The sequence below is a fragment of the Pseudooceanicola sediminis genome (assembly GCF_003575965.1).
Classification (GTDB): domain Bacteria; phylum Pseudomonadota; class Alphaproteobacteria; order Rhodobacterales; family Rhodobacteraceae; genus Pseudooceanicola; species Pseudooceanicola sediminis.
The window spans coordinates 226,996-275,918 of the sequence record NZ_QWJJ01000005.1 but is presented as its reverse complement, the minus strand read 5'-3'; the positions used below and the strand labels follow the sequence as shown (position 1 = coordinate 275,918).

The 48,923-nt window shown below is 60.4% G+C and carries 59 protein-coding genes and 1 tRNA gene (1 of these 60 running past the window's edge); 48 read left to right on the top strand and 12 right to left on the bottom strand.

Annotation, left to right across the window (positions count from 1 at the left end; translation table 11 throughout):
• The 23 genes from DL237_RS07800 to rpmD all read left to right on the top strand — a co-directional run.
• Positions 1 to 89, top strand: an 89-nt coding sequence (locus DL237_RS07800; protein ID WP_147405320.1) for an EF-Tu C-terminal domain-related protein, incomplete at its 5' end; no start/stop codon positions are given.
• A 255-nt stretch (positions 90 to 344) separates the two neighbouring features.
• Positions 345 to 650, top strand: coding sequence for a 30S ribosomal protein S10 (gene rpsJ, locus DL237_RS07795; protein ID WP_010137465.1), 306 nt, complete (start codon positions 345 to 347; stop codon positions 648 to 650).
• Positions 651 to 667: 17 nt separating this feature from the next.
• On the top strand, positions 668 to 1,510 hold the full coding sequence (rplC, locus tag DL237_RS07790) for a 50S ribosomal protein L3 (RefSeq protein WP_119398483.1): 843 nt from the start codon (positions 668 to 670) through the stop codon (positions 1,508 to 1,510).
• Positions 1,507 to 2,124, top strand: coding sequence for a 50S ribosomal protein L4 (rplD, locus tag DL237_RS07785; RefSeq protein ID WP_119398482.1), 618 nt, complete (start codon positions 1,507 to 1,509; stop codon positions 2,122 to 2,124). The genes rplC and rplD overlap by 4 nt, the downstream gene beginning before the upstream one ends.
• Positions 2,121 to 2,417, top strand: coding sequence for a 50S ribosomal protein L23 (locus DL237_RS07780; protein WP_119398481.1), 297 nt, complete (start codon positions 2,121 to 2,123; stop codon positions 2,415 to 2,417). Before rplD ends, DL237_RS07780 begins: the two co-directional genes overlap by 4 nt.
• A 258-nt stretch (positions 2,418 to 2,675) precedes the next feature.
• Positions 2,676 to 3,515, top strand: coding sequence for a 50S ribosomal protein L2 (rplB, locus tag DL237_RS07775; RefSeq protein ID WP_119398480.1), 840 nt, complete (start codon positions 2,676 to 2,678; stop codon positions 3,513 to 3,515).
• A 3-nt stretch (positions 3,516 to 3,518) separates the two neighbouring features.
• Complete coding sequence (gene rpsS, locus DL237_RS07770; protein WP_008554066.1) at positions 3,519 to 3,797, top strand: 30S ribosomal protein S19; 279 nt, start codon at positions 3,519 to 3,521, stop codon at positions 3,795 to 3,797.
• Between the two features lie 3 nt (positions 3,798 to 3,800).
• Positions 3,801 to 4,181 (top strand): 50S ribosomal protein L22, encoded by a 381-nt coding sequence (gene rplV / locus DL237_RS07765; protein WP_119398479.1) that lies wholly within the window; start codon positions 3,801 to 3,803, stop codon positions 4,179 to 4,181.
• Positions 4,181 to 4,888 carry a 30S ribosomal protein S3 gene (gene rpsC, locus DL237_RS07760; protein WP_119398478.1) on the top strand — a complete coding sequence of 236 codons (708 nt, stop codon included), beginning with the start codon at positions 4,181 to 4,183 and terminating at the stop codon, positions 4,886 to 4,888. Before rplV ends, rpsC begins: the two co-directional genes overlap by 1 nt.
• A gap of 12 nt (positions 4,889 to 4,900) precedes the next feature.
• Positions 4,901 to 5,314 (top strand): 50S ribosomal protein L16, encoded by a 414-nt coding sequence (gene rplP / locus DL237_RS07755; protein ID WP_119398477.1) that lies wholly within the window; start codon positions 4,901 to 4,903, stop codon positions 5,312 to 5,314.
• A 261-nt stretch (positions 5,315 to 5,575) separates the two neighbouring features.
• Positions 5,576 to 6,196, top strand: coding sequence for a 2OG-Fe(II) oxygenase family protein (locus DL237_RS07750; RefSeq protein WP_119398476.1), 621 nt, complete (start codon positions 5,576 to 5,578; stop codon positions 6,194 to 6,196).
• A 309-nt stretch (positions 6,197 to 6,505) separates the two neighbouring features.
• A complete protein-coding gene (locus tag DL237_RS07745; protein WP_119398475.1) occupies positions 6,506 to 7,477 on the top strand; it encodes an acyltransferase family protein in 972 nt (323 codons plus the stop codon).
• 174 nt (positions 7,478 to 7,651) lie between these two features.
• Positions 7,652 to 7,858 carry a 50S ribosomal protein L29 gene (gene rpmC, locus DL237_RS07740; RefSeq protein ID WP_119398474.1) on the top strand — a complete coding sequence of 69 codons (207 nt, stop codon included), beginning with the start codon at positions 7,652 to 7,654 and terminating at the stop codon, positions 7,856 to 7,858.
• Positions 7,859 to 7,870: 12 nt separating this feature from the next.
• Entirely contained in the window at positions 7,871 to 8,101 is a 231-nt protein-coding gene (gene rpsQ / locus DL237_RS07735) for a 30S ribosomal protein S17 (RefSeq protein ID WP_119398473.1), read from the top strand.
• Positions 8,102 to 8,222: 121 nt separating this feature from the next.
• Positions 8,223 to 8,591 (top strand): 50S ribosomal protein L14, encoded by a 369-nt coding sequence (rplN, locus tag DL237_RS07730; protein ID WP_005621870.1) that lies wholly within the window; start codon positions 8,223 to 8,225, stop codon positions 8,589 to 8,591.
• A complete protein-coding gene (gene rplX, locus DL237_RS07725) occupies positions 8,591 to 8,902 on the top strand; it encodes a 50S ribosomal protein L24 (RefSeq protein ID WP_119398472.1) in 312 nt (103 codons plus the stop codon). Before rplN ends, rplX begins: the two co-directional genes overlap by 1 nt.
• Positions 8,895 to 9,458: a 50S ribosomal protein L5 gene (gene rplE / locus DL237_RS07720; protein WP_119398471.1), complete on the top strand. Its 564-nt coding sequence runs from the start codon at positions 8,895 to 8,897 to the stop codon at positions 9,456 to 9,458. The genes rplX and rplE overlap by 8 nt, the downstream gene beginning before the upstream one ends.
• 19 nt (positions 9,459 to 9,477) lie before the next feature.
• On the top strand, positions 9,478 to 9,783 hold the full coding sequence (gene rpsN, locus DL237_RS07715) for a 30S ribosomal protein S14 (protein ID WP_119398470.1): 306 nt from the start codon (positions 9,478 to 9,480) through the stop codon (positions 9,781 to 9,783).
• A 14-nt stretch (positions 9,784 to 9,797) separates the two neighbouring features.
• On the top strand, positions 9,798 to 10,190 hold the full coding sequence (gene rpsH / locus DL237_RS07710) for a 30S ribosomal protein S8 (RefSeq protein WP_119398469.1): 393 nt from the start codon (positions 9,798 to 9,800) through the stop codon (positions 10,188 to 10,190).
• Between the two features lie 12 nt (positions 10,191 to 10,202).
• A complete protein-coding gene (gene rplF, locus DL237_RS07705; RefSeq protein WP_119398468.1) occupies positions 10,203 to 10,739 on the top strand; it encodes a 50S ribosomal protein L6 in 537 nt (178 codons plus the stop codon).
• An 11-nt stretch (positions 10,740 to 10,750) separates the two neighbouring features.
• Positions 10,751 to 11,110 (top strand): 50S ribosomal protein L18, encoded by a 360-nt coding sequence (gene rplR, locus DL237_RS07700; protein WP_119398467.1) that lies wholly within the window; start codon positions 10,751 to 10,753, stop codon positions 11,108 to 11,110.
• Between the two features lie 183 nt (positions 11,111 to 11,293).
• Positions 11,294 to 11,866: a 30S ribosomal protein S5 gene (gene rpsE, locus DL237_RS07695; RefSeq protein ID WP_119398466.1), complete on the top strand. Its 573-nt coding sequence runs from the start codon at positions 11,294 to 11,296 to the stop codon at positions 11,864 to 11,866.
• 12 nt (positions 11,867 to 11,878) lie between these two features.
• Entirely contained in the window at positions 11,879 to 12,064 is a 186-nt protein-coding gene (rpmD, locus tag DL237_RS07690) for a 50S ribosomal protein L30 (RefSeq protein WP_119398465.1), read from the top strand.
• Between the two features lie 198 nt (positions 12,065 to 12,262).
• Here the strand turns inward: rpmD and DL237_RS07685 are convergent, their stop codons facing one another.
• A complete protein-coding gene (locus DL237_RS07685) occupies positions 12,263 to 13,582 on the bottom strand; it encodes a DEAD/DEAH box helicase (protein ID WP_233544897.1) in 1,320 nt (439 codons plus the stop codon).
• Between the two features lie 451 nt (positions 13,583 to 14,033).
• Between DL237_RS07685 and DL237_RS07680 the strand changes: the two genes are divergently transcribed.
• The 18 genes from DL237_RS07680 (at position 14,034) to DL237_RS07595 (ending at position 30,958) form a co-directional block, all read left to right on the top strand.
• On the top strand, positions 14,034 to 14,588 hold the full coding sequence (locus DL237_RS07680) for a hypothetical protein (protein ID WP_119398464.1): 555 nt from the start codon (positions 14,034 to 14,036) through the stop codon (positions 14,586 to 14,588).
• A gap of 236 nt (positions 14,589 to 14,824) precedes the next feature.
• Positions 14,825 to 15,295, top strand: coding sequence for a 50S ribosomal protein L15 (gene rplO, locus DL237_RS07675; RefSeq protein ID WP_119398463.1), 471 nt, complete (start codon positions 14,825 to 14,827; stop codon positions 15,293 to 15,295).
• Between the two features lie 108 nt (positions 15,296 to 15,403).
• Positions 15,404 to 16,768: a preprotein translocase subunit SecY gene (gene secY / locus DL237_RS07670; RefSeq protein ID WP_119398462.1), complete on the top strand. Its 1,365-nt coding sequence runs from the start codon at positions 15,404 to 15,406 to the stop codon at positions 16,766 to 16,768.
• Positions 16,765 to 17,409, top strand: coding sequence for an adenylate kinase (locus DL237_RS07665; protein ID WP_119398461.1), 645 nt, complete (start codon positions 16,765 to 16,767; stop codon positions 17,407 to 17,409). The genes secY and DL237_RS07665 overlap by 4 nt, the downstream gene beginning before the upstream one ends.
• Positions 17,410 to 17,766: 357 nt before the next feature.
• Complete coding sequence (gene rpsM / locus DL237_RS07660; protein ID WP_119398460.1) at positions 17,767 to 18,135, top strand: 30S ribosomal protein S13; 369 nt, start codon at positions 17,767 to 17,769, stop codon at positions 18,133 to 18,135.
• Positions 18,136 to 18,150: 15 nt separating this feature from the next.
• Positions 18,151 to 18,543: a 30S ribosomal protein S11 gene (gene rpsK, locus DL237_RS07655; protein ID WP_119398459.1), complete on the top strand. Its 393-nt coding sequence runs from the start codon at positions 18,151 to 18,153 to the stop codon at positions 18,541 to 18,543.
• A 116-nt stretch (positions 18,544 to 18,659) separates the two neighbouring features.
• A complete protein-coding gene (locus tag DL237_RS07650) occupies positions 18,660 to 19,676 on the top strand; it encodes a DNA-directed RNA polymerase subunit alpha (protein WP_119398458.1) in 1,017 nt (338 codons plus the stop codon).
• A 268-nt stretch (positions 19,677 to 19,944) separates the two neighbouring features.
• On the top strand, positions 19,945 to 20,361 hold the full coding sequence (rplQ, locus tag DL237_RS07645; protein ID WP_119398457.1) for a 50S ribosomal protein L17: 417 nt from the start codon (positions 19,945 to 19,947) through the stop codon (positions 20,359 to 20,361).
• A gap of 166 nt (positions 20,362 to 20,527) precedes the next feature.
• Complete coding sequence (locus DL237_RS07640; RefSeq protein WP_119398456.1) at positions 20,528 to 21,964, top strand: trypsin-like peptidase domain-containing protein; 1,437 nt, start codon at positions 20,528 to 20,530, stop codon at positions 21,962 to 21,964.
• On the top strand, positions 21,965 to 23,296 hold the full coding sequence (locus DL237_RS07635; RefSeq protein ID WP_119398455.1) for a replication-associated recombination protein A: 1,332 nt from the start codon (positions 21,965 to 21,967) through the stop codon (positions 23,294 to 23,296).
• Between the two features lie 54 nt (positions 23,297 to 23,350).
• Positions 23,351 to 23,734 carry a fluoride efflux transporter CrcB gene (gene crcB / locus DL237_RS07630; RefSeq protein WP_119398454.1) on the top strand — a complete coding sequence of 128 codons (384 nt, stop codon included), beginning with the start codon at positions 23,351 to 23,353 and terminating at the stop codon, positions 23,732 to 23,734.
• A complete protein-coding gene (locus tag DL237_RS07625; RefSeq protein WP_119398453.1) occupies positions 23,731 to 24,780 on the top strand; it encodes an RluA family pseudouridine synthase in 1,050 nt (349 codons plus the stop codon). Before crcB ends, DL237_RS07625 begins: the two co-directional genes overlap by 4 nt.
• Positions 24,777 to 25,466, top strand: a complete 690-nt coding sequence (locus tag DL237_RS07620; protein WP_233544896.1) for an HAD-IA family hydrolase — start codon at positions 24,777 to 24,779, stop codon at positions 25,464 to 25,466. Before DL237_RS07625 ends, DL237_RS07620 begins: the two co-directional genes overlap by 4 nt.
• Positions 25,467 to 25,477: 11 nt before the next feature.
• Positions 25,478 to 26,194 (top strand): ATP12 family chaperone protein, encoded by a 717-nt coding sequence (locus DL237_RS07615; protein ID WP_119398452.1) that lies wholly within the window; start codon positions 25,478 to 25,480, stop codon positions 26,192 to 26,194.
• 231 nt (positions 26,195 to 26,425) lie between these two features.
• Positions 26,426 to 27,445 (top strand): amino acid ABC transporter substrate-binding protein, encoded by a 1,020-nt coding sequence (locus tag DL237_RS07610; RefSeq protein WP_119398451.1) that lies wholly within the window; start codon positions 26,426 to 26,428, stop codon positions 27,443 to 27,445.
• A gap of 128 nt (positions 27,446 to 27,573) precedes the next feature.
• Positions 27,574 to 28,830: an amino acid ABC transporter permease gene (locus DL237_RS07605; protein ID WP_119398450.1), complete on the top strand. Its 1,257-nt coding sequence runs from the start codon at positions 27,574 to 27,576 to the stop codon at positions 28,828 to 28,830.
• 1 nt (position 28,831) lies between these two features.
• Positions 28,832 to 30,148 carry an amino acid ABC transporter permease gene (locus DL237_RS07600; protein ID WP_119398449.1) on the top strand — a complete coding sequence of 439 codons (1,317 nt, stop codon included), beginning with the start codon at positions 28,832 to 28,834 and terminating at the stop codon, positions 30,146 to 30,148.
• 12 nt (positions 30,149 to 30,160) lie between these two features.
• On the top strand, positions 30,161 to 30,958 hold the full coding sequence (locus DL237_RS07595) for an amino acid ABC transporter ATP-binding protein (protein ID WP_119398448.1): 798 nt from the start codon (positions 30,161 to 30,163) through the stop codon (positions 30,956 to 30,958).
• An 87-nt stretch (positions 30,959 to 31,045) separates the two neighbouring features.
• Here DL237_RS07595 and DL237_RS07590 read toward each other — a convergent pair whose 3' ends face one another.
• Together DL237_RS07590 and argB are read right to left on the bottom strand one after the other, a co-directional pair.
• A complete protein-coding gene (locus DL237_RS07590) occupies positions 31,046 to 31,540 on the bottom strand; it encodes a SixA phosphatase family protein (protein WP_119398447.1) in 495 nt (164 codons plus the stop codon).
• Between the two features lie 76 nt (positions 31,541 to 31,616).
• Positions 31,617 to 32,483 (bottom strand): acetylglutamate kinase, encoded by an 867-nt coding sequence (gene argB / locus DL237_RS07585; protein ID WP_119398446.1) that lies wholly within the window; start codon positions 32,481 to 32,483, stop codon positions 31,617 to 31,619.
• 350 nt (positions 32,484 to 32,833) lie between these two features.
• Here argB and DL237_RS07580 point away from each other — a divergent pair, with 350 nt between their 5' ends.
• Both DL237_RS07580 and DL237_RS07575 read left to right on the top strand, forming a co-directional pair.
• Complete coding sequence (locus DL237_RS07580; RefSeq protein ID WP_119398445.1) at positions 32,834 to 33,415, top strand: outer membrane protein; 582 nt, start codon at positions 32,834 to 32,836, stop codon at positions 33,413 to 33,415.
• A gap of 170 nt (positions 33,416 to 33,585) precedes the next feature.
• Positions 33,586 to 34,098: an outer membrane protein gene (locus tag DL237_RS07575; protein WP_147405318.1), complete on the top strand. Its 513-nt coding sequence runs from the start codon at positions 33,586 to 33,588 to the stop codon at positions 34,096 to 34,098.
• 120 nt (positions 34,099 to 34,218) lie between these two features.
• On the opposite strand, the gene yihA is transcribed toward DL237_RS07575, so the two are convergent.
• From yihA to rpmH, 8 genes are all read right to left on the bottom strand, one after another.
• Complete coding sequence (gene yihA / locus DL237_RS07570) at positions 34,219 to 34,869, bottom strand: ribosome biogenesis GTP-binding protein YihA/YsxC (protein WP_119398502.1); 651 nt, start codon at positions 34,867 to 34,869, stop codon at positions 34,219 to 34,221.
• The gene (locus tag DL237_RS07565) at positions 34,869 to 35,603 is read right to left on the bottom strand and encodes an MOSC domain-containing protein (RefSeq protein WP_119398443.1); all 735 of its coding nucleotides are present in this window, start codon (positions 35,601 to 35,603) and stop codon (positions 34,869 to 34,871) included. Before DL237_RS07565 ends, yihA begins: the two co-directional genes overlap by 1 nt.
• Before the next feature lies 1 nt (position 35,604).
• On the bottom strand, positions 35,605 to 37,455 hold the full coding sequence (yidC, locus tag DL237_RS07560) for a membrane protein insertase YidC (RefSeq protein ID WP_119398442.1): 1,851 nt from the start codon (positions 37,453 to 37,455) through the stop codon (positions 35,605 to 35,607).
• 794 nt (positions 37,456 to 38,249) lie between these two features.
• Entirely contained in the window at positions 38,250 to 39,797 is a 1,548-nt protein-coding gene (locus DL237_RS07555; protein WP_233544895.1) for a putative bifunctional diguanylate cyclase/phosphodiesterase, read from the bottom strand.
• A gap of 57 nt (positions 39,798 to 39,854) precedes the next feature.
• Positions 39,855 to 40,718, bottom strand: a complete 864-nt coding sequence (ttcA, locus tag DL237_RS07550) for a tRNA 2-thiocytidine(32) synthetase TtcA (RefSeq protein ID WP_119398440.1) — start codon at positions 40,716 to 40,718, stop codon at positions 39,855 to 39,857.
• Positions 40,719 to 40,885: 167 nt separating this feature from the next.
• Positions 40,886 to 41,107 carry a membrane protein insertion efficiency factor YidD gene (yidD, locus tag DL237_RS07545; RefSeq protein WP_119398439.1) on the bottom strand — a complete coding sequence of 74 codons (222 nt, stop codon included), beginning with the start codon at positions 41,105 to 41,107 and terminating at the stop codon, positions 40,886 to 40,888.
• The gene (gene rnpA, locus DL237_RS07540) at positions 41,104 to 41,559 is read right to left on the bottom strand and encodes a ribonuclease P protein component (protein WP_407691901.1); all 456 of its coding nucleotides are present in this window, start codon (positions 41,557 to 41,559) and stop codon (positions 41,104 to 41,106) included. The genes yidD and rnpA overlap by 4 nt, the downstream gene beginning before the upstream one ends.
• A 166-nt stretch (positions 41,560 to 41,725) precedes the next feature.
• Entirely contained in the window at positions 41,726 to 41,860 is a 135-nt protein-coding gene (rpmH, locus tag DL237_RS07535) for a 50S ribosomal protein L34 (RefSeq protein ID WP_119398437.1), read from the bottom strand.
• 529 nt (positions 41,861 to 42,389) lie between these two features.
• Between rpmH and DL237_RS07530 the strand changes: the two genes are divergently transcribed.
• Positions 42,390 to 43,790, top strand: a complete 1,401-nt coding sequence (locus tag DL237_RS07530) for a sensor histidine kinase (protein WP_119398501.1) — start codon at positions 42,390 to 42,392, stop codon at positions 43,788 to 43,790.
• A 189-nt stretch (positions 43,791 to 43,979) separates the two neighbouring features.
• Positions 43,980 to 44,056 (top strand) — tRNA-Arg (locus DL237_RS07525).
• A gap of 1,473 nt (positions 44,057 to 45,529) precedes the next feature.
• Here DL237_RS07525 and DL237_RS07515 read toward each other — a convergent pair.
• Positions 45,530 to 46,819, bottom strand: a complete 1,290-nt coding sequence (locus tag DL237_RS07515; RefSeq protein WP_149884338.1) for a sensor histidine kinase — start codon at positions 46,817 to 46,819, stop codon at positions 45,530 to 45,532.
• A gap of 245 nt (positions 46,820 to 47,064) precedes the next feature.
• On the opposite strand from DL237_RS07515, the gene DL237_RS07510 reads away from it, so the two are divergent.
• The 3 genes from DL237_RS07510 to DL237_RS07500 all read left to right on the top strand — a co-directional run.
• Entirely contained in the window at positions 47,065 to 47,592 is a 528-nt protein-coding gene (locus tag DL237_RS07510; RefSeq protein ID WP_119398435.1) for a CoxG family protein, read from the top strand.
• A 302-nt stretch (positions 47,593 to 47,894) separates the two neighbouring features.
• Positions 47,895 to 48,842 (top strand): ABC transporter ATP-binding protein, encoded by a 948-nt coding sequence (locus DL237_RS07505; RefSeq protein WP_119398434.1) that lies wholly within the window; start codon positions 47,895 to 47,897, stop codon positions 48,840 to 48,842.
• Positions 48,839 to 48,923, top strand: the 5' end (the start) of a protein-coding gene (locus DL237_RS07500) for an ABC transporter permease (protein ID WP_119398433.1). Its footprint extends 677 nt past the window's final position; 85 of the gene's 762 nt are visible here — the first part of the coding sequence; it begins with the start codon at positions 48,839 to 48,841; its stop codon lies off the right edge, out of view. The genes DL237_RS07505 and DL237_RS07500 overlap by 4 nt, the downstream gene beginning before the upstream one ends.

The following is a 48,923-nucleotide window of genomic DNA, read 5'->3' as shown; positions in this document are numbered from 1 at the left end:
CGATCGCCATGGAAGAGAAGCTGCGCTTCGCCATCCGTGAAGGCGGCCGTACCGTCGGTTCCGGCGTCGTCTCGAAAATCCTGAAGTAAGTCGGGCGCCCCGCACTGCGGGGCCCGGCCGAACGGGTCACGAACGGGAAGAAACGGCGGGGGAAACCCCGCCGTCTCTCTTCCGGTTACGAAAAGGAAAACTTGTGCTGGACATAGGTCCGCGCACGACGTATTCCGCGCCAATTCCAAACGGCGGGTTGCCTTGTTTTTCAGGGTCCGCCGCGTGGGTTCGACGAGGGGCAGGGGTGATTCCTGCTCGTCCTATCAACTCCAACGCCGCGAAAGGCTGACAACATGAGCCAAACCATTCGCATCCGGCTGAAGGCATTTGATTACCGCGTCCTGGACTCCAGCACGCAGGAAATCCTGAACACGGCGAAGCGCACTGGCGCGACCGTCCGTGGCCCGATCCCGCTGCCCAACAAGATCGAGAAGTTCACGGTTCTCCGTGGTCCTCACGTTGACAAGAAATCCCGCGATCAGTTCGAGATCCGGACGCACAAGCGTCTGCTCGACATCGTGGATCCGACCCCGCAGACGGTGGACGCGCTGATGAAGCTCGACCTCGCCGCCGGCGTGGATGTCGAGATCAAGGTGTAAGGGAGGCAACGGATATTATGCTGCGTTCCGGTATCATCGCAAAGAAAGTCGGTATGACCCGGCTGTTCATGGAAGACGGTAAACAGATTCCTGTGACCGTGCTTCAACTCGACAAACTGCAGGTTGTGGCTCAGCGCACCTCCGAGGCACACGGCTATTCGGCCGTTCAGCTCGGTGCGGGCACGGCCAAGGCCAAGCGGACTTCGCAAGCCATGCGCGGTCACTTTGCAGCTGCAAATGTCGAACCCAAACGCAAGGTTGCCGAGTTCCGTGTGGACCCCGACAACCTGATCAACGTCGGTGAGGAAATCACCGCCGACCACTACTTCGCTGGCCAATTCGTCGACGTGTCCGGCACGTCGATCGGTAAAGGCTTCGCGGGCTCGATGAAGCGTCACAACTTCGGCGGTCTGCGGGCGTCGCACGGTGTTTCGATCTCTCACCGGTCGCACGGTTCGACCGGTCAGTGTCAGGATCCGGGCAAGGTCTTCAAAGGCAAGAAGATGGCCGGTCACATGGGTGCCGTTCGCGTCACCACGCAGAACCTGCAGGTCGTCAAGACCGATGCAGATCGCGGCCTGATCATGATCAAGGGTGCGGTTCCGGGTTCGAAAGGTGGCTGGGTCACCGTCAAGGATGCTGTCAAGAAACCGTTCCCCGAGAACGCGATCCTGCCCGCAGCCCTGAAATCTGCTGCTGAAGAAGCTGCAAAAGCCGCTGCCGAAGCTGCTGCTGCCGCCGAAGCTGAAGCCAAGGCCGCCGAAGAGGCAGCACTGGCCGAGCAAGCCGCCGCAGAAGAAGCGGGTCTGAAAGAGGCTGAAGCCGAAATTCAGGCTGAGAAGAAGGAAGGCGAAGAATGAAACTCGACGTGATCAATCTGGACGGCACCAGCGCCGGTTCCGTCGATCTCGGCGACGAGATCTTCGGCCTGGAGCCGCGTGCGGACATCCTGCACCGCATGGTTCGCTGGCAGCGTGCCAAGCAGCAGCAGGGTACGCACAAGGTCCTGACCAAGTCCGAGGTCAGCTACTCGACCAAGAAGATCTACCGCCAAAAAGGCACCGGTGGCGCACGCCACGGGTCCCGCAAGGCGCCGATCTTCCGCAAGGGTGGTATCTACAAGGGCCCGACGCCCCGCAGCCACGAGCATGACCTGACGAAGAAGTTCCGCAAGCTGGGTCTGAAGCACGCGCTTTCGGCCAAGGCAAAAGCGGGCTCGCTGGTCATCATCGAGAATGCAGAAGCAGAGGGCAAAACCTCGGTTCTGGCCAAGCAGGTCGCAAGCCTGGGCTGGAAACGCGCCCTGATCATTGACGGCGCCGCTGTCAACGAAGGGTTCGCCCGTGCCGCCGCCAACATCGACGGTCTGGACGTGCTGCCTTCGATGGGCGCCAACGTTTATGACATCCTGCGTCGTGACACCCTTGTGCTCACGAAGTCGGCTGTCGAAGCTCTGGAGGCCCGTCTGAAATGAGCGCGAAAGCAGAACATTACGACGTGATCCGCAAGCCGGTCATCACCGAAAAAGCCACGATGGCGTCCGAAGCAGGCGCCGTGGTTTTCGAAGTCGATATCGCCGCGAACAAACCGCAGATCAAAGAAGCAGTTGAAGCCCTGTTCAACGTCAAGGTGAAGGCCGTGAACACGACCATCACCAAGGGCAAGGTCAAACGCTTCCGCGGTCAGCTGGGCAAGCGGAAAGACGTCAAGAAGGCTTATGTCACCCTGGAAGAGGGTAACACTATCGACGTGACCACAGGTCTCTGATAGTAAGCCGCGAATCTACCATGGCCCCGGTTCTCCGGGGCCATGTGTTTTGGTCGGAGGCGGGGAAAACCCCGTGATCGACCAAGGGGCCGGAGTGATCCTTCGCCTCATCCCACCGGGGACCTTCGGGGCCCTAATTCAGGGTAGTGTGTCGTTTGCGGACCTTTCCATCCGCCCGGCAAATACCCAATACATAGCGGCCTCACGTCCCTTTTTCGGGAAACGGCGGTCGCACTTGCTAAACGGAAGACAGAAAGCATGGCACTCAAGTCGTATAAGCCGACTACGCCGGGCCAGCGCGGGCTGGTGCTGATCGACCGTTCGGAGCTGTGGAAAGGACGCCCCGTCAAAGCCCTCACCGAGGGTCTGACGAAATCGGGCGGCCGGAACAACACCGGACGGATCACCTCGCGCCGTCGTGGCGGCGGGGCGAAACGCCTCTACCGGATCGTTGACTTCAAACGGAACAAATTTGACGTCGAAGGCGTCGTGATGCGGATCGAATATGACCCGAACCGCACCGCCTTCATCGCGCTGATCCAATACGTCGATGGCGAACAGGCCTACATCCTGGCGCCGCAGCGTCTGGCAACCGGTGACAAGGTCATCGCCAGCCAGAAAGCCGACATCAAGCCGGGCAACGCGATGCCGTTCTCGGGGATGCCGATCGGTACGATCGTTCACAACATCGAGCTGAAGCCCGGTAAAGGTGGTCAGATCGCACGTGCCGCTGGTACCTACGCCCAGTTCGTTGGTCGTGATGGTGGCTACGCACAGATCCGCCTGTCGTCGGGTGAACTGCGCATGGTGCGCCAGGAATGCCTGGCGACTGTTGGTGCCGTGTCGAACCCCGACAACTCGAACCAGAACTACGGCAAGGCCGGTCGTATGCGCCACAAGGGCATCCGCCCGAGCGTTCGCGGCGTTGTCATGAACCCGATCGACCACCCCCATGGTGGTGGTGAAGGCCGGACCTCCGGTGGTCGCCACCCGGTTACCCCCTGGGGTAAACCGACCAAGGGCTACAAAACCCGCAAGAACAAGGCGACGGATAAATACATCATCCGTTCGCGTCACGCGAAGAAGAAGGGTCGCTAATCTATGGCACGCTCTGTTTGGAAAGGCCCCTTCGTTGACGCTTACGTCCTGAAGAAGGCCGAGGCGGCACGCGAAAGCGGTCGTAACGAAGTCATCAAGATCTGGTCGCGCCGCTCGACGATCCTGCCCCAGTTCGTGGGCCTGACGTTCGGCGTTTACAACGGTCAGAAACATATCCCTGTCAACGTCTCGGAAGACATGATTGGTCAGAAGTTCGGTGAGTATTCCCCGACCCGGACCTATTACGGTCACGCTGCAGACAAAAAAGCGAAGCGGAAGTAAGTCATGGGCAAGGAAAAGAACCCCCGCCGCGTGGCAGACAACGAAGCAATGGCAAAACTGCGCATGCTTCGTACCAGCCCGCAGAAACTGAACCTGGTTGCAGCGATGATCCGCGGCAAGAAGGTCGACAAGGCTCTGAACGATCTGACCTTCTCGAAAAAGCGTATCGCTGAAGACGTGAAAAAATGCCTTCAGTCCGCGATCGCGAACGCCGAGAACAACCACAGCCTGGACGTGGACGAGCTGATCGTCGCCGAGGCTTATGTCGGTAAGAACCTGGTGATGAAACGTGGCCGTCCGCGCGCCCGTGGCCGTTATGGCAAGATCATGAAGCCGTTTTCGGAACTCACCATCAAGGTGCGTCAGGTCGAGGAGCAAGCATAATGGGTCAGAAAGTCAATCCGATCGGTATGCGTCTTCAGGTCAACCGCACCTGGGACAGCCGCTGGTACGCGGACACCAAGGATTACGGTGATCTTCTTCTGGAAGACCTGAAAATCCGTGCGTTCATCAAGACCGAATGCAAGCAGGCCGGTATTGCCCGCGTGATCATCGAACGCCCCCACAAGAAATGCCGTGTGACCATTCACACTGCACGTCCGGGCGTGATCATCGGCAAGAAAGGCGCTGACATCGAGGTTCTGCGCAAGAAGCTGGCGAAAATGACCGACAGCGAACTGCACCTGAACATCGTTGAGGTGCGCAAGCCCGAGCTGGACGCGGCTCTCGTTGCCGAATCCATCGCGCAGCAGCTGGAACGTCGTGTGTCCTTCCGTCGCGCCATGAAGCGTTCGGTTCAGAACGCCATGCGCATGGGTGCACTGGGCATTCGTGTGAACGTCGGTGGCCGTCTTGGCGGCGCCGAGATCGCACGGACCGAATGGTACCGTGAAGGCCGCGTGCCTTTGCATACCCTGCGGGCCGACATCGATTACGCCCACGCCGAAGCTTCGACCCCCTATGGCATCATCGGGATCAAGGTCTGGATCTTCAAAGGCGAGATCATGGAACATGATCCGCAGGCGCGTGACCGTAAGGCACAGGAACTCCAGGACGGACCCGCCCCTCGTGGCGCCGGTCGCGGCCGGTAAGGAGAGAGTGATATGCTTCAACCGAAACGCACCAAATTCCGCAAGATGCACAAGGGCCGTATCCACGGTCTGGCAAAAGGCGGTTCGGACCTGAACTTCGGCACCTTTGGCCTCAAGGCGACTCAGCCTGAGCGTGTGACGGCTCGTCAGATCGAAGCGGCTCGCCGCGCGATGACCCGCCACATGAAACGCCAGGGCCGTGTCTGGATCCGGATCTTCCCGGATCTGCCCGTGACCTCGAAACCGACCGAAGTCCGTATGGGTAAAGGTAAAGGTTCCGTGGATTACTGGGCAGCCAAGGTGAAACCGGGCCGCGTCATGTTCGAAATCGACGGCGTCAGCGAAGAAGTCGCACGTGAGGCCCTGCGCCTTGCGTCGATGAAACTGCCGATCAAAACCCGCGTCGTCGTTCGCGAAGACTGGTAAGTCAGGGAGCGGCGGGCGCGATGTCATCGCGCAGGCCGCCTACCGTCGACAGATTGGAAAACCCCCGCTGATACGTCGGCGGGGGTTTTTCGTTTCGGCCTTTTCGTTTCATGCGACGATCTCTTCCCGGCCGAACGTGTCTGAACCGGCTAAGCCGCGAAACGCGCGACGGCGCCGTGGCATTGCACATCTTCCTTTTTCGTTTGACTTCACGCCGCCCATGTCGTTCGCCTCGGCGCAAGCCCTCAAAGGAGTTTCGTCATGTCCGATATCCGGTCCCTCTTTGCCACACGTCTCTACCGCGCCGCATTGTCCGAAAAAGGTGCCACCGTCGACGCGGATGAGCTGGAAGCCTCATGCTATTCCATCGCAGAGGATGACGAGGCGGGGCAGGAATGGTGCGAGGACAATGATTATCCCGGCTACACCAGTTATGCGTCACTGACCGATCTGCCGTGGCGCTTCCCGATCTTCGGCGATCTGGTCAAGCTGCTGGATGCCCATGTCGCCAGCTTTGCCGAGGACCTGGGCTTCGACCTGGGCGACAAGGCGTTGAAGCTTGAGGACCTCTGGATCAACATCCTGCCCGAGGGCGGCACGCACAGCTCTCATATCCACCCGCACAGCGTGATCAGCGGGACGACCTATGTCGCCATGCCCGAAGGCACCAGTGCTCTCAAGCTCGAAGATCCGCGTCTGCCAATGATGATGGCCGCGCCAGTGCGCCGCAAGGACGTGCGCGAAGAGTTGAAGAGCTTCGTCTACGTCGCACCCGCAGTCGGCGACGTGCTGCTGTGGGAAAGCTGGCTGCGCCACGAGGTGCCAATGAACATGACCGAGGCAGACCGGATCAGCATCAGCTTCAACTACGCCTGGGGATGAGGGACATGACCCAGAGGTGTCATTTCCGACGCTGCCGCCCAGCCAATGCGCCTGAAGGCGTATATCGCACTCATACGCTCAATCTTCGGCAGGTGTCTTCTGGCGGGCGGCGGTGTCCCGTCGCGACCCGCCTTTTGGTGTTGCGACTTGCGGGTGTTTGCCGGATGACTTCTGTCATTACCTGGGGGATGCGTAACCTCAACTGGCAAGCGCATCGATTGATTTGACACCTTCGTACATGAAGCGGACAGATATAATGGCCGAGCGGGACAGTTACTTCGACAAGATCAACGGGGTTGCATCTTGTCAGTGGTCGCAATTCACGGGCTGACCATCACGATGCCGGATCCCGGCGGCCTCGCTCTTTCGCCCTCCATTGCTCTGCGCCAGCTGATCAATTTTCCCGTATTTGCATTTCTCGCTCTGTCAGGGTTTTTCATACGGCGCGCGGTTTTTCGCGGGGCAGGGCGCTCGACCGCAAAAACGTTGAAGCGTGTGATGATCCCCTATGTGATTGCCTTCCTCATAACCTCGGCATTGTTTCACCACGGGCTTTTGTCGTCGCCCCAAGGTCTGGTGATGATGCTTTTTGCGGGGAAGGGCATAAGTATCGGCTATTACGTCGTCGTCTTCCTGCAATTTCTGATCCTCACTCCCATCCTGCTGCGTCTCCGCTCGGCCAAGGCGCATCTCGTGGCAATGGTCATTGGCGTGGTCCTCGGGGCGGTTTTCACCTACTCCAGCGTGTTTGTCTGGAGCGGGCACAGGCTGAGTGCCTTTCCCTTTCGGGCGCTACCCTTCTTCGTCTGGTGCCCGAGCTTCCACCTCGGGCTCTGGCTTGGCCTGCGTCCGGATATCGTGGCGCGTCTCAAGCGGGGGCCAGTTCTGATCGGCCTCGGCGCGGCACTCATTCTGAGTTTCCTGGAAGCGGCGGTGCTGGCGGGTCATGGCATTGGGCTGGCAAGTTCCCAGACCAAGCTCACAAGTATCCTCGTCTCGGTGATGGTCGTCCTGCTGGTGATGGCGCCGCGCACCGGTTCCGCGCGGCCCATGACCTCGACAAACCTGCTGATCCCGCTGGGCCAAAGCTCGTTCTTCATCTATCTGTACCACCTCAATTTCATGCGGTTGGCAGAGAAAGCCTCACACTACCTTCCAACTGCTGCCGCGCTGCGGATCCCCTTCGTCATCGTGCTGACACTCGTGCTGACCTATCTGGCGGCCATTGTTGTGCGCCAATTGCTGGGGCGCAGGGCGGCCGGCCGGTTCTTCGGTGTCTGACCTTCGGCCGTACGGGGGCTTTTGCTGCTAAAACGCGGGCAGTCCTTGTCTGCAAGGGGTTGCAACGTGGCATCACCACGCGTATAGGCAGCGCTCATTGTTCTGAAATAACCCACCGGATTCGCGGGTCACCCTCTCAGGGGCCCGCCGGTGCAAGGAAGGAAAGGAAGCGCCATGAGCGCCATCGAGCTTCGTGAGAAGACTCCGGACCAGCTTCGCGAGGAGCTGGCAGAGCTGAAGAAAGCGCAATTCAACCTGCGTTTTCAGCAAGCGACCGGTCAACTGGAAAACCCCGCACAGATCCGCGTCGCGCGCCGTCAGGCCGCCCGTGTGCTCACCGTGCTGAATGAAAAGGCTGCTGCGGCAGCGGCTTCGGAATAAGGGAAGACCCAGATGCCCAAACGTATCCTTCAAGGCGTCGTCACTTCGGCAGCCAACGAACAAACAGTCACCGTGTCGGTTGAACGTCGTTTCACGCACCCGGTTCTGAAAAAGACCATCCGTAAGTCCAAGAAATACCGGGCTCACGATGAACTGAACACCTACAAGACAGGTGATGCGGTCCGCATTCAGGAATGCGCTCCGAAATCCAAGACGAAACGCTGGGAAGTGATCGCCAGCTGATCGGAAAGGCCCGCCCGCAAGGGTGGGCCTGTTACCGTGAAGCCGGGCAACATTTCCCGGTTCAATCGAAACCCTGGGGCTCTGTTGATCATCAGAGCTTCCACAGGTCGGGAGAAACCACATGATCCAGATGCAGACCAATCTGGATGTCGCTGACAACTCCGGCGCTCGCCGAGTTCAGTGCATCAAGGTTCTGGGTGGCTCCAAGCGTAAGTACGCTTCGGTAGGCGACATTATTGTCGTCTCCGTCAAGGAAGCCATCCCGCGCGGCCGCGTAAAGAAAGGTGACGTCCGCAAGGCCGTCGTCGTACGCACCGCCAAAGAAGTTCGCCGTGAAGATGGCACCGCGATCCGCTTCGATCGCAACGCCGCCGTTATCCTGAACAACAACAACGAGCCCGTAGGTACGCGTATCTTCGGCCCGGTTGTTCGTGAGCTGCGTGCCAAGAACTTCATGAAAATCATCTCGCTGGCGCCGGAGGTGCTGTAATGGCTGCTAAACTCCGCAAAGGCGACACGGTCATCGTTCTGACTGGCAAGGACAAGGGCAAGACCGGCGCAATCGCGTCCGTCGATCCCAAGGCCGGCAAAGCCGTCGTCGAAGGCCTGAACATGGCAATCCGCGCGACCCGTCAGACACAGACGTCGCAGGGTGGCCGCATTCCCAAGGCAATGCCGATCGCCCTGTCGAACCTGGCACTTGTAGACGCAAACGGCAAAGCGACCCGCGTCGGCTTCAAAGTTGAAGACGGCAAGAAAGTCCGCGTTGCCAAGACCACGGGGGACGTGATCGATGCTTGATTCTGAGACCTACACCCCGCGTCTGAAGGTTCTGTTCGCCGACACCATCAAGGCCGCTCTCAAAGAAGAGTTCGGCTACAAGAACGACATGCAGATCCCGCGTCTGGACAAGATCGTTCTGAACATTGGTTGTGGCGCCGAAGCGGTCCGTGATTCCAAAAAAGCCAAATCGGCCCAGGAAGATCTGACCACTATCGCAGGCCAGAAGGCTCTCATCACTGTCGCCAAGAAATCCATCGCTGGTTTCCGCGTTCGTGAAGACATGCCGCTCGGCACCAAGGTGACCCTGCGCGGTGACCGCATGTACGAATTCCTTGATCGTCTGATCACGATCGCGATGCCCCGTATCCGCGACTTCCGCGGCGTTTCGGGCAAATCGTTCGACGGCCGTGGCAACTATGCCATGGGCATCAAGGAACATATCGTTTTCCCCGAGATCAACTTCGACAAGGTCGATGAAGTCTGGGGCCTCGATATCGTCATCGGCACCACCGCGAAAACCGACGCGGAAGCGAAGGCGCTGTTGAAACACTTCAACATGCCTTTCAACAGCTGATCGCGCGAGGGAGATAGATATGGCTAAAAAATCCATGATCGAGCGCGAGAAGAAGCGCCAGCACCTGGTGGAGCAATACGCCGCCAAGCGCGCCGCTCTGAAAGCGATCATCAACGATCAATCCAAGCCGATGGAAGAGCGTTTCCGCGCCACCCTGAAGCTTGCACAACTGCCGCGCAACAGCTCGGCCACGCGGCTGCACAACCGTTGCCAGCTGACTGGTCGTCCGCATGCTTACTACCGTAAGCTGAAAATGTCGCGGATCATGCTTCGTGAACTGGGCTCCAAGGGTGAAATCCCTGGCCTGGTCAAGTCGAGCTGGTAAGGAGGGCATAAGATATGAACGATCCTATCGGCGATATGCTCACCCGTATCCGCAACTCTCAGATGCGCGGCAAATCCGTGGTCTCCACGCCGGCTTCCAAGCTGCGCGCATGGGTCCTGGATGTGCTGGCGGACGAAGGTTACATCCGCGGCTATGAGAAGGGCACTGATGTCAACGGTCACCCGACCCTCGAAATCAGCCTGAAATACTTCGAAGGCACTCCTGTCATCCGCGAGATCAAACGGGTTTCGACCCCGGGTCGCCGCGTCTACATGAGCGTCAAAGACATCCCTTCGGTCCGTCAGGGCCTGGGCGTGTCGATTGTCTCCACGTCGCGAGGCGTGATGTCGGATGCAGCAGCACGTAGCGCCAATGTTGGCGGCGAAGTGCTCTGCACCGTATTCTAAGGAGGTCTGTTAATGTCTCGTATTGGTAAAAAACCTGTCGAGCTGCCCTCGGGCGTCACCGCGACGATCTCGGGCCAGACCGTTGAAGTGAAGGGGCCGAAAGGCACCCACTCCTTCACCGCTACGGACGATGTGACAATCGAGTCGGCAGACAACAAGGTTACCGTCACCCCGCGTGGCAAGTCCAAGCGCGCGCTCCAGCAATGGGGCATGTCGCGGACCGTGGTTTCCAACCTCGTCAAAGGTGTCACCGTCGGTTTCAAGAAAGAGCTTGAGATCGTCGGCGTTGGTTACCGGGCGCAGATGCAGGGCGACAAGGTCCTGAAGCTGAACCTGGGCCTCAGCCACGAAGTGAACTTCGATGTTCCGGAAGGGGTCACCGTGACCGCGCCGAAACCGACGCAGATCGTCGTCGAAGGCACTGATTCACAGCTCGTCGGCCAGGTTGCGGCTAATATCCGCGAATGGCGTCGCCCCGAACCCTACAAGGGCAAAGGCATCAAGTACAAAGACGAGTATATCTTCCGCAAGGAAGGTAAGAAGAAGTAAGGAACGCGAAAATGGCAAACAGCAAAAGAACCCTGTTTCTGAAGCGCCGCCTGCGCGTTCGGAACAAACTGCGGGCCGTGAATGCCGGGCGTCTTCGCCTGTCGGTTCACCGCTCCAGCAAGAACATCAGCGCACAGCTGATCGACGATGTGAACGGCGTCACCATTGCCGCGGCTTCTTCCCTCGAGAAGGATCTGGGCGTGGTTGGCAAGAACAACATCGAAGCGGCCACGAAAGTGGGCGCGGCCATTGCGGAGCGCGCCAAGAAGGCGGGCGTCGAAGAGGCTTATTTCGATCGCGGTGGTTTCCTCTTCCACGGCAAGGTGAAGGCTCTGGCCGACGCCGCGCGTGAAGGTGGGCTGAAAATCTAAGGACCGGTGCGCAGGCAACTGCGCGCAGGTACGACGATCCCGCAGGGTGCGTGGTTTTCCACGCACCCTGCACCATTCAAGAGGGCGCAAGCGCCCCGATGATCCGGGAGACACCCTCTCACCTGGATTGGGAAAACGGGGCAGGGCCGCAAGGTCAGTCCCCAGAAATACAAGGAAGCCACAATGGCAAGAGATGACAACCGAGGCCGCCGCGACCGCGACGAATCCCCGGAATTCGCAGATCGCCTCGTCGCGATCAACCGTGTGTCCAAGACCGTTAAAGGTGGTAAGCGCTTCGGCTTTGCCGCTCTGGTGGTTGTGGGCGACCAAAAAGGCCGCGTCGGCTTCGGCAAAGGCAAGGCGAAAGAGGTCCCCGAGGCCATTCGCAAAGCCACCGAGCAAGCCAAGCGTCAGATGATCCGCGTCGCTCTGCGCGAGGGTCGCACCCTGCACCACGACATCGAGGGCCGTCATGGCGCTGGTAAAGTGGTCATGCGCTCCGCTCCGACCGGTACCGGGATTATCGCAGGTGGTCCGATGCGTGCCGTTTTCGAAATGCTGGGCGTCCAGGACGTCGTTGCAAAATCGACCGGTTCGCAAAACCCCTACAACATGATCCGCGCGACGCTCGACGGTCTGACGAAAGAATCGTCGCCCCGTTCCGTCGCACAGCGTCGTGGCAAGAAAGTGGCCGACATTCTGCCCAAGCGTGACGAGGCCCCGGCCCAGTCCACGCAAGTGGCTGAAGAAGCGTAAGGAGGTTCCGACATGGCAACTATCGTCGTCAAACAGATCGGTTCCCCGATCCGCCGTCCCGCCAAGCAGCGCCAGACGCTGATCGGTCTCGGCCTGAACAAGATGCACAAAACCCGCGAGCTGGAAGACACACCTTCCGTGCGCGGCATGGTCAACTCGATCCCTCACATGGTGAAGATCATCGAGGAAAAGCCCTGATCTCTGACGGTCGGGTTCGTCCCGCCTGATGAACATCTTAAAGACGCCCCGATCGCAGGATCGGGGCGTTTTGCGTTGGAGGGGCCGCCCATTCCTTCGCACGTGCCGCGACGCGCTGATGCGGCACGCCGTCTGGTTCAACGAAAAACACCCCCGGATCTCTCCGGGGGTGCTTCAAAGCTTCAGGTGTTTGGTCGATCAGGCGGCGCGAGGGCTGCGGCGGCGTCCACCTTTGGCCGAATGGCCTTCGGATTTGCCAAAGCCGCCGCCGGGCTTGCCGCGACCGCCACCACCACCGGGGCCACCGCGGCCACGATTGCCGCCGCCGCCGCCCTTGCCACGTCCGCCACCGTTCTTGGATGCGCCGCCACGGACTTCCCAGGCTTCGCCACCGGCCACGGGAATATCCCGGCCCATGACCTTCTGGATGTCGCGCAGCTCGCCCATTTCGGCGGGGGCGCAATAAGCGATGGCGGTGCCTTCACGACCCGCGCGCGCTGTCCGCCCGATACGGTGGACATAATTGTCCGGCACGTTCGGCAGATCATAGTTGTAGACGTAACGCACTTCGGGGATGTCGATGCCGCGCGCGGCAACGTCCGTGGCAACCAGCACTTTCAGGTCGCCATTGCGGAACGCCTTCAGCGCCCGATCGCGCTGACCCTGGCTCTTGTTGCCATGGACGGACCCGGCGGAATAACCGGCGCGCTCAAGCTGGCTCATCAACCGTTCGGCGCCATGTTTGGTGCGCGAGAAGACCAGCGCAGCCTGGTCGCGGTGCTTGTCCAGGTGCTGGATCAGCAGCTGGGTCTTGTCGCCCTGCTGCACAAAGTGGATATACTGGTCGATCTTTTCGGCCGGTTTGCCCGGAGGGGCCGTCTCGACGCGCACGGCGTCGGTCAGGTAAGCCGACGAAATCTCGCCCATGTGCTTCGGCATGGTGGCCGAAAACAGCATGGTCTGGCGTTCCTTGGGCAGCAGCGGCGCGATGCGGCGCAGTGCGTGGATAAAGCCCAGGTCCAGCATCTGGTCAGCTTCGTCCAGCACCAGGAACTTGGTCTCGTCAAGGCGCACCGCGCGACGATCCAGCAGGTCGATCAGCCGGCCGGGGGTGGCGACCAGCAGGTCGGTGCCCTTTTGCAGCTTGCTGATCTGTGCATTGATCGAGGCGCCACCAACGACCAGCGTGATGCGGACCGAGGTGCCGTCAGCATAGGCGCGCAGGTTGTCCAGGATCTGTTTTGCCAGTTCGCGGGTCGGGGCAAGGATAAGGCCCCGCACGCCCTTGGGCTGCGGGCGGCCTTCCATGCGCAGCAGAGAGCTGAGCAGCGGCAGGCCAAAGGCAGCGGTCTTGCCGGTGCCGGTTTGGGCCAGACCCATCACGTCGCGGCCATTCATGGCGTGCGGGATGGCTTGTGTCTGGATAGGGGTGGGATCAGTGATGCCAAGCGTTTTCATGTTGGCGCAAAGGCGGGACGGCAGTCCCAGCATGTCGAAATCCAATAGATCGTCCTTCATCGCAGGCGGCACTATGCCACCCGCTTGCAAGCGGGCGCTTGGCCCTTGCAGGACAGCGCGTCACTCGTGGGTTACGCCCGAGACGAACCCCATGGCCGTATGCCGATGAGGTCTCCGGGCGCTGGACCCCCGCGTGAAATGGGAACCAATGTGTAGAAAAGCTGCCGGCGGGCAATCATGGCCCTGCGGCCTGCTCACGCGGCAGGAACGGCAGTGATGTTCATATGACGCCTCGCATCCCGATTGTCAATGCAGGTGCAGCATGTCCTGCCGCAGGCGCCGCCGCCAGCAGCGGCGGCCTGAGCGTTTGAGGGCCTGTTTGACGCGATATTCGGGCCGGAATAGCAAGAAAAGACGATTTTCCCGCAGGAAACGGATATTCACCATTTGATGAAAATACACCCTAAGGTAGAATTTTCCATGCTGGCCGCGCTTTTCGGAGGCGCATCACTTGGAACTCTACTACGATCTGAGCAAGGATGACCGCATCTTGGCCGTATGTGATGGCTGGGATGCCTTCGGTATGGCCAATGGCGGCAGCAAATTTGCGACGGATGTGATCGGTTATCCGGTCTGGAATTTCATTTCCGGTCTGGACACCCGCAGCTACATGAACTCGATCTTTTTCTTCTGCCGCAGTCAGGGCTGTCCATTGTCTGCCCTCTATCGTGCCGATTCCCCCGACATGATCCGGGTTTTCTGCATGTCGGTGGAGCCGCGCTCCGATGACGGGCTGCGCCTCCGGCACGAACTGGTGGCCGAAATGCCGCACTGGCATGAGGGGCGAAACCTGCGTCATCCGCGCGCGGTCGTGCAATGCAGTCAATGCCTGTCGGTACAGGCAGGGGCGACATGGCGGCCGGAGCCTGGCCGGGCCTTCCGCTCGCGCGAGGCGATATCCTACCAGGTCTGCCCGGATTGCCGGCACCATCTGTCGCGTCAGATCGACACGGCGATGCGGACCAGTCCGGATCGGGCGGCGGCATCAGGCCGGCTATTGGCGTAACGCTGCGGGCCGATGGCTGTCGGTGTGCCAAGAAACAGGGCGGACAACAGGCACGCTTGGGTCGCAAGGACCTGTCTGGACAGGGCTGTGCGCCGCTGATCCGCTAAACCCGCTTGATCCGGGACATGTCAGCGTCTATACGCCCCGGGTGGCCTGTTTCGGGCCGGAATCAAAACCAAAAAATGCCGTGTCTGTCCATTCCGCTTCGGGGGCAGTTCCGGCTTAGGAGAAGCGATATGAAACTGAACGAACTGCGCGACAATCCCGGCGCAACCAAGAAACGCATGCGCGTTGGCCGTGGCCCGGGTTCGGGCAAAGGTAAAATGGGTGGTCGTGGTATCAAAGGTCAGAAATCCCGTTCGGGTGTTTCGATCGGCGGCTACGAAGGCGGCCAGATGCCCCTCTACCAACGTCTGCCGAAACGTGGCTTCAACAAGCCGAACCGGAAAGAATTCGCCGTCATCAACCTTGGCCTGATCGCCAAGTTCGTTGAAGCTGGCAAGATCGACGCTTCCGCACCCGTGACCGAAGATGTCCTGGTTGCTTCCGGCGCTGTCCGTCGCAAACTCGACGGGATCCGGGTTCTGGCCAAGGGCGATTTCGCCACTGCGCTGAACCTCGAAGTGACCGGCGCCTCGAAGTCGGCCGTCGAGGCCGTCGAAAAGGCTGGCGGTTCGCTGAAGGTGGCCGCAGCCGCCGCGGAATAATTAGGTTGTGGGCGGCGTCCGCGCCGCTTACCTAACCGTTAGTTTTCCAAGAAACGCCGCCGAGCCGGAAAACGGCCCCGGCGGCGTTCATGCATAAGAGAGAGCCTTATGGTATCTGCAGCAGAACAGATGGCGGCCAACACCTCCTGGGCCGCGCTCAGCAAGGCGACAGACCTGCGCAAGCGGATCTTCTTCACCATTGGCCTTCTGATCATCTGCCGTCTGGGCACCTATATTCCCGTTCCCGGCATTGATGGCGCAGCGCTTCGCAACTTCATGGAAGGGGCGGGGCAGGGGATCGGCGGCATGCTGTCGATGTTCACCGGCGGCGCGCTCGGTCGGATGGGGATCTTTGCCCTCGGCATCATGCCCTACATTTCCGCCTCGATCATCGTCCAGCTGATGACCTCCATGGTCCCGGCGCTGGAACAGCTGAAGAAGGAAGGCGAGCAGGGTCGCAAGAAGATCAACCAGTACACGCGCTATGGCACCGTGATCCTGGCGACGCTTCAGGCCTACGGTCTGGCCGTGTCGCTCGAATCGGGGGATCTTGTCAGCGATCCGGGCCTGTTCTTCCGGGTCGAGTGTCTGATCACGCTGGTCGGCGGCACCATGTTCATGATGTGGCTGGGCGAACAGATCACTGCACGCGGCATCGGCAACGGCATCTCTCTGATCATCTTTGTCGGCATCATCGCTGAAATTCCTGCTGCCTTGGCACAGTTCTTTGCTTCGGGCCGCTCGGGCGCCATCAGCCCCGCCGTGATCATCGCCGTGATCGTTCTGGTCATCGCCACCATTGCCTTCGTCGTCTTCATGGAACGCGCCCTGCGCAAGATCCATATCCAGTACCCGCGCCGTCAGGTCGGCATGAAGGTCTATGATGGCGGGTCGTCGCACCTGCCGATCAAGGTGAACCCGGCCGGCGTCATTCCCGCGATTTTTGCCAGCTCGCTGCTGCTGCTGCCTGTCACGATCTCGACCTTCTCCGGCACGGATACCAGCCCGGTGATGTCGACGCTTCTGGCATATTTCGGGCCCGGTCAGCCGCTCTACTTGCTGTTCTTCATCGCGATGGTCGTCTTCTTCGCGTATTTCTACACCCATAACGTCGCCTTCAAGACCGAGGACGTGGCTGACAACCTCAAGAACCAGAACGGTTTCATTCCGGGCATCCGTCCGGGCAAGAAGACCGCTGAGTACCTTGAATACGTCGTGAACCGCATCCTGGTGATGGGCGCCGCCTACCTGGCCGCTGTCTGTCTGCTGCCTGAGGTTCTGCGCGGCCAGCTGGCCATCCCGTTCTATTTCGGGGGCACATCGGTGCTGATTGTCGTCTCGGTGACGATGGACACGATCCAGCAGGTGCAATCGCATCTTCTCGCGCATCAATACGAAGGGCTGATTGAAAAATCCCAGCTGCGCGGCAAAGGTAAACGAAAGGCACGCAAAGGAGGGGCAGCGCGTCGATGAACATTATACTTCTTGGACCGCCGGGGGCAGGCAAGGGCACCCAGGCACGCATTCTGATGGACGAACGGGACATGATCCAGCTCTCCACCGGTGACATGCTGCGCGAAGCGCGCAGCTCGGGCACCGAGATGGGTAAGATCGTCGCCGACGTGATGGACAGCGGTGCGCTGGTCACGGACGAGATCGTCATCGGTCTGATCCGTGAAAAGCTGGAAGGCGACAAGAAGGGCGGTTTCATCTTTGACGGCTTCCCGCGCACGCTGGCACAGGCCGACGCGCTTGAAGGGCTGTTGTCCGACATGGGCGAAACCCTGGATGCCGTGATCGAACTGCGCGTCCGTGACGAGGCGCTGGTGGATCGTATCGTTCACCGTGCCACCTGCGGCAATTGCGGCGAAGTCTACCACGACAAGACCAAGCCGATTCCCGAAGATGGCAAATGTGCTGTCTGCGGCGCGACGGATTTCAAACGCCGGGCGGATGACAACGAGGAGAGCCTCAAGACCCGCCTGATGGAATATTACAAGAAAACCTCACCGCTGCTTGGCTACTATCATGCCAAGGAAAAGCTGGAACGTGTTGACGGCCTGGCCGAAATGCACGTGGTCAAGGCCGCGATCGGCGCGATCCTCGACGCCTGATACCATTCTCGGGGGCGGTTCTGCCGCCTCCGGCTACGACGGCGTCGCCTCAGCCGGATGCGACAGGCGCTGGCAGCTGCGTGCAAGACCTGATCGCCTCTGCTGCGCTCCTCTGCCGGGCTAAAATCTCTCCCTCGTACCTCCCCCGAATCTGCGCGAATGCCGTAAGGGATGCAAAAGGGGTTGACGCTTCGCGCTTTCCCAAATACCCAGCCCTATCTCGTGTGCAAGGTGATTCCGGTCGCCTGACATGATACCGCCGAATACGACCCTGGCCCGCTGGCACCTGCCTCGGGTCATGTGTTGTGAAAAAAGGTTCTGGTGCTACGGAACCGCAACAATAAGGAAGACGAAACATTGGCACGTATTGCCGGCGTTAACATCCCGACTGCAAAGCGGGTTCCCATCGCCCTCACCTACATCACCGGGATCGGCCCGTCCTCGGCGCGCGCAATCTGCGAAGCCGTGAACATCGATCTCACCCGTCGCGTCAACGAACTGTCTGACGCCGAAGTGCTGTCCATCCGTGAACACATCGACGCCAACTTCACCGTCGAAGGCGATCTGCGCCGTGAGACGCAGATGAACATCAAGCGTCTGATGGATCTCGGCTGCTACCGTGGCCTGCGCCACCGTCGCAACCTGCCGGTTCGCGGTCAGCGTACCCATACCAACGCCCGCACCCGCAAGGGCCCGGCAAAAGCCATTGCCGGCAAGAAGAAGTAAGGGAGCGCAACAGATATGGCACGTGATACCCGTCGTGGGGCCAAGAAAAAGGTCTCCAAGAACATCGCAGCTGGCGTCGCACATGTGAACTCCAGCTTCAACAACACCAAGATCCTGATCTCTGACGTGCAGGGCAACGCCATTTCGTGGTCGTCCGCTGGCACCATGGGCTTCAAGGGCTCGCGTAAATCCACGCCCTATGCTGCTCAGATGGCTGCGGAAGATGCCGCCAAGAAAGCACAGGAACACGGCGTGAAAACGCTGGAAGTCGAAGTTCAAGGCCCCGGTTCGGGTCGTGAATCGGCTCTGCGCGCCTTGGCTGCTGTTGGTCTCAACATCACCTCGATCCGTGACGTGACCCCGATCGCGCACAACGGCTGCCGTCCGCCGAAACGTCGCCGGGTCTGATCCGTACTGGTCTTTGAAGGGGGCTGCGCAGTTCGCGCGGCCTCTCTTTCGTCATTTTAACCTCGGGAGTTCCAGCCCTCGGACATGGGGCCGGAACAGGAATTGAGGAGACACGCATGATCCATAAAAATTGGGCCGAGCTGATCAAACCAACGCAGCTTGACGTCAAGCCGGGCAACGACCCGACCCGTCAGGCCACCGTTGTCGCGGAGCCGCTGGAGCGGGGCTTTGGCCTGACGCTCGGCAACGCGCTGCGTCGCATCCTGATGTCTTCGCTGCAAGGCGCTGCCATCACGTCCGTGCAGATCGACAACGTGCTGCACGAATTCTCGTCCGTTGCGGGCGTGCGCGAAGATGTGACAGACGTCGTTCTGAACCTCAAGGGTGTGTCCCTGCGCATGGAAGTCGAAGGCCCGAAACGGCTGTCGATCAATGCCAAGGGTCCGGGCGTCGTGACCGCTGCCGACATCACCGAAACGGCTGGCATCGAAGTGCTCAACAAAGAGCACGTGATCTGCCACCTCGATGATGGCGCCGACCTGTTCATGGAACTGACCGTGGACACCGGCAAGGGCTACGTCGCAGCCGACAAGAACAAACCCGAGGATGCGCCCATCGGCCTGATTCCGATCGACGCGATCTACTCGCCGATCAAGAAGGTGTCCTATGACGTTCAGCCCACCCGCGAAGGCCAGGTGCTGGACTATGACAAGCTGACGCTGAAGGTTGAAACCGACGGTTCGATCACCCCGGATGATGCCGTGGCCTATGCCGCGCGTATCCTTCAGGACCAGCTGTCGATCTTCGTGAACTTCGAAGAACCCGAGAGCGCCTCGCGTCAGGACGACGATGACGGTCTGGAATTCAACCCGCTGCTGCTCAAGAAAGTAGACGAGCTGGAGCTTTCCGTCCGATCTGCGAACTGCCTCAAGAACGACAATATCGTGTATATTGGCGATCTGATCCAGAAAACCGAAGCCGAGATGCTGCGCACCCCGAACTTCGGCCGCAAGTCGCTGAACGAGATCAAGGAAGTCCTGTCCGGCATGGGTCTGCACCTCGGCATGGATGTCGAGGACTGGCCGCCAGACAATATCGAAGACCTGGCGAAGAAGTTCGAAGACCACTTCTAAGTCGCCATCAAGAGTTCGGGATGGGGCGGTTCGCTGCCCCTCCTGACGGTTCTGGCGGAAAGAAACACGCAATGTGTTAATCTCCGCCCTTGCCGACATCGCACAGACGGTTGACCGTCAAGATACCGACGTTATACCGACGTGCGATTCCGGGGCTTTTTCGGCTTCGTTAATCAGACTGGGCATTCCGCCCCAAGGAGAGTGATCCGCTCGCATGGATCACCGGACAAAGCAAAACCGCCCGTAGAGGGCAATAGGAGTAAGACACATGCGTCACGCACGAGGCTACCGCCGCCTGAACCGCACCCATGAACACCGCAAGGCGCTGTTCGCGAACATGGCCGGTTCGCTGATCGAACACGAACAGATCAAGACCACCCTGCCGAAAGCAAAAGAACTGCGCCCGATCGTTGAAAAACTGATCACGCTGGCGAAAAAGGGTGACCTTCATTCCCGCCGCAACGCCGGTTCGCGCCTCAAGCAGGACGTGCTGGTTGCCAAGCTGTTCGAAGTTCTCGGCCCGCGCTACAAGGACCGTCAGGGTGGCTATGTCCGCATCATGAAAGCGGGCTTCCGCTATGGTGACATGGCACCGATGGCGATCATCGAGTTCGTTGACCGCGATCTCGATGCCAAGGGCAAAGCCGACAAGGCTCGCCTGGAAGCATATGAAGACGTTGAGTAATTATCGAACCTGAGCGCCGTCGCATTGACGCTGCCTCACGATGGTTTGAACCAAACCCCCGGTCCCAAGGGCCGGGGGTTTTGCTTTGTCCCAGGTCGCCACCTTGCCTTTTGCCGCGCCGCTCCGCATATCTTCGGGGTCGCCATCCATCTCAGGAAAGGCCCTCATGACCTTGATCTCTCGCCGACCGTTCCGCAGCTCCGCTCTCGCGTCCGCCCTACTGGCGCTTCTCGCGCTTGGCCCGGGCGGGCCGCTGACGGCACCACCGGCGATGGCGCAGACACGCGTACCCGCATCGCAGGCCGAAATTTCGCTGGGCTTTGCGCCGCTGGTCAAGGAGGCCACGCCGGCAGTCGTCAACATCTATGCCAAGCGGGTCGTGGCAACACGCCAGTCACCTTTCGCAAATGATCCCATCTTCTCGGAATTCTTCAAGAATTTTGGGCAGGTCCGGCCACAGGTGCAAAATTCGCTCGGTTCCGGTGTCATCCTGTCCGATGATGGATACGTCGTCTCGAATTACCACGTCGTCGGTCAGGCAGATGAGATCCGCGTGGTGCTGAATGACCGGCGCGAGTTTAATGCCAAGGTATTGTTGGCAGACGAAAATTCCGACCTCGCCATTCTCAGGTTGGAGGGTGTCAAGGACCTGCCGCATCTCTCCCTGCGCGACAGTGACTCGGTCGAGGTCGGAGAACTGGTTCTGGCCATCGGTAACCCCTTCGGCGTCGGTCAGACCGTCAGTTCCGGCATCGTGTCAGGGCTGGCGCGGTCGGGCACCGCAACCGGCAGCGAGCGTGGGTATTTCATCCAGACAGATGCACCGATCAACCCGGGCAACTCTGGCGGCGCGCTGATCGATGTCAACGGCGACCTGATTGGGGTGAATACCTCAATCCTCAGTCGCTCGGGTGGGTCCAACGGGATTGGTTTTGCGATCCCTGCCGCGCTGGTGCGTCAGTTCCTGGATCAGTCACGCGCCGGCAATGACCACTTTGAACGCCCCTGGGCTGGCATGTCCGGGCACCCGGTCGATCTGGACATGGCCGAGGCGTCCGGGCTGGATCGGCCCGAAGGTATGGTGATCGACGCGCTTCACGCGGAAAGCCCTTTTGCGAACAATGGGTTCAAGCCGGGGGACATCATTCTTGCGGTTGATGGCAAGCCGATCTCCAGCCCGGCCGAGATGGTCTATCGCATGACGGTCACGGGGCTGGGCGGGCAGGCCGTGGTGACGCGGCTCAGTGGCGGCACGCGCAAGGACATTTCGGTGCCGATGATCGTCGCGCCGGAAGATCCCGCGCGTGATCCCCTGAAAACGGGAGAGGAGACAGCAGTTCCGGGTATGACGCTGATCAATATCAACCCGGCCGTGATCAACGAATTCCAGCTTCAATTGTCGGCGCGCGGCGTCATGATCGAAGAGCCTGGCCGTATCGGACAGCGTGCGGGCCTCAGGGCGGGTGACACGATCCTTTCGATCAACGGAACGGATATCGACACCCCGCAAACCGCTGACGCGGCGCTGCGCAATCCCGGGCGGACCCTGGAGTTGAGCCTGCTGCGCGACGGCAAGACAGCCACCATGCGGTTCCGGCTCTGAATGGCGGATCTGTTTGATAACGGCGCCCCGCGATCCGAGGGGGCCGACGGTGGTGCCCCGCGTCCGCTGGCCGACCGGTTGCGCCCACAAACGCTGGCCGAGGTGATTGGCCAGCAGCAGGTGATCGGCCCGGATGCGCCCCTGACGGTCATGCTCGAGGCTGGGTCCCTTGGCTCCATCATCTTCTGGGGGCCGCCGGGTACCGGCAAGACCACGATCGCGCGTCTCCTCGCGCATGAAACAAACCTGCATTTTGTTCAGATAAGCGCCATTTTCTCTGGCGTGGCAGATCTGAAAAAGGTCTTTGAGACGGCGCGGCAGCGGCGCCGTACAGGGCAGGGCACGTTGTTGTTCGTGGACGAGATCCACCGTTTCAACAAGGCGCAGCAGGATGGTTTTCTGCCACATATGGAGGATGGCACCATCCTGTTGGTTGGTGCCACTACGGAAAACCCCTCGTTCGAACTGAACGCCGCCTTGTTGTCACGCGCGCAGGTGCTGGTGCTGGAGCGCCTGTCATTCGACGACCTCGAACATCTCGCTCAGCGTGGCGAAGCGGCACTTGGTCGACCGCTCCCGCTTGAGCCTGCCGCGCGCGAAGCCCTGATCGGCATGTCCGATGGCGATGGCCGGGCCTTTCTGAACCTGTTCGAACAGGTCGCGGCCTGGAAGGTCAAGGCGCCGCTTGGCCCGGATGAACTGGCCAAGCGCCTGATGCGGCGGGCCGCAAAGTACGACAAGAACGGTGATGAACATTATAACCTGATATCGGCGTTGCACAAATCAGTGCGCGGAAGTGATCCGGATGCGGCGCTATACTGGTTCGCGCGTATGCTGGAGGGGGGAGAAGACCCCCGCTTTCTGGCGCGTCGGATCACGCGCATGGCGGTCGAGGATATCGGTATGGCCGACCCGCAGGCGCAAACGATCTGCCTCGACGCATGGCAGGTGTACGAACGCCTTGGCAGCCCAGAGGGAGAGCTGGCGCTGTCGCAGGCGTTGATCTACCTCGCCTTGGCGCCGAAATCGAACGCCGGATATGCGGCCTACAAGCAAGCGCGTGCCGCCGCGCGCAAGACCGGCAGCGCGATGCCGCCCAAGCATATCCTGAACGCGCCAACCCGCCTGATGGAGGAGCAGGGTTATGGCAAGGGGTACAACTACGATCACGACGCAGAGGATGCCTTTTCGGGGCAGAACTATTTTCCCGAGGGGATGATGCGGCCGGACTTTTATCAGCCGGTCGAGAGGGGGTTTGAGCGGGATCTGCGCAAACGTCTCGAGTATTTTGAAAAGTTGCGGGCCAAGCGCGCCGGCGGCGGTGAGGACTAGGTCAAAAGCCCGCCGCGCCTTGACAACAAGGGGCTTCCGCGCGACAGACGCCTGATGATCCTGACTGTATTCCAAGTGGCCCTCGGCGGCGCTATCGGCGCGTCCCTTCGTTATCTATCGGGCGTTGCAATCCTGCGCCTGGTCGGATCGGCCCTGCCTATTCCGCTTGGCGTGCTGTTCGTCAACGTCCTCGGCTCGTTTCTGATGGGCGCGCTGGTCGTCTTCATCGGGCAGAAAGAGCTGACCCATCTGAACCCGTTGCTGGCGACGGGTGTCTTGGGTGGTTTCACGACGTTCTCGTCCTTCTCCCTCGAAGCGTATAACCTGTTCGAGCGGGGGCATATGGCGGCTGCGGCGACCTATGTCGGATTGTCTTTGGTCCTGTCCCTGTTGGCGATTGTCCTGGGCTTCACTTTCATGCGGGCGGTTTTGTCATGAGCGGCGTACAAACACAGACGGTTGCGGCCGAAGACGATGGAATGCGGATCGACCGCTGGTTGCGGCGTGCGTTCCCCCAGCTTGGTCAGGCACGCATTGAAAAGATGTGCCGCAAGGGCGAACTGCGGGTCGACGGGGGCCGCGTGAAAAGCAATCACCGCCTTGCGCCGGGGATGGAGCTGCGCATTCCGCCGCTGCCTGATACAGATGAACGCCCCACGACAGCCCCTGTCACGCGCCGGATTTCGGCTGAAGACGAAGAGATGATCAAGTCCTGCGTGATCTATCGCGATGACCACATCATTGCCTTGAACAAGCCCCCCGGTTTGCCGGTTCAGGGTGGCAGCAAGCAGACACGGCACGTCGATGGCATGTCAGAGGTGCTGAAGTTCGGGTACGAGGAAAAACCCCGCCTGGTGCACCGGCTGGACAAGGATACCTCTGGTTTGCTGCTGCTGGCCCGCACTCGGGAATCTGCGCAAAAGCTGACGGCGGCCTTTCGGTCGCGTGAGACACGCAAGATTTACTGGGCGTTGGTGGCCGGCGTGCCTACGCCGTACATGGGGACGATCAGCTATGGCCTGGTCAAGGCGCCGGGGCATGGCAAGGATGGCGAGGGGGAAAAGATGCTCTGCGTGCATCCTCGGGCCGTCGATGACACGCCGGGCGCCAAGCGGGCGGTGACCGACTATGCCGCGCTGTGGCGGCTTGCGCAGCGCGCCACCTGGGTGGCACTGGTCCCCGTTACCGGGCGCACCCACCAGCTTCGCGCCCACATGGCAGAGATTGGCCACCCGATTATCGGGGATGGTAAATATGGCGGGTCTGGCCAGGAAAACCTTGGGGACGGTTGGGGGGCCCAGCTCGGCGGCGACATCAGCCGCAAGTTGCACCTGCACGCCCGGTCGCTGCGCCTGAAACATCCCTTTACAGGCAAGGAATTGTTCCTTGAGGCCCCCCTGTCCGAGCACATGTCACGCACTTGGAAATCCTTTGACTGGTCGGAAAAGGACGCTGCGGTCGATCCGTTCGAGGGCCAGGAATGAGCGATTTGAAGCGCGCACCCGATGCGCAAATGCGGCTTGTGATCTTTGACGTCGATGGCACCCTTTCGGACAGCCAGCTTGATATCATCGGGTCGATGACCGACGCTTTCGTGGCCGAAGAGCTGACCGTGCCGACCCGTCATGAGATTCTGGGCATTGTCGGGCTGTCGCTTGAGGTTGCGATGCCGTTGCTGGCGCCTGAGGTTCCGGACGCGACAATCGACAGGTTGGTCGCGGCCTACAAGGCTGCATATATGCAGCGTCGGTTAGACGCGGGTGCCGCGCATTCTCCGCTCTATCCAGGCGTGCGTGATCTTGTCGAGGCGCTGGCCGCCGAGCCGGAAACGCTGTTGGGTATAGCGACTGGCAAATCCCGGCGCGGGTTGGTGGCGCTGCTCGAAAACCACGGCCTCAGCGGGGCATTTCAGACGATTCAGGTCGCCGACGACCATCCGTCGAAACCGAACCCGTCCATGATCCTCGCGGCGTTGGCAGAAACCGGGGTCGCTCCGGATCGGACCGTGATGGTCGGGGATACCCAATTCGATATCGACATGGCCAAGGCCTCCGGCATCCGCACGATTGCTGTCAGCTGGGGATATCACCCTGTGACCAAGCTGTCGCACGCCGATCTGCTGGTCGATGACGCCACGGCGCTGCGCAAAGCCATCGACACCCTGACATAAAGGAGCACCGGATGAGCGAGTGGAAAGCCCGCAGGTTCTGGACAACAGCCGAGGTGGCCGAGCAGGGCGACGGTTACAGCGTTCTGCTCGACGGTCGCGAGGTCAGAACCCCTGCAAAAGCCGCCCTTATCCTGCCAAGCCGTGCCTTGGCCTCGCAAATCGCGGCTGAATGGCAAGCGCAGGAAGGCACGATCGAGCCGCTTTCGATGCCACATACCCGCACGGCGAACTCTGCGATCGACAAGGTGATGCCGCAACATGCCGAAGTCGCGGCCTTGCTCGCTGACTACGGTGACAGCGACCTGCTTTGTTATCGTGCCGACAGCCCTGCGGAACTGGTGGAACGCCAAAAGGCGGCCTGGGATCCCATGCTTGACTGGGCAGCCGAGACCCTGGGGGCACGTTTGTTGCCCCGTACTGGCGTGATCCACCAACCCCAGGACCCACAGGCTGTCGCGCTTCTTTCGCGTCGGATCGGTGCGCTATCGGCATTCGAACTGGCGGCTTTCCACGATCTTGTCAGCTTGACGGGATCACTTGTGCTGGGTTTTGCGGCATTTTTGAATGCGGCGCCGACAAATCGTATCTGGGAAATATCCCGTATCGACGAATTCTGGCAGCAAGAGCAGTGGGGCGTCGATGACGACGCACAGGACGTTGCCGAAAGGAAAAGTGTCGCGTTTCAACACGCGAAGCATTTCGTCGATCTGGCACGCAGCGATTCCTGAACGCTTCACGACGTTTAAGGCAACTACAGGTTTGCCATTATCGTCGCCATCCGTGGGCATCTGCATCGGTGATCGTTTACTTTTCGTTATGTCGCCCTTGACCACATGCGATGAATAAGCACACACTTTAGGCACTGTTGGGGGGAGCACCCTTAACGACTTTCGCTCACGGCCCCCTTCGGGTCGTAAACCGCCAAACTTCAAAAGGCGGATAATCAGGAAGAGGTAAACATGAAGAAAACCGTATTTCTTGGCGCGTTGACCGTTGCTGGTCTGGCCGCCGGCGTAGCCGGCGCTGCCACTCTGGATGACGTCAAAGCACGCGGCAAACTGAACTGCGGCGTCACCACCGGCCTCGTGGGGTTTGCAGCCCCCGATGCGAACGGCGAATGGACTGGCTTTGACGTCGGCGTTTGCCGTGCCGTCGCAGCGGCCGTTCTGGGTGATCCCAAAGCAGTCGAGTTTGTTCCGACAACCGGCAAGACCCGCTTCACGGCGCTCGCATCTGGCGAAGTCGATCTGCTGGCCCGTAACACGACCTGGACCTTCTCGCGCGATGTCGACCTGAAGTTCACCTTCGTGGGCGTCAACTACTACGATGGCCAGGGCTTCATGATTCCCAAGGCACTGGGCGTCAGCTCGGCCAAGGAACTCGATGGCGCAACCGTCTGCATCCAGACCGGCACCACGACCGAGCTCAACCTTGCTGACTACTTCCGCAAGAACAACATGAACTACGAGCCGGTGCCGATCGAAACCAACGCAGAGGCGCAGCAGCAATTCCTTGCTGGCGCCTGTGACGTCTACACCACCGATGCTTCGGGCCTGGCCGCAACCCGCGCCACATTCGAGAACCCCGGCGATTACGTACTGCTGCCGGAAATCATCTCGAAAGAGCCGCTTGGTCCCCTTGTCCGTCACGGCGATGACGAATGGGCAGACATCACGATGTGGACGCTGAACGCACTGATCTCGGCAGAAGAGCTGGGCGTCACCTCGGCAAACGCGTCCGACATGGGTGCCGAAGCTGGCAACAACCCGGAAATCAATCGTCTGCTCGGCACCGAAGGCAGCCTGGGCGCGATGTTCGGTCTCAGCGATGACTGGGCCAAGAACGCGATCCTGGCCGGTGGCAACTACGGCGAACTGTTTGAAAAGAACATCGGCGAGAACACCCCGATCGGTCTGGCGCGTGGTTTGAACGCACAGTGGACCGAAGGCGGCCTGATCTACTCGCCGCCGTTCCGCTAAGAACGACGGAGAAGGGCGCGGATAACACCGCGCCCTTCTACCATCTGCCCCTCGGGGTGCATCAATGACCGGCCCCACGCGCGAAGACGCACTACAAAAACGGGCCGGATCACGGGGAACATCTGACCATGACAACTCTCACCGACCCGCCGGCGGAGTCGTTCAAGCTATCCATGCTTGTGTACGACACCCGGTATCGCTCAATCACTTTCCAGATTCTGGCGCTTGTCGCGGTGTTGCTGCTTTTTGGCTGGCTGACGATGAACACGGCGCAGAACCTGAATGATCTGGGCAAGGAACCGTCGTTCAGCTTTCTCGGCGAATCTGCCGGCTACGACATCAACCAGCGCCTGATCGATTATTCGTCTCAATCCACCCATCTGCGCGCCGCTTTCGTCGGCCTGCTGAACACTTTGCTGGTTGCGGCCATGGGCTGCGCGACGGCAACGGTCATCGGCGTCATCGTCGGTGTGCTGCGCCTATCGGGCAACTGGTTGGTCGCGCGCCTGATGACGGTCTACGTCGAGATGTTCCGCAATGTGCCCGTGCTGATGTGGATCGTTCTCTGCATGGCCATCCTGATCGAGGCGATGCCCCCGCCAAGCGCCTTTCGCGGCGACGATCCCGACGCCACGATGAAGCTCTTCGATTCCGTGGCCATCACCAACCGCGGCGTCTACATTCCCGAACCGCTGTTTTCCCGCTCTCTGGGCGATTTCCATGTCGGTGCGGCGTTTGACGTCAGCATCAACCTCATCGCGATCCTGATCGTGCTGGGGGCGTCGATTTTCGTCGCCCGCGGTATTGCCCGCCGGGCTGACGCCAAGCAGGAAGCAACCGGCCTGCGGCCCCGTACATGGCACACGCGCCTTGCCGTGATCGTGCTGCCGACAGTCGTGTTGCTGGCAATTCTGGGCTTTCACCTTGGTTACCCCGAGTTGAAGGGCTTCAACTTTGCCGGCGGGACCTACATGCGCAACTCGCTGATCGCGCTTTGGCTGGCATTGTCGCTCTATACCGCAGCTTTCATAGCAGAGATCGTGCGTGCGGGTATTCTTGCCATTTCCAGTGGCCAGACCGAGGCCGCGGCTGCCTTGGGCCTCAGAAACAATCGCATCATGTCGCTGGTGGTCTTGCCGCAGGCGATGCGGGTCATCATCCCGCCGCTGATCTCTCAGTACCTCAACCTGACCAAGAACTCCTCGCTGGCGATTGCCGTGGGGTACATGGATATCACGGGCACCTTGATGGGCATCACCCTGAACCAGACCGGCCGGGAGCTCGAGACTGTCCTGCTGGGGATGCTCGTCTATCTCGCGATCAGCCTGATCATTTCCGGTGTGATGAACTGGTACAACAACCGCGTCAAACTGGTGGAGCGTTAAGATGGCTGACACACACGCAGAGACCGTTCTTTTCGTTCGCGACACAATGCTGCCGCAGCAGGAGCCGCCGCTTTCGACCGTTGGCCCGGTCGGCTGGGCGCGCACGAATCTGTTCTCCGGTTGGCTGAACACCATCATCACGATTGTCGCACTGCTATTCGTGATCAACCTGATCGCGCATCTTCTTCCTTGGTTCATTTCCGGCACCTGGAATGCGACCTCGCTGAACGATTGCCGCGAAATGATGGCTGCGGTCGGAAATGAGCAGGGTGGAGCCTGCTGGGGCGTCATCCGTGAACGCTGGCCGCAGTTGATGTTCGGTTTCTACCCGGCCGAGCTTTACTGGAGGCCAGTTCTGGTTCTTGTACTGCTGTTCGTTGCTTTGGCACCGATCTTGTTCGCGGACCGGACCCCGACAAGGATGCTGGGCTTTACCGCTGTCTTTCCGTTCCTCGGGGCATGGCTGCTCTGGGGCGGCACGATTTGGAACCCCATCACCGCCCTTCTGGGGTTCGTGGTCGGATACGTGGTTTTCAGCCTCGTTTCCAAGGTGGTGAACGCCGGCGTGTCGTTGTTTGTGGCGGTGGTCGCCTCTGTCATCTGGTGGACCACTCTGGCGGGCTATGTCGTGCTTGGCTTGTCGGCAATTGCGCCCTTGGCCATCGCATCGGTTCAAAGCCGCGAATTCGGTGGCTTTTTGCTGTCGATTACCATCGGCGTTACGGCGATCATGTTTTCGCTGCCCATCGGTATCCTTCTTGCACTCGGGCGGCGTTCTCACCTGCCGCTGGTCAAGGCACTCTGCGTCGGGTTCATCGAATTCATTCGCGGGGTCCCTCTGATCACCCTGCTGTTTGTCGCCTCGACCCTGCTGAACATCTTCCTGCCGCCGGGCACGAACTTCGACATCATTCTGCGGGTCATGATCATGACCACGCTTTTCGCTTCGGCCTACATGGCAGAAGTGGTGCGTGGGGGGCTCGCCGCCCTCGGCAAGGGCCAATACGAAGGCGCCGATTCACTCGGCCTTGATTACTGGCAGGCGCAGCGGCTGATCATCATGCCCCAGGCCTTGAAAATCTCGATCCCGGGTATCGTTTCGACGTTCATCGGTGTGTTCAAGGATACCACCCTGGTTTCGATCATCTCGATGTTCGATCCGCTGGGGCTGGCCAACGCGATCCGTGCCGATGCCAGCTGGAACGGCATCTACTGGGAGCTGTTCATCTTCATCGGCGCCATCTTCTTCATCTTCTGTTTCTCCATGTCCCGCTACTCGATGTATCTGGAGCGCAAGCTTCAGACCGGGCATCGCTAAGAGGTATCCATCATGACTGACACCGCTTTTGACACGACGCCCGCAATTGACCCTGCCGCACTGAAAGTGTCGGACGAAGTCGCGATCGAAATCAGCAACATGAACAAATGGTACGGGTCGTTCCATGTGCTGCGTGACATTGACCTGACGGTTCACCGGGGAGAGCGCATTGTCATCGCAGGCCCGTCCGGGTCGGGAAAATCCACGATGATCCGCTGTATCAACAGACTTGAGGAACATCAGTCCGGCAAGATTATCGTCGACGGCACCGAACTGACCAGCGACCTCAAGAACATCGACAAGATCCGGTCAGAGGTCGGCATGTGCTTTCAGCACTTCAACCTTTTCCCGCATCTGACGATCCTGGAAAACTGCACACTCGCTCCGATTTGGGTTCGCAAGACCCCCAAGAAGGAAGCGGTCGAGACCGCGATGCACTTCCTGGAAAAGGTGAAGATCCCGGATCAGGCCAACAAGTACCCCGGCCAGTTGTCGGGTGGTCAGCAACAGCGGGTGGCGATTGCCCGTTCCCTCTGCATGAAACCGCGGATCATGTTGTTCGACGAACCGACATCTGCGCTCGACCCGGAGATGATCAAGGAAGTCCTCGATACCATGATCGAGTTGGCGCAAGAGGGCATGACGATGATTTGCGTGACACACGAGATGGGCTTTGCCCGTCAGGTCGCCAACCGTGTCATCTTCATGGACCAGGGGCAGATCGTGGAGCAGAACGAGCCGGAGGAGTTTTTCAACAATCCCCGGTCGGAACGCACCAAGCTGTTCCTCAGCCAGATTCTCGGTCACTGATCAGCGACGAATCGACTGTGATTTGGCGATCCCGCCCGGAGCGATCCGGGCGGGCTTTGCTTTCCGGCAAAACCCAATGACTTTGCGTCAGTCGATCAAGTCACGTGGCACGATGAAATCCACCGTGATCGCCTGATTGAATGCAAGCACTGACCAATCTGGAACGGGGCAGTCGGCCACCAAGGTCGCGCCCGTCGGGAAATCCTCAAATCGGGGATGCGCGGGGCGGCTGGTGATCAGTCGGTTCGCAAAGTCGCACATGCCGGGGTTATGCGCGATCAGCAGCACGCAGGCGCCGCTGGCCTGTCGCAGTGCGGCCATGATCGCCGCAGGGCCTGCATTGTAGAGGGTCGCGGTGAACTGGGGGTTTGCGGCTGATTTCAATGCAGAAAATGTCTCTCGCGTCCGACGTGCGGTCGAGACGAGCGCCTCATCGGCCTCATATCCGCGGGTATGAAGCCAACTGCCAAGCGCCGCCGCCGACTTTGCCCCACGTTCATTCAACGGACGATCGTGATCGGGCTGGCCAGACAGGGCCCAGCTTGATTTGGCATGCCGCATCAGAATCAAGCGCTTCGTCATACATTGCCGCCCTAATTCGGTCGTCATATGGCACGCTCAGGCCACGTGGCCTGAGCGTGCCTCGTCATCGCGGCGGTCAGACCGCGCGGATCATCGAGCCTGCACCATGCTCCGTGAACAGTTCAAGCAGCACGGCATTTGGGGCACGTCCGTCCAGGATCACGACCGCGCGCACGCCACCCTCGATCGCCGCCAGGGCCGTTTCTGTCTTGGGGATCATGCCGCCGGCGATGGTGCCATCTTCGGTCATGTCGCGGATCTGCTGTGCACTCAGGGCGGTGACGACTTCACCTTCCTTGTTTTTCACGCCTGCAACGTCTGTCAAAAGCAACAGGCGATCCGCTTTCAGCGCTGCGGCGATAGCCCCCGCGGCCGTATCGCCGTTGATGTTGAACGTCTCGCCGTTGCGGCCCATGCCAATGGGCGCGATGACGGGAATAATATCGCTGCGGAACATCGAATGCAGGATCGTCGTGTCGATTTCGTCAGGTGTCCCCACCAAACCCAGCTCGGGGTCGGTCTGGGTGCAGATCATCATGTTGGCATCCTTGCCAGATAACCCCACGCCCTTGCCGCCCTGTTCATTCAGCGCCTGAACGATCCGCTTGTTTACCTGGCCAGACAGGACCATCTCGACCACCTGCATTGTTGCGGCGTCGGTGACACGCTTGCCACGCACGAACTCGCTCTTGACCGCCAGCTTCTCCAGCATCTCGTTGATCATCGGCCCGCCGCCATGCACGATAACCGGGTTCACCCCGACCTGCCGCATCAGCACGCAGTCACGCGCAAAGGTCGACATCGCCTCGTCGTCGCCCATAGCATTGCCGCCAAACTTCACCACGACGATGGCACCCTCGTAGCGCTGCAAATAGGGCAAAGCCTCCGACAATGTACGGGCGGTCGCGATCCAGTCTCGGTTCATGGCTGTCTGCTTCTTCATCTATCGTGTCCTCGTTGCATCCGCTTGATACGCGCAAGGGCGCGCTATGCCAAGCCCGCCGGCTGCTGACGCGATTGTGCCGCCATTACTGGTAACGGCGGTTTTTGTATTTCAAGGGGCCTCAACCGCTCTGGGATGATTGTTTCAAATTCCGGCGAATGACCGCCGTGTTCCGATGCGGCGTTCAGCGCAAAGTGGCCTATGCAGTGGCGACCGATAGGTTGCCTATGGAACTTCGCCGCAATCTGGGTGGTTTATGCCTCGAACGCGGAACAACACGCGTTGGAAGTGCTTCGGGGACAGGCCCGCGGCTGGGGCGCCAGCCCCAATGGAAAATTCAGGAGACAACAATGCTTCGCAATAAAGTCATCGCAGCAGTCGCCACGGTCGTCGTGGCAGGTCCGGCATTCGCAGGATCCTATGCACCAGCACCCGCTGAACCCGTCGTCATGGCACCCGCACCCGCACCGGTCTATACCGGCGGCGACTGGACCGGTGGCTACGGCGGTCTGAGCCTCGGCTACGGCGATTTCGAAGCCGGTGACGATTCGAGCGACGGCATGATCTACGGCCTGCACGCAGGCTACGATTATGACTTCGGTTCGTTCGTCATGGGTGGCGAAGTCGAGTACCAGCAACACGACTTCGACTCGACCGGCGGCCTTGATTCCGATTCCACAACCCGTCTGAAAGTGCGCGCTGGCTATGACGCTGGCTCGACGCTGATCTACGGCGTTGCAGGCGGCGTTCAAGCCGATACGAACATGGGTACCGACACGGGTTACACCGTTGGTCTGGGCGCAGAATACAAAGTCACCGACAACGTCAGCGTTGGCGCGGAATACCTCTACGACGACATTTCCGACGTGAACGGCTCGGGCGAAGATTACACGGGCAACTCGATTGCAGCCCGCGTGAACTACCGCTTCTGATCTGACGATCTGAGACATCTTTCCGCAAGGAAAGCAAACAGGTCCGAGCGTGATCGCTCGGGCCTGTTTCGTTTTCGGACTTTCTGGTCGTCAAAGACCTGTCGCGCTCCGGAAACGTAAAACTTCGCGTAAGAGTTGAACTTTGTGTGAGGTGCCTGCGTTAATCAATTATGAAACGCACAGCGCACATCCTCCTCACGGTTTTGACCCCTCTGGCATTTCTTGCCAGCTCTGGTGGCGCTTTGGCTCAGCAGACGTCATGGACGGGGGCGTATCTCGGTGGCGATCTTGGTCTTACACTTGGCAATAGCAATGACGTCAGCCGTAGTTTGCATTTTGGCGTCAACCGCCAGATTGATCGAACGGTACTGGGTGCTGAAGTTGAATACATCGAAACGGACATCGGCACGCCGGTCGGCCCCATCGATGACATGACCGTCGCCAAGCTGCGGGCAGGGCGGGCAAGCGGTAAGACGATGTACTACGCCGTGGCAGGCGGTGTGCAGGCCCGTGGGCGCTATGGCAGCGAGGTCGGCTATGTCGTGGGGATTGGGGCGGAATACGCTATCTCGTCGAAGCTGTCTGCCGGCGGGGAATTCATGCACCAGGGTTTTTCGGATTTTGCCAACACCGGCAGTCTGGGCGTAAATACATTGACGGCCCGCGTCAGCTATCACTTCTGACACGCTTTCCGACTTTGATTAGGTAGAGTGGCTCGACCCGAGGAGCCTGTAGGAGAGTGGTGTGATACGACTCCGATGGGCTTTCTATGGCCCGGCGCAGCTGATCTCAGACAAGACCTCTTATACAAGACCCGCAATGATGGCGCGCAGGGTCGCAATACCGTCGCCTTTTTCCGACGAGGTCATTACGATCTCTGGAAAAGCAGCCGGATGCTTCGACAGCGCTGCACGAACTTGCGTCAGGATCGCCTCGCGATCTGATTCCTTCACCTTGTCAGCCTTGGTCATGACGCATTGAAACGTCACGGCAGAACTGTCTAGCAATGCCATGATTTCTTCATCCACAGGTTTCACGCCGTGGCGGCAATCGACCAGCACAAAGGCCCGTCGCAAGGTTTGCCGACCGGACAAGTACCTCTTCAGCAGCCGTTGCCATTTTTCCACAACGGCAAGGGGCGCGTTCGCATAGCCATAGCCGGGCAGGTCGACGAGGAAACGCTCTTCACCCAGGCTGAAATAGTTTATTTCCTGCGTCCGTCCCGGTGTGTTCGAAGCGCGTGCGATCCCCTTGCGCCCAGTCAGCGCATTGATCAGGCTGGATTTCCCGACGTTTGAACGACCGGCAAAGCAGACCTCGATCCGATCGGCGTCTGGCAGGCCGTCCATCGCGACGACGCCTTTCACGAAATCGACGGGCCCAGCGAACAGCAGGCGCCCTTTCTCTGCGGTTTGCGGATCGGGTTCTTCTACGAGGGGGAAGGGAAGGGTGATCACAGCAGTTCCGCTTTCTGTCCAAGGGTGACGGTGCCGTCAGTGATGACGCGCGCCTTCACGCCAAAATCGATATGACCCCAGGTCTTGCGCAAAACCTGCAAGGTATTGATGTCGCGTTCCCCGGTTGCGGGGTTTGTCTCGGTCGCGCGGCAGCGGTCTATCCGCTCGCTCACTTCCAGGACGGCATCGCCAATCTTCAGTCGACGACCAGGCCAGTCAAGCTCTTCCCACGCCGCCAAACCGTCGATCCACAGATTGCCACGAAACCGGCGGGGATCAAGATCTGTGCCACAGGCTTCTGACAGCGCAGCCAGCGAGGCTGTTCCTATGATCGAGACACAGGCGTAGGGAGCGTCGCTCATGCCCTCCTCAGGCGCTCTGATCAGGTCTCCGAGGGCAGGGCGGTCCGCGGGCCAGAGGCCGCCGAGCCATTCAACGAGCAATTTGCCGTCCCGTGCCGGGTTTACCGACAGGGCACCTGCGTCCGGATGTGACAGATGAATCACATCGCCCTCGGTACGCGCCATTATCGCCATCAGTTGTGGACCGTTGCAGCCCCGCGCGAACAGGTTGCATTTCTGCCAGCCACCGGTGTCTTTTGCGTCCCCGGTCAGCAGCGCCCATGCCCGGTCGCCGGGCAGGGGCCTGTCAGATGTCAGGGCCGCGCTCTCCAGCGGTTCGGCACCGATTCCCTTGATCGGATACCGCCAGATCTGCGCGACCCTGCCCATGTCACTTGGTGCCTTTGCCGTCGGCGGGCTTTTTCCCGACAAAGGGGATGGCGTTCTTGATGTTGCCAAACACGTCCGGTTTGTAGCCATGGCTGCGCATGATCAGGTACTGCTGCGTGAAGGTGATCGTGTTGTTGGTGATCCAGTACAGCACCAGGCCGCTCGCAAAGCGTCCAAGCATGAACATGAAGACCCAGGGCATCCAGGCAAAGATCATCTGCTGCGCGGGATCTGCGGGCGCCGGGTTCAGACGCTGTTGCAGCCACATGGAAATCCCCAGCAGGATTGGCAGCGCGCCGAGGCTGATGATGTGGAATATGCTTTCCGGGCCAGGGGTGGCATAGGGCAGCAGGCCGAACAGGTTCAGGATGGACGACGGATCAGGCGCACTCAGGTCGTGAATCCAGCCGATCCACGGTTGATGGCGCAGTTCCAGCGTGACGAAAATCACCTTGTAGAGCGAGAAGAAGATCGGGATCTGCAACAGCACCGGCAGACAACCCGCAGCTGGGTTGACCTTTTCTGCCTTGTACATTGCCATCATTTCCTTCTGAAGCTTCTGACGGTCGTCGCCCGCCTTCTTCTTCATCTCTTCCATGCGCGGTTGAAGTTCCTTCATCTTGGCCATGGAAGCGTAGGATTTGTAGGCCAGCGGGAACAACAATGCCTTGAGGAAAATGGTCATCACGATGATCGACCAGCCCATGTTGCCGATAAAGCTGTGCAACCAGTGGATCAGCCAGAAGATCGGCTTGGTCAGGAAAAAGAACCAACCCCAGTCGATCGAGTCGATAAAGCGGGTGACACCCTGTGCCTCGTAGGCCTTGATCGTTTCCCATTCCTTGGCGCCGGAGAACAGCTGCGTATCGACGTCATAGGTTTGACCCGGTGCAATCTCTGCATTCCCCAGAACGGCTTCGGTCTGATAGATGTTGGGACTTTCGTAGTATTTGACGGTCGAGCGGAAGGGTTGATCACCAGGGATCAGCGTCGACATCCAGTAGTGCTCGGTAAAGCCGACCCAGCCACTCTCGCTCACTTCGATGCGACTGGCGCGGGCGCCTTCGCGCGGGTCCTGGTCAAGCTTGTCGATCTTCTTGTAGGTTTCTTCTTCCAGCTGGCCGTCCGACATCCGGATCAGGCCCTCGTGCACGACAAAGAAGTTCTGCAAGTCCGTCGGCTGTCCGTGGCGCCGCAGCAGACCGTATGGGCGCAGTGCCACGCCCGCGTCGCCGGTATTTTCCACCGATTGGGCGATGTTGAACATGAACTTGTCGTCCACCGAATATGTCTGGTGGAAGATCAGACCCTGGCCGTTGTCCCAACTGAGTGTCACAGGGGTTTCCGGCGTCAGGACAGAGCCGCTCTCGATGCTCCAGGGTGTATCGGCGCCGGGCACTGCGTCTGCGGAAACATTTGTGCCCGGGATCCAGCCGTAAACGGCATAATAGGCATCCGTCGGGCTGCCTTGCGGGCGAAACAGGGTCACGTCCGGCGAATCCGGCTCCAGGGTCTCGCGATAATTTTTCAGGCTCAGGTCATCAATGCGACCGCCTACAAGGGCGATTGAACCCGAAAGGCTAGGTGTATCGATTTTGATCCGCGGGGACTCTGCCACGGGCGAGGTCGGGCTGACCGAAGAGGCAGAGGTTTCGCCTGGTGTGCCGGCAGGAGACAAGCTGCTGTTGTCGCTGCCTGTCGGGTCCACGGCCGTGCCGACGTCACTTTGCGTGACCTGCGCCGGTGTTTGTTCCGGGGCCTGCTCGGGTGGCGGGAATGCCACGAACCAGATGATGACAACGACAAAGCTGAGTACCGTCGCCAGAATGAGGTTCTTGTTCTGATCGTCCATCGCGCTGCGCCACCCTTGGTATTTGCGGTACGGGAATTTGGTCTTGGGGCGTTCAACCTGTCACTGGCCCAAAGGTCAAGGCCCTTCGCCGATTCCGCGACATCACAGACACCGGCTTTCAAGGGAAATCGTGGCGAAATCGACCAAGGGCGGACAAGACGAAGCGCGCCAAAAGCACCTTGGCTGGCGCGGACGCAGCGCCTGTCTTTCGCCGCGCATCCCCCTTGCCGATAACAGAACCGCTCAACCCGATTTCGCCGCTGGTTCGGCGATCGCCAAAAGGTAGGGCAACGTTATTGTTCATCCCGGCCGGGAGCCACGCCAGATTCGTTGCCGTTAATAAAGCGTTTACAACGGCCTAGGGCGGCTAGCGGAATTGCAGGAGGGCAACCCCGAGGTGCCGCTCTACGCGAGGCGGTGAACAAGGCACTCGATCAAAAGCTTGTTCGGGATGGATGCGATAACCAAAGACGCCTGTGTTCGCCAAAATGGCTTGCTCCGCCGAGCGCTAGAGATCAAGTTTGAACGGGTCGCCGCGGGGGCGATGGACCAGCACAAGTGATCTTGGCGCACGCAAATTTGTGTCACGGGGGCGAGAAAGGCCGTTGCCTTCACATCCTCGTGGTTTTCCCCCTTTACCCAGGACTGTCACAGAGTTCGGCCATGTGCTGCATTGCCTGATGTCGTACTTTTCAACTTTCGCGCAAATAGTATCTTGCCTGACCGGCTTGCCGTTTCGGCGGGGGGACGGTCAATCGCCACGTGGGGAAGATCAAGCTACAATCTGCAGGCTCCTAACCGGTGTCGCGGCCAAATTTCGGGGCCTTGATCAAGCCGGCGTGATGGGTGCGGACCCACTCGGCCGTCTGTTCGAACGGCATTGGTCGCGCAACTTCGAAGCCCTGGACATGGCCGCACCCGAGCTGCGCCAGCGTTGCGTGTTCGCCCGGCGTTTCGACCCCTTCCGCCAGGGTCGACAGGCCCAGTCTCTCGGCCATTGTCAGAATCGCGGACACCATACGCTGCTGGTCGATATCCTTGTCGACCTTCATCACGAAACTGCGGTCGATCTTGAGGCGCTCGACGGAAAATCGCCGGATGGAGGAAATCGAGGCATGTCCGGTGCCAAAGTCATCCAGATCGATCTTGCAGCCCAGCTTGGCCAAGCCATTGATATTGCGCGAAACGACATCCTCGGGGGAATCGGCAACGACCGTCTCCAGCACCTCGACCGCCAGCCGGCCCGGTTTCAGCCCATATCGGTCAAGCTGCCAGCGCACCTTTTCCATCAGCCGGGGATTGCGTAATTCGTCCGACGCAAAGTTGACCCCCACCTGGGGCACCGTCAGACCGAGTTCGTCCCAACGTCGCAAGGCGATCAGCGACTGGACCAGCATCAGGTCGCCGAGCCTCTCCATTTGGCCGGAATGCTGGATGACGGGCAGAAACTCGGCAGGCGAGATCAACCCGCGGTCAGGGTGGCACCAACGTGCCAACGCTTCAAACCCAGACACCAGACCGGTATCCGTACATAATTGTGGCTGAAAGAACGGCACGATCTGCCCATTTTCCAGCGCGGCGGAAACTTCGTCTGTCAGGATGGTGCGCGCCTGGTGCGTACGTTGCATGTCGGCGGAAAAGGACCGGATCGCAGAGGGCGCGAAACGCAGGGCTTCGCTCAAGGCATTCTGTGTTGCCCCGACAAGAGAGGACCCCGTGGGTAACGGTGAACGACTGCCCAGGCAAAATCCGATCGAGCACGACAGGTAGACCGTGGTGGCATCCAGCGACAGCGGATCCTCGACCACCGATTGCAGGCGAGAGGCCAGCTGGATCGTTGTTTCCAGGTCGACATTCGTGACCGGCGCGACACCGATGCCAAAGGTGGCCGGGGCAATCTTGCAGAGGGCGTCGTCGTCACGCAGTGCCCGGCGAAGCCGTTGGGCAGTCCTGTTCAACACGTCTTCAGTGGCGGCTGGACCGTATCTATCGGAAAAAACATCGAAATCATCGATCTGGACCATGAGGCAGGCAGTCTTGCGGCCAGAAGTTCCCTGCTGCGACAGCGCAGCATCCATGGCAATGTCCAGATTGTCCCGCATCCCCAGCCCGGTCACCAGGTCACGACTATGGGGCGGCAAAGTGCGACCGCCGCGCAGACCGGCAAGCACACCGTACACTACCGAAAGGCTCAGCGCCGTTGCGACCAGCGCGGCCTCTCCTGCCAGCCAGAAGGAAACGAGGCAAGTGGCGGGGATGAAGGCAAGCATCTGGACTCCGGTCAGCACCTTGTGCACCCGGAGCCGAAACCTCGCCAATGTCGTACCCGTCAGTCCTGCCATGTCAGTGTGCCCCATCGTCGTCGTCAGGCACGCTAGTTCGAGAACTTCAACAGCGGTTTAACGTAGGCGCGGAATCGCGTCTTCCTCTGTCTGACGCTGCCCCAGTGCCAGGCCGGCAAAGTCGAATAATTTGGGGTCAAGCAGATGAGAGGGGCGGGCATTCATCAGCGCGCGGAACATCACCTGACGGCGCCCGGGGCTGTTTCGCTCCCATCCGTCAAGGATCTGTTTGACCTGCTGACGCTGCAATCCATCCTGAGATCCGCACAGATCACAGGGGATAATAGGGTATTTCATCGCGTTTGCGAATTTCTCGCAATCCACTTCTGCAACGTGCGCCAGCGGGCGATACAGAAACAGGTCGCCTTCCTCGTTCACCAGTTTCGGTGGCATTGTCGCCAATCGCCCACCGTGAAACAGGTTCATGAAAAATGTCTCTAGAATGTCGTCGCGGTGATGCCCCAACACAACCGCCGTACATCCTTCTTCGCGTGCGATCCGGTACAAGTTGCCGCGTCTCAGTCTTGAACACAGCGCACAATACGTCCGACCGGCGGGAACCTTGTCCATCACGATGGAATAGGTGTCCTGGTATTCGATGCGGTGCGCGACGCCCATCTTTTCCAGGAATTCGGGCAGCACAGTCGCGGGAAATCCCGGCTGCCCTTGGTCCAGGTTGCAGGCAACCAGTTCCACGGGCAGCAGGCCACGCCATTTCAATTCATGGAGAACGGCCAGCAAGGTATAGCTGTCCTTGCCGCCGGACAGGCAGACCAACCACTTGCCGCCGCGTTCGACCATACCGTATTGCTCGATCGCTTCGCGGGTCTGGCGTACGATCCGCTTGCGCAACTTGCGAAATTCGGTCGAAGAGGGCGCCCCATGAAAGAGCGGGTGAATGTCATCGCCGTCGTCGAGCATGGCCCGGCACTCCCAAAAAGGATGAAATCATGGGGCTTCAGACCCCAAGTATGATGTCTCTGTCTATCAAACCCTCGGCCCTATTCCCATGGACAAGTGCGCGAGTGCAATGAGCAGGTGAGCGCGCCGGAACGCCGGTCACTCGGCCCGGACCATTGACCGGCGCCTCAGTCGGGCACATCGTCCACCCCCATGCCACCCCATGGGTGGCACCGGGCGACGCGGCGTATCGACAGCCACAACCCCTTGATCCCGCCATGTTTGTCCAAGGCTTCAAGGATGTAGGCGGAACAGGTCGGATCATAGCGGCAATTGTGCCCGACCCAGGGGGAGAAGATGGCCCGATAGGCGCGGATGGGCAGGGCGAGTGTCCACGCCAGCGGGGTCACTTCCGCTTGCCCTTCGGCCGGTGCGGACGAGGCGTGTCACCCTGTCCTGCATGCAGCCGCTCAAGCGCCGTTCGCAGATCGGCGATCAGCTGATCGAAGGGGCGTTCGGCGGTGGCATCCTTGCGACCGACCAGCACGTAATCCCACCCGGGCTGCGCCATCTCGGGTAAGACGGCACGGGCGACTTCGCGCAGCCGCCTCTTGGCGCGGTTGCGCGCCACGGCATTCCCGACCTTCTTGGAGCAGGTAAAGCCGACGCGGATTACATCAGGTACGTCCGCGCTCGGCTCATCGTCTTGCCGCTTGCGCGCCTGGACCAGCATTGCCGCGCCACCGTGCCGCTTGGCCCGCGCCGCCAGCAGAAAGTCCGACCGCTTGATCATGATGTTCAAAACGCCCGACCGCCGAAACCCGTGCACGGTATCGGCGTTGACCGTTTCGACCCTCGCCACGCCCTGATTTGCAGAGACGCGGTCAGGACAGGCGGAAGCAGTCGCATCCGCACATGACGAAACCGCCGACGCCTTCGCCGTGGGTTCCGCATGTGCGGAAGGGGGCGGGGCATTCGGCGGTGTCATGTTCAGAACCGCTTCCGTACTGGAAGGGCTGGCGCGAAACTTACGCGCTCAGCGACTTGCGGCCACGTGCGCGACGTGCGTTCAGGATTTTCCGGCCGGCTTTGGTTGCCATGCGTGCGCGGAAGCCGTGGCGCCGCGAGCGGACCAGGTTCGAAGGTTGGTAGGTGCGTTTCATCGCTCCGTCTCCGTTTGTATCCCCGCCGGCAGTCCACCGGGGCGTGTCTGTGATCCTTTGCGCAAATGCCCCGGTCAAGAGGCAGGCCCGCTCAGGAAAGGGCAAAGCGGGTGCAATCCGGGAATCGCCCCGAGGCCCGCGCATATGTGAAGCCCGGTCTATAAGAAGGCGTTGTCCTGTTGTCAAACCCGCAGCCGGAGTTTTGGCAGAGATTTCTGCGATCAATGCCTGATCGGCCTTCGTGCTGCGCGCGCACCGAAGGGCGCCAACCGTCGCACCCGTCGCTGTTCGGGTGAAATGGGCTGTCTGACCCACACGATCACCCCGCCCCGGACCAATGTGCCATGATCGCCTGCACAGACAAATTCGGGCGGTTTCCCCACGCAGGCATGTTCCTGCCCTATCTTGGCGCCGCAGAACTGGCTAAATGCCTCGCAAGCGCCTAGTTTGTACAGAGATTTCCCGGTAACCAATGGGGCTGGCGGTCGTTGTCACGATCCCGCCCCCAGTCTTGTGGGCAAAGCGCGTCATGTTCCGTTCGCTATCCGGCCGCTTCCTGATCCTCACGGCGATCTTCGTGATCCTGGCCGAGGTGCTCATCCTCGTCCCGTCCATTGCCCGCTTTCGCGAGGATTACCTCCTGTCGCGGTTGGAGCGGGCGCAGATCGCGTCGCTTGCCCTGCTGGCCGATGACATGATCTCGCCCGATCTGGAGCAGGAGCTGCTGCGCAACGCCGAAGTCTACAACGTCGTGCTGCGCCGGGACGAGGCGCGCCAACTTGTCCTGTCGTCTCCGGTACCGGGGCCGGTGACCGATACCTTCGACCTGCGGAACCCCACGGCGGCAGAGCTGATCCGCGAGGCGATCGTGACCCTGTGGCGACCGGAAAACCAGGTCATCCGCGTGATCGGCAATCCCGTGCGCGAGGCAGGCTTGCTGATCGAGGTGACGATGCCGACCGGCCCGCTGCGTGCCGCGATGCTGGAATACGGTATCAACATGTTCTTCCTGTCTGCCGTCTTCTCGATCTTTACCGCTGTGCTGCTGTTCCTGGCCGTGCGCAGTTTCATCCTTCGCCCCATCAAGGGCGTCATCAATCACATGCACGTCTACGCCGAAGACCCGGAGGATACCCGCCGCATCATCGAACCCTCGGCCTCGGTGCGGGACCTGCACGAGGCTGAGGTCGCGCTGCATGACCTGCAAACCCAGTTGACCGGTGCGTTGCGGCAAAAGGAACGGCTCGCCCAACTGGGGTCGGCCGTGGCCAAGATCAGCCATGACCTTCGCAACATCCTGACGTCTGCGCAGCTGTTCACCGACCGGCTCGAGATTTCCGAAGATCCTGCCGTCAAGCGCCTTGCACCAAAGGTCATCAACTCGATCACCCGCGCCGTCAACTTGTGCGAGGCAACGCTGGCCTTCGGTCGGGCCGAAGAACCCGCTCCGCGATTGTCACAGGTCGCCCTTATCGACGTCGTGGGCGATGTGATCGACAGCGAACGCCTTGCGGTGGGAGAGCATGACATTTCCTTTGCCGAGGATATTCCGGCAACACTTCGCCTGCGTGCCGACCCTGAGCAACTTTACCGCGTGATCTTCAACTTGGTCCGCAACGCGAGGCAGGCGATCGAGAACACCGGCGCGCCCGGCGAAATCGGCGTTTCGGCCGAAGAGACCGACAGTCACTGGCTCATTCGTGTATCTGATACCGGCCCCGGCCTGCCGCCCAAGGCGCGCGAAAACCTGTTCACTCCGTTTCAGGGTGGAGCCCGCAAGGGAGGGACGGGCCTCGGGCTGGTGATCTCTGCGGAACTCATGCGTGGCCACGGTGGCCAGATCGAGATGGAGCGTACGGGCCCCGACGGGACTGCCTTCCTCATTCTGCTGCCAAAGGAAATCACGGGCGTCGGAATCGCGGCGCGTTGATCCGACCTGATGCGGCACGACCCGGTGCGCCGACCTGGCGCCCGGCATTTTCTTCGATATTCTCTGGTGCGGAATTTTTGTACAAACCCAACACAGCAAGGGCCCGATGGCGGCGGCGGTCTTCGCGTCGCAGAATTTTCATTTTTTGTCCTTGCATCGCCGAAACCTACGGGCTAAATGCCGCGCAACGCACCGATAGCTCAGCTGGATAGAGTACTTGACTACGAATCAAGGGGTCGGGGGTTCGAATCCTCCTCGGTGCACCATTCTCCCACTTTAAGACATCCAGCAGAGCAGGCATTTCAGTCTTCCGGCTGATTCTGCGCTTAAATCTCTGCATCCCGCTACAGTTTTCGTTGTCAGCGGAGTGCTGCTACGGGTCAAAACTTCCATGCGAGATGGTTTTCTTCTCGCCTCGGATAGGCGGGCGCGACTTCGTTGAACAAGAGGATTGAGCGGGGAAGGTAAGGGGGCTGGCCGGTCTGGCCCCATCGGACTGGTCCCTGTGCCAACACGCGCAAAGGTCGGGGCAGGGGGCGCGTTTTCATGCAGCCCGACGACGCCGAACTGTCGAATGAGAACATTTCCGAGGCCAAGCAAAGCATTAGCTGCGGTTAAGCGCCCGCTACTACCCTTCGTCGCAACATGCCGAAGGTCGAAACCCCATCGAAGTGTATCCGCGATCAGCAAGGGTTCACCTCAGGGCAGGTCGATCTTCTGCACATTTCCTCTCGTCCTGACACGCCGAAGGTCGAAACCCCATCGAACCGATCCACCACCCGAAAGACGTCCGCCTTGCGAGCATCTGTCGGAGAGAATTGATCGATCAGCCATTCTTGTCCCGAACGCCATCTTTGCCATTCGAGAGGCGTGATGACCGGACCGAGGCGCGCCCTGCGGCGCACGGCCCCTCGGTTTCCTCGTTTGCCCATTTTGTCCTGACGCCACGCGTTTTGCTGAGGGAAAGCGGCAGCTCCGAACCTGTCTTGCGAATTTCGGTCCCTATTTCCCCTGCTTTCACCTCTCCTACCGCAGCCGCCAACGACGCTGCTGCGCGTTTCAGGTCGTGTTGGATGCCTTGCGGGAATAGACGCACCAGGCAGGCTGAGGTCATGACCGGTGTGCACCTGGCCGCAATCGAGCTTTCGACGCAAAGCCGAGGACCCGTGAAGGGGCGGCGGTCGCGAAAAGGCATAGCCGCGCCGCCAACGCCGCATCCGTGTTTGCCTTTTCGGCAATCGCCAGTCGTGTCTTGCGGACATTGCACGACGGCATCTTGTCTGCGCTGAACACCTAGGTCATGAATGTTATGACCGGATCTTGCCGGGTGGCAGACACTTGCCTTCCCACCCCGTGGCCCCGCCGCTTTTTGCGCACGGACACAGTGTGGGTAAGGCGCTGCCCTCGGTCTCACCTGAGCATCTGCTGCATGTCAGGGACACCGGGGCGGCACGACGCATCCCTTTGCCGGGCAATTCCCCGCGCGCCGCATATCCTGGCGCGCAGCGCCCACGCCGAGGCGAAATTGTTCGCAGAGGTCCCCGTCGGCGATCTCGGCTGCGATGTGCTGGACGGTGGCGCGCCTCGCAATCCTCACTTCATCGAACCCGTCGCCACGGCAACCGTCGGGCCGGCATCGGTTCGACCCGTCGGCCCTGCTTTGGATTGGCGTTTCGAAAAGCTGGCCCCGAACGGACAGCCTGCGCCGCACCGCTTCGAAATTCCGATTTTCAGCCCGATCAGCGATCAGCGATCAGCGTTCGGCCAGGCTTGCACTGCTCCTCCGTTCCCAGGTTGCGCGGTAACCTGAACCAGATCGTCGTGCCCGGGTTCGGGCCGTCGGGGGCGTTGCTGTCAGGCGCGCTGCACCAGATCGTGCCGCCGTGGTGTTCGACGATCCGTTTGCAGGTCGCCAGCCCCAATCCCGAACCGGGTATCGTATCGGTTGGATGCAAACGGCGAAACGGCTCGAACATCGCCTCACGAAAGCTGTCAGGCACCCCGATCCCATTGTCGCTGACGCTGAACAACAGGTGGTCGGCACCGTCGGGGGCCACGTTCAGGCGGACATGCGGCCGCACCCCGATGGCAAACTTGATCGCATTGGCCACAAGGTTCTGGATCAGTTGCGCGATCTGCGGCGGGCTACAGGCGATATCATAGGGGCCGGGGGTAACCTCGACATGCGCATCCGCCTGCACGATCGTACGCCGCAGCGCCGTCATCGCCCGATCGCTCAGATCGTCTGCCGTCACCTTTTCGATGCGCGGCTGCCTGTCGGTCTGGATCAGGGCAGACAGGCTGTCGACCAGCTCTGCCATCTGGCGCGCTGACTTCTGCAACATCGCCAGCTCTTGCTGTGCCGCTTCCGTATCTCCTTCGCGCAGGCTCTCCGACAGCAGCTCGGCCATGCAGGACACCTGCACGATCGGTGCCCTGAAATCATGTACCAGAACATTGGCAAAGGTGGTCAGGTCGCGCCGTTGCTGTTCGATTTTCCATCGCATCAACGCGGTTTCCCGGCCCACCTTGATGATCCGTCGCACCGCTCCCTCGGTCAGGTTGGCCTTTGCAATATAGTCGACCGCACCCTGCATGATGGCTGATTTCGCCAGGTCCTCGCGGCCCGCGTCCATGGTCAGGATGATGGCGCACTTGGGGTGTTTGCCCAGCAAGGCGTCAATTGCGCGGGTGACATCGCCCTGCGGCACCTGGTCGTCCAGGAAAATGACGTCCAGTCCCTCAGCATGTGCGCTCAGCGCCGTCTCGGCCGTGTCTGCCTGCAAGATCTGCACATCGGGGTCGGTCGCGCGGATCAGCTGCTGCAAACGCTGCCGGTCGTCTCCGTTCGTATCGATCAGCAGCACCCGCGTCGGCATCAGCGCGGCCCCGGCATCCGCGCGGGGCAGGGCCGCAGGCTCCCCGCACCAGCGGCGCTGTGCGGCCCGGTCAGGGTCTGTCGGTTCGCTCTGAAACCCGTCATTTCCATCCTCGCTGTCCGCCAGAGGGCAGGGCGCCGCCCAAGTCATATGCCGCGCGGGGTTATCAGAAGGTGAACGTGCCTGACCTGCGGTTCGGAATGCACCTCGCACGGCCTGTCCTCCGGGGGGGGGGGGCATCGGGCGCGCGAAGTGGCACCTGCCTGTCCGAGACCCAGGGCCAACCAGGCCCCCGCACCAAAGGCGCACTTGGCCCGGTCGCACCGATGGTCTAGCGTCGCCGGCGACCCCGGATGCCTCCGGGCCCAAATGAACCCGAGCCATAGGACCCCACCATGGAAATGAGCGACAGCCGTGTCATCCGCGCCCCCCGAGAAACCGTTTTTGCCGCGCTCCTGTCACCGCAGGTGTTGCAGGAATGCGTGCCCGGTGCCCAGGATGTCACCGGAACGCCGGAAGAGGGCTTCGAGGCGACGGTCGTGCAGAAGGTTGGTCCGGTAAAGGCCACGTTCAAGGGGGCCGTCGTCGTCTCCGATCTGGTGCTGAACGAAAAGCTGACCCTTTCGGGCGAAGGCAAGGGGGGCGCCGCAGGGTTCGCCAAGGGCGGCGCGGCGGTGCGCCTGGAAGATCACGCCGACGGGACGGAGTTGTTCTACGACGTCGAGGCCAAGGTCGGAGGCAAGCTCGCACAACTCGGCAGCCGCATCATCGACGGCTTTGCCAAGAAGATGGCCGACCAGTTCTTCACGCGTTTCCAGGAGGTGCTCGAAGCGCCGCGGGATGGCGACACCGCACCTGCCGAGGCAGAAGAGGCATCCGTCGCGGAAAAGAAGGGGTGGCTCAGCCGCATCCGGGGCAGCTGAACCGGCGCAGGGCTGGCCTCACCGCTTGGCGCGCAGGGTCGTTTCCTGTCGATCCGCCTGCTCCACGCGCTCGCGGGTGCAGGATCCGCCGGCCCGCCAGTCCTGGCGGCTTCGATCGGCCCTCTCATCCGCCGCAGGTCGCCCAGGCCCAGGGACAGGCCCAGCGACAGCGCCCGCAAATCGGTTTTCGCACCAAGGCAGGCACGGTTGTGTGAAATGGCACAATGAAACTGCTCACGTTCCGTCCTATGTGCGTATTCGATCCCTTATTGGGGAAATTGACACAGCGGTAGGGGATGACAATGGCTGCGATCCTGCAGGTCCGTGACCTGAAGAAAACCTATGAGGGCGGGTTCGAAGCCCTCAAGGGCATAGCGCTCGATATAGAAACCGGAGAAATCATCGCCCTGCTCGGTCCGAACGGGGCAGGCAAGACGACGTTGATCTCGACGATCTGCGGCATAACCGAGCCGACGTCGGGGACGGCGAGCGTCGGTGGACATGACATTCAGCGCGACTACCGCAAGGCGCGCGCCATGATCGGGCTCGTTCCGCAAGAGATCAATCTCGAACCGTTCAGCATGGTCGAGGACAACCTGCACTTTTCCCGCGGGCTTTTCGGCAAGCCGCGCGACGAGGCCCTGGTCGAAAGCATCCTCAAACGCCTGTCGCTCTGGGACAAGCGCCGCGCGCGGGTGCGCGAACTCTCAGGCGGGATGAAGCGTCGGGTGCTGATCGCCAAGGCCCTGGCACATGAACCGAGGGTCCTCTTCCTGGACGAACCCACCGCTGGCGTCGACGTCGGTCTGCGCAAGGACATGTGGGAAACCGTCGCTCAGCTGAAGTCCGAAGGCGTCACCATCATCCTCACGACCCACTATATCGAGGAAGCCGAGGCAATGGCTGACCGCGTGGGCGTGATCCGCAATGGCCAGATCCTCATGGTCGAACCGACGCAGGATCTCATGCGCCGGTTCGGCCGCAAGGAACTGCGTATCGAGCTGCGCGAGCCACTGACAAGCCTGCCTGCCGAACTGGCCGACTATGAGATCGAGCTGGCGGACGAAGGGCAGACGCTCGTCTATTCCTACGATACACACGCCGACCGCACCGGCATTGCCGGATTGATGCGGTCCCTGAACGAGGCCGGCATCGTGTTGCGTGACGTGCAGACCCGTCAAAGCTCGCTCGAAGAGATCTTCGTCGATCTCGTCGCCGACAGTCGTACGCAAGGGGAGGCAAAGGCATGAACCTGCTGGCCGTAAAATCCATCTACAAATCTGAAATGGCGCGCTTCTTTCGCACGATTGGGCAAAGTTTCATTTCGCCGG

Coding starts and splice junctions, on each gene's coding strand:
- rpsE (WP_119398466.1), top strand. CDS start 11,294: ATGGCAAGAGATGACAACCGAGGCCGCCGCGACCGCGACGAATCCCCG.
- DL237_RS07580 (WP_119398445.1), top strand. CDS start 32,834: ATGCTTCGCAATAAAGTCATCGCAGCAGTCGCCACGGTCGTCGTGGCA.
- rplQ (WP_119398457.1), top strand. CDS start 19,945: ATGCGTCACGCACGAGGCTACCGCCGCCTGAACCGCACCCATGAACAC.
- DL237_RS07640 (WP_119398456.1), top strand. CDS start 20,528: ATGACCTTGATCTCTCGCCGACCGTTCCGCAGCTCCGCTCTCGCGTCC.
- DL237_RS07625 (WP_119398453.1), top strand. CDS start 23,731: ATGAGCGGCGTACAAACACAGACGGTTGCGGCCGAAGACGATGGAATG.
- DL237_RS07635 (WP_119398455.1), top strand. CDS start 21,965: ATGGCGGATCTGTTTGATAACGGCGCCCCGCGATCCGAGGGGGCCGAC.
- rplN (WP_005621870.1), top strand. CDS start 8,223: ATGATCCAGATGCAGACCAATCTGGATGTCGCTGACAACTCCGGCGCT.
- DL237_RS07515 (WP_149884338.1), bottom strand. CDS start 46,819: ATGACTTGGGCGGCGCCCTGCCCTCTGGCGGACAGCGAGGATGGAAAT.
- DL237_RS07510 (WP_119398435.1), top strand. CDS start 47,065: ATGGAAATGAGCGACAGCCGTGTCATCCGCGCCCCCCGAGAAACCGTT.
- rpsQ (WP_119398473.1), top strand. CDS start 7,871: ATGCCCAAACGTATCCTTCAAGGCGTCGTCACTTCGGCAGCCAACGAA.
- rplC (WP_119398483.1), top strand. CDS start 668: ATGCTGCGTTCCGGTATCATCGCAAAGAAAGTCGGTATGACCCGGCTG.
- rplF (WP_119398468.1), top strand. CDS start 10,203: ATGTCTCGTATTGGTAAAAAACCTGTCGAGCTGCCCTCGGGCGTCACC.
- DL237_RS07555 (WP_233544895.1), bottom strand. CDS start 39,797: ATGGCAGGACTGACGGGTACGACATTGGCGAGGTTTCGGCTCCGGGTG.
- DL237_RS07665 (WP_119398461.1), top strand. CDS start 16,765: ATGAACATTATACTTCTTGGACCGCCGGGGGCAGGCAAGGGCACCCAG.
- rpsJ (WP_010137465.1), top strand. CDS start 345: ATGAGCCAAACCATTCGCATCCGGCTGAAGGCATTTGATTACCGCGTC.
- rplB (WP_119398480.1), top strand. CDS start 2,676: ATGGCACTCAAGTCGTATAAGCCGACTACGCCGGGCCAGCGCGGGCTG.
- DL237_RS07750 (WP_119398476.1), top strand. CDS start 5,576: ATGTCCGATATCCGGTCCCTCTTTGCCACACGTCTCTACCGCGCCGCA.
- rplE (WP_119398471.1), top strand. CDS start 8,895: ATGCTTGATTCTGAGACCTACACCCCGCGTCTGAAGGTTCTGTTCGCC.
- rpsC (WP_119398478.1), top strand. CDS start 4,181: ATGGGTCAGAAAGTCAATCCGATCGGTATGCGTCTTCAGGTCAACCGC.
- DL237_RS07620 (WP_233544896.1), top strand. CDS start 24,777: ATGAGCGATTTGAAGCGCGCACCCGATGCGCAAATGCGGCTTGTGATC.
- DL237_RS07610 (WP_119398451.1), top strand. CDS start 26,426: ATGAAGAAAACCGTATTTCTTGGCGCGTTGACCGTTGCTGGTCTGGCC.
- rplP (WP_119398477.1), top strand. CDS start 4,901: ATGCTTCAACCGAAACGCACCAAATTCCGCAAGATGCACAAGGGCCGT.
- rplD (WP_119398482.1), top strand. CDS start 1,507: ATGAAACTCGACGTGATCAATCTGGACGGCACCAGCGCCGGTTCCGTC.
- DL237_RS07650 (WP_119398458.1), top strand. CDS start 18,660: ATGATCCATAAAAATTGGGCCGAGCTGATCAAACCAACGCAGCTTGAC.
- DL237_RS07565 (WP_119398443.1), bottom strand. CDS start 35,603: ATGGGCAGGGTCGCGCAGATCTGGCGGTATCCGATCAAGGGAATCGGT.
- rplX (WP_119398472.1), top strand. CDS start 8,591: ATGGCTGCTAAACTCCGCAAAGGCGACACGGTCATCGTTCTGACTGGC.
- DL237_RS07595 (WP_119398448.1), top strand. CDS start 30,161: ATGACTGACACCGCTTTTGACACGACGCCCGCAATTGACCCTGCCGCA.
- rplR (WP_119398467.1), top strand. CDS start 10,751: ATGGCAAACAGCAAAAGAACCCTGTTTCTGAAGCGCCGCCTGCGCGTT.
- rplV (WP_119398479.1), top strand. CDS start 3,801: ATGGGCAAGGAAAAGAACCCCCGCCGCGTGGCAGACAACGAAGCAATG.
- ttcA (WP_119398440.1), bottom strand. CDS start 40,718: ATGCTCGACGACGGCGATGACATTCACCCGCTCTTTCATGGGGCGCCC.
- rpmH (WP_119398437.1), bottom strand. CDS start 41,860: ATGAAACGCACCTACCAACCTTCGAACCTGGTCCGCTCGCGGCGCCAC.
- secY (WP_119398462.1), top strand. CDS start 15,404: ATGGTATCTGCAGCAGAACAGATGGCGGCCAACACCTCCTGGGCCGCG.
- rpsH (WP_119398469.1), top strand. CDS start 9,798: ATGAACGATCCTATCGGCGATATGCTCACCCGTATCCGCAACTCTCAG.
- DL237_RS07590 (WP_119398447.1), bottom strand. CDS start 31,540: ATGACGAAGCGCTTGATTCTGATGCGGCATGCCAAATCAAGCTGGGCC.
- rpmC (WP_119398474.1), top strand. CDS start 7,652: ATGAGCGCCATCGAGCTTCGTGAGAAGACTCCGGACCAGCTTCGCGAG.
- DL237_RS07780 (WP_119398481.1), top strand. CDS start 2,121: ATGAGCGCGAAAGCAGAACATTACGACGTGATCCGCAAGCCGGTCATC.
- DL237_RS07600 (WP_119398449.1), top strand. CDS start 28,832: ATGGCTGACACACACGCAGAGACCGTTCTTTTCGTTCGCGACACAATG.
- DL237_RS07575 (WP_147405318.1), top strand. CDS start 33,586: ATGAAACGCACAGCGCACATCCTCCTCACGGTTTTGACCCCTCTGGCA.
- DL237_RS07615 (WP_119398452.1), top strand. CDS start 25,478: ATGAGCGAGTGGAAAGCCCGCAGGTTCTGGACAACAGCCGAGGTGGCC.
- DL237_RS07530 (WP_119398501.1), top strand. CDS start 42,390: ATGTTCCGTTCGCTATCCGGCCGCTTCCTGATCCTCACGGCGATCTTC.
- DL237_RS07605 (WP_119398450.1), top strand. CDS start 27,574: ATGACAACTCTCACCGACCCGCCGGCGGAGTCGTTCAAGCTATCCATG.
- DL237_RS07685 (WP_233544897.1), bottom strand. CDS start 13,582: ATGAAGGACGATCTATTGGATTTCGACATGCTGGGACTGCCGTCCCGC.
- DL237_RS07505 (WP_119398434.1), top strand. CDS start 47,895: ATGGCTGCGATCCTGCAGGTCCGTGACCTGAAGAAAACCTATGAGGGC.
- rpmD (WP_119398465.1), top strand. CDS start 11,879: ATGGCAACTATCGTCGTCAAACAGATCGGTTCCCCGATCCGCCGTCCC.
- rpsS (WP_008554066.1), top strand. CDS start 3,519: ATGGCACGCTCTGTTTGGAAAGGCCCCTTCGTTGACGCTTACGTCCTG.
- yidC (WP_119398442.1), bottom strand. CDS start 37,455: ATGGACGATCAGAACAAGAACCTCATTCTGGCGACGGTACTCAGCTTT.
- rpsK (WP_119398459.1), top strand. CDS start 18,151: ATGGCACGTGATACCCGTCGTGGGGCCAAGAAAAAGGTCTCCAAGAAC.
- crcB (WP_119398454.1), top strand. CDS start 23,351: ATGATCCTGACTGTATTCCAAGTGGCCCTCGGCGGCGCTATCGGCGCG.
- rpsN (WP_119398470.1), top strand. CDS start 9,478: ATGGCTAAAAAATCCATGATCGAGCGCGAGAAGAAGCGCCAGCACCTG.
- argB (WP_119398446.1), bottom strand. CDS start 32,483: ATGAAGAAGCAGACAGCCATGAACCGAGACTGGATCGCGACCGCCCGT.
- rplO (WP_119398463.1), top strand. CDS start 14,825: ATGAAACTGAACGAACTGCGCGACAATCCCGGCGCAACCAAGAAACGC.